General features: G+C 37.3%; 51 protein-coding genes and 1 riboswitch. Of the genes, 38 read left to right on the top strand and 13 right to left on the bottom strand.

Annotation, left to right across the window (positions count from 1 at the left end):
* Nucleotides 1-45: 45 nt before the first annotated feature.
* From ACXY7N_RS25830 to ACXY7N_RS25815, 4 genes are all read left to right on the top strand, one after another.
* Nucleotides 46-2,046, top strand: a complete 2,001-nt coding sequence (locus tag ACXY7N_RS25830; RefSeq protein ID WP_088084558.1) for a methyl-accepting chemotaxis protein — start codon at nt 46-48, stop codon at nt 2,044-2,046.
* Nucleotides 2,047-2,123: 77 nt separating this feature from the next.
* Entirely contained in the window at nt 2,124-2,426 is a 303-nt protein-coding gene (locus ACXY7N_RS25825) for an MTH1187 family thiamine-binding protein (protein WP_001018862.1), read from the top strand.
* A 48-nt stretch (nt 2,427-2,474) separates the two neighbouring features.
* Nucleotides 2,475-2,720: a YusU family protein gene (locus tag ACXY7N_RS25820; protein ID WP_016085678.1), complete on the top strand. Its 246-nt coding sequence runs from the start codon at nt 2,475-2,477 to the stop codon at nt 2,718-2,720.
* A gap of 310 nt (nt 2,721-3,030) precedes the next feature.
* Entirely contained in the window at nt 3,031-3,948 is a 918-nt protein-coding gene (locus ACXY7N_RS25815; RefSeq protein ID WP_016085679.1) for a proline dehydrogenase family protein, read from the top strand.
* A gap of 22 nt (nt 3,949-3,970) precedes the next feature.
* Here ACXY7N_RS25815 and ACXY7N_RS25810 read toward each other — a convergent pair whose 3' ends face one another.
* Entirely contained in the window at nt 3,971-4,810 is an 840-nt protein-coding gene (locus ACXY7N_RS25810) for a D-alanyl-D-alanine carboxypeptidase family protein (RefSeq protein WP_033659965.1), read from the bottom strand.
* A 97-nt stretch (nt 4,811-4,907) separates the two neighbouring features.
* Nucleotides 4,908-5,054, bottom strand: coding sequence for a YuzL family protein (locus ACXY7N_RS25805; protein ID WP_001096344.1), 147 nt, complete (start codon nt 5,052-5,054; stop codon nt 4,908-4,910).
* A gap of 237 nt (nt 5,055-5,291) precedes the next feature.
* Here ACXY7N_RS25805 and ACXY7N_RS25800 point away from each other — a divergent pair, with 237 nt between their 5' ends.
* The 7 genes from ACXY7N_RS25800 to ACXY7N_RS25770 all read left to right on the top strand — a co-directional run bounded on the left by ACXY7N_RS25800 (nt 5,292) and on the right by ACXY7N_RS25770 (nt 13,037).
* On the top strand, nt 5,292-7,673 hold the full coding sequence (locus ACXY7N_RS25800; protein WP_016085681.1) for a 3-hydroxyacyl-CoA dehydrogenase/enoyl-CoA hydratase family protein: 2,382 nt from the start codon (nt 5,292-5,294) through the stop codon (nt 7,671-7,673).
* A 21-nt stretch (nt 7,674-7,694) separates the two neighbouring features.
* Nucleotides 7,695-8,867 carry an acetyl-CoA C-acetyltransferase gene (locus ACXY7N_RS25795; RefSeq protein ID WP_001206340.1) on the top strand — a complete coding sequence of 391 codons (1,173 nt, stop codon included), beginning with the start codon at nt 7,695-7,697 and terminating at the stop codon, nt 8,865-8,867.
* Nucleotides 8,868-9,133: 266 nt separating this feature from the next.
* On the top strand, nt 9,134-10,918 hold the full coding sequence (locus ACXY7N_RS25790; RefSeq protein WP_000416287.1) for an acyl-CoA dehydrogenase family protein: 1,785 nt from the start codon (nt 9,134-9,136) through the stop codon (nt 10,916-10,918).
* A gap of 139 nt (nt 10,919-11,057) precedes the next feature.
* On the top strand, nt 11,058-11,780 hold the full coding sequence (locus ACXY7N_RS25785; protein ID WP_488592691.1) for an MBL fold metallo-hydrolase: 723 nt from the start codon (nt 11,058-11,060) through the stop codon (nt 11,778-11,780).
* Nucleotides 11,781-11,783: 3 nt separating this feature from the next.
* On the top strand, nt 11,784-12,341 hold the full coding sequence (locus ACXY7N_RS25780) for a TetR/AcrR family transcriptional regulator (RefSeq protein ID WP_098486554.1): 558 nt from the start codon (nt 11,784-11,786) through the stop codon (nt 12,339-12,341).
* A gap of 184 nt (nt 12,342-12,525) precedes the next feature.
* Nucleotides 12,526-12,753 carry a helix-turn-helix transcriptional regulator gene (locus ACXY7N_RS25775; protein ID WP_000813830.1) on the top strand — a complete coding sequence of 76 codons (228 nt, stop codon included), beginning with the start codon at nt 12,526-12,528 and terminating at the stop codon, nt 12,751-12,753.
* Nucleotides 12,750-13,037: a DUF2178 domain-containing protein gene (locus ACXY7N_RS25770; protein WP_488592690.1), complete on the top strand. Its 288-nt coding sequence runs from the start codon at nt 12,750-12,752 to the stop codon at nt 13,035-13,037. The genes ACXY7N_RS25775 and ACXY7N_RS25770 overlap by 4 nt, the downstream gene beginning before the upstream one ends.
* Before the next feature lie 49 nt (nt 13,038-13,086).
* On the opposite strand, the gene ACXY7N_RS25765 is transcribed toward ACXY7N_RS25770, so the two are convergent.
* A complete protein-coding gene (locus ACXY7N_RS25765; protein ID WP_000848031.1) occupies nt 13,087-13,215 on the bottom strand; it encodes a hypothetical protein in 129 nt (42 codons plus the stop codon).
* Nucleotides 13,216-13,456: 241 nt separating this feature from the next.
* Here ACXY7N_RS25765 and ACXY7N_RS25760 point away from each other — a divergent pair, with 241 nt between their 5' ends.
* The 5 genes from ACXY7N_RS25760 (at nt 13,457) to ACXY7N_RS25740 (ending at nt 16,991) form a co-directional block, all read left to right on the top strand.
* Complete coding sequence (locus tag ACXY7N_RS25760; RefSeq protein WP_016085686.1) at nt 13,457-14,170, top strand: CPBP family intramembrane glutamic endopeptidase; 714 nt, start codon at nt 13,457-13,459, stop codon at nt 14,168-14,170.
* A 146-nt stretch (nt 14,171-14,316) separates the two neighbouring features.
* Nucleotides 14,317-14,502 (top strand): hypothetical protein, encoded by a 186-nt coding sequence (locus tag ACXY7N_RS25755; protein ID WP_116363712.1) that lies wholly within the window; start codon nt 14,317-14,319, stop codon nt 14,500-14,502.
* A gap of 13 nt (nt 14,503-14,515) precedes the next feature.
* Entirely contained in the window at nt 14,516-14,764 is a 249-nt protein-coding gene (locus ACXY7N_RS25750) for a spore coat protein (RefSeq protein ID WP_001002991.1), read from the top strand.
* Between the two features lie 240 nt (nt 14,765-15,004).
* A complete protein-coding gene (locus tag ACXY7N_RS25745; RefSeq protein WP_016085687.1) occupies nt 15,005-15,955 on the top strand; it encodes an L-lactate dehydrogenase in 951 nt (316 codons plus the stop codon).
* A 22-nt stretch (nt 15,956-15,977) separates the two neighbouring features.
* Entirely contained in the window at nt 15,978-16,991 is a 1,014-nt protein-coding gene (locus ACXY7N_RS25740; protein ID WP_000666176.1) for a PTS sugar transporter subunit IIC, read from the top strand.
* Between the two features lie 55 nt (nt 16,992-17,046).
* Here the strand turns inward: ACXY7N_RS25740 and ACXY7N_RS25735 are convergent, their stop codons facing one another.
* A complete protein-coding gene (locus ACXY7N_RS25735; protein WP_016085688.1) occupies nt 17,047-17,694 on the bottom strand; it encodes a phosphatase PAP2 family protein in 648 nt (215 codons plus the stop codon).
* Between the two features lie 143 nt (nt 17,695-17,837).
* On the opposite strand from ACXY7N_RS25735, the gene ACXY7N_RS25730 reads away from it, so the two are divergent.
* The 3 genes from ACXY7N_RS25730 (at nt 17,838) to gcvH (ending at nt 19,658) form a co-directional block, all read left to right on the top strand.
* Nucleotides 17,838-18,365 (top strand): hypothetical protein, encoded by a 528-nt coding sequence (locus tag ACXY7N_RS25730; protein ID WP_016135955.1) that lies wholly within the window; start codon nt 17,838-17,840, stop codon nt 18,363-18,365.
* 502 nt (nt 18,366-18,867) lie between these two features.
* Nucleotides 18,868-19,233 (top strand): arsenate reductase family protein, encoded by a 366-nt coding sequence (locus ACXY7N_RS25725; protein WP_000218968.1) that lies wholly within the window; start codon nt 18,868-18,870, stop codon nt 19,231-19,233.
* A gap of 41 nt (nt 19,234-19,274) precedes the next feature.
* Entirely contained in the window at nt 19,275-19,658 is a 384-nt protein-coding gene (gene gcvH / locus ACXY7N_RS25720) for a glycine cleavage system protein GcvH (RefSeq protein WP_000026896.1), read from the top strand.
* Nucleotides 19,659-19,789: 131 nt separating this feature from the next.
* On the opposite strand, the gene ACXY7N_RS25715 is transcribed toward gcvH, so the two are convergent.
* Nucleotides 19,790-19,960 (bottom strand): hypothetical protein, encoded by a 171-nt coding sequence (locus ACXY7N_RS25715; protein WP_176553814.1) that lies wholly within the window; start codon nt 19,958-19,960, stop codon nt 19,790-19,792.
* Between the two features lie 166 nt (nt 19,961-20,126).
* On the opposite strand from ACXY7N_RS25715, the gene ACXY7N_RS25710 reads away from it, so the two are divergent.
* The 15 genes from ACXY7N_RS25710 (at nt 20,127) to yunB (ending at nt 33,632) form a co-directional block, all read left to right on the top strand.
* Complete coding sequence (locus tag ACXY7N_RS25710; protein ID WP_000640866.1) at nt 20,127-20,471, top strand: toprim domain-containing protein; 345 nt, start codon at nt 20,127-20,129, stop codon at nt 20,469-20,471.
* Nucleotides 20,472-20,474: 3 nt separating this feature from the next.
* Nucleotides 20,475-20,783, top strand: a complete 309-nt coding sequence (locus ACXY7N_RS25705; RefSeq protein WP_002008881.1) for a thioredoxin family protein — start codon at nt 20,475-20,477, stop codon at nt 20,781-20,783.
* Between the two features lie 154 nt (nt 20,784-20,937).
* Nucleotides 20,938-21,282: a hypothetical protein gene (locus tag ACXY7N_RS25700; protein ID WP_000781215.1), complete on the top strand. Its 345-nt coding sequence runs from the start codon at nt 20,938-20,940 to the stop codon at nt 21,280-21,282.
* A gap of 125 nt (nt 21,283-21,407) precedes the next feature.
* Nucleotides 21,408-21,515: riboswitch (SAM riboswitch) on the top strand.
* A 179-nt stretch (nt 21,516-21,694) separates the two neighbouring features.
* Nucleotides 21,695-22,720 carry a methionine ABC transporter ATP-binding protein gene (locus tag ACXY7N_RS25695; protein WP_016135954.1) on the top strand — a complete coding sequence of 342 codons (1,026 nt, stop codon included), beginning with the start codon at nt 21,695-21,697 and terminating at the stop codon, nt 22,718-22,720.
* Nucleotides 22,713-23,378 carry a methionine ABC transporter permease gene (locus tag ACXY7N_RS25690; RefSeq protein WP_016085692.1) on the top strand — a complete coding sequence of 222 codons (666 nt, stop codon included), beginning with the start codon at nt 22,713-22,715 and terminating at the stop codon, nt 23,376-23,378. Before ACXY7N_RS25695 ends, ACXY7N_RS25690 begins: the two co-directional genes overlap by 8 nt.
* Before the next feature lie 23 nt (nt 23,379-23,401).
* The gene (metQ, locus tag ACXY7N_RS25685) at nt 23,402-24,214 is read left to right on the top strand and encodes a methionine ABC transporter substrate-binding lipoprotein MetQ (RefSeq protein ID WP_488592689.1); all 813 of its coding nucleotides are present in this window, start codon (nt 23,402-23,404) and stop codon (nt 24,212-24,214) included.
* A gap of 72 nt (nt 24,215-24,286) precedes the next feature.
* Nucleotides 24,287-25,093, top strand: a complete 807-nt coding sequence (metQ, locus tag ACXY7N_RS25680) for a methionine ABC transporter substrate-binding lipoprotein MetQ (protein ID WP_016085694.1) — start codon at nt 24,287-24,289, stop codon at nt 25,091-25,093.
* 238 nt (nt 25,094-25,331) lie between these two features.
* Complete coding sequence (gene sufC / locus ACXY7N_RS25675; protein ID WP_000929163.1) at nt 25,332-26,117, top strand: Fe-S cluster assembly ATPase SufC; 786 nt, start codon at nt 25,332-25,334, stop codon at nt 26,115-26,117.
* A gap of 15 nt (nt 26,118-26,132) precedes the next feature.
* Nucleotides 26,133-27,425, top strand: coding sequence for a Fe-S cluster assembly protein SufD (gene sufD / locus ACXY7N_RS25670; protein ID WP_000152177.1), 1,293 nt, complete (start codon nt 26,133-26,135; stop codon nt 27,423-27,425).
* The gene (sufS, locus tag ACXY7N_RS25665; RefSeq protein WP_001020755.1) at nt 27,425-28,645 is read left to right on the top strand and encodes a cysteine desulfurase SufS; all 1,221 of its coding nucleotides are present in this window, start codon (nt 27,425-27,427) and stop codon (nt 28,643-28,645) included. The genes sufD and sufS overlap by 1 nt, the downstream gene beginning before the upstream one ends.
* Complete coding sequence (sufU, locus tag ACXY7N_RS25660; protein ID WP_000009523.1) at nt 28,635-29,066, top strand: Fe-S cluster assembly sulfur transfer protein SufU; 432 nt, start codon at nt 28,635-28,637, stop codon at nt 29,064-29,066. Before sufS ends, sufU begins: the two co-directional genes overlap by 11 nt.
* Before the next feature lie 48 nt (nt 29,067-29,114).
* Nucleotides 29,115-30,512 (top strand): Fe-S cluster assembly protein SufB, encoded by a 1,398-nt coding sequence (gene sufB / locus ACXY7N_RS25655; protein WP_488592688.1) that lies wholly within the window; start codon nt 29,115-29,117, stop codon nt 30,510-30,512.
* A gap of 550 nt (nt 30,513-31,062) precedes the next feature.
* Nucleotides 31,063-32,478 (top strand): bifunctional metallophosphatase/5'-nucleotidase, encoded by a 1,416-nt coding sequence (locus tag ACXY7N_RS25650; RefSeq protein ID WP_206777732.1) that lies wholly within the window; start codon nt 31,063-31,065, stop codon nt 32,476-32,478.
* Between the two features lie 65 nt (nt 32,479-32,543).
* On the top strand, nt 32,544-32,846 hold the full coding sequence (locus ACXY7N_RS25645; RefSeq protein WP_000248463.1) for a YunC family protein: 303 nt from the start codon (nt 32,544-32,546) through the stop codon (nt 32,844-32,846).
* 54 nt (nt 32,847-32,900) lie between these two features.
* Entirely contained in the window at nt 32,901-33,632 is a 732-nt protein-coding gene (gene yunB / locus ACXY7N_RS25640; protein ID WP_016135953.1) for a sporulation protein YunB, read from the top strand.
* 36 nt (nt 33,633-33,668) lie between these two features.
* Here the strand turns inward: yunB and ACXY7N_RS25635 are convergent, their stop codons facing one another.
* Nucleotides 33,669-34,652 (bottom strand): M23 family metallopeptidase, encoded by a 984-nt coding sequence (locus tag ACXY7N_RS25635; protein ID WP_488592687.1) that lies wholly within the window; start codon nt 34,650-34,652, stop codon nt 33,669-33,671.
* 189 nt (nt 34,653-34,841) lie between these two features.
* On the opposite strand from ACXY7N_RS25635, the gene lipA reads away from it, so the two are divergent.
* Nucleotides 34,842-35,738: a lipoyl synthase gene (gene lipA / locus ACXY7N_RS25630; protein WP_488592686.1), complete on the top strand. Its 897-nt coding sequence runs from the start codon at nt 34,842-34,844 to the stop codon at nt 35,736-35,738.
* Between the two features lie 20 nt (nt 35,739-35,758).
* Here the strand turns inward: lipA and ACXY7N_RS25625 are convergent, their stop codons facing one another.
* Together ACXY7N_RS25625 and ACXY7N_RS25620 are read right to left on the bottom strand one after the other, a co-directional pair.
* A complete protein-coding gene (locus ACXY7N_RS25625; protein ID WP_016085698.1) occupies nt 35,759-36,238 on the bottom strand; it encodes a YbaK/EbsC family protein in 480 nt (159 codons plus the stop codon).
* 74 nt (nt 36,239-36,312) lie between these two features.
* Complete coding sequence (locus ACXY7N_RS25620; RefSeq protein WP_016135950.1) at nt 36,313-36,867, bottom strand: histidine phosphatase family protein; 555 nt, start codon at nt 36,865-36,867, stop codon at nt 36,313-36,315.
* Between the two features lie 103 nt (nt 36,868-36,970).
* Here ACXY7N_RS25620 and ACXY7N_RS25615 point away from each other — a divergent pair, with 103 nt between their 5' ends.
* A complete protein-coding gene (locus ACXY7N_RS25615) occupies nt 36,971-37,450 on the top strand; it encodes a hypothetical protein (RefSeq protein WP_016135949.1) in 480 nt (159 codons plus the stop codon).
* 85 nt (nt 37,451-37,535) lie between these two features.
* On the opposite strand, the gene ACXY7N_RS25610 is transcribed toward ACXY7N_RS25615, so the two are convergent.
* Nucleotides 37,536-38,351 (bottom strand): YhfC family intramembrane metalloprotease, encoded by an 816-nt coding sequence (locus ACXY7N_RS25610; RefSeq protein ID WP_488592685.1) that lies wholly within the window; start codon nt 38,349-38,351, stop codon nt 37,536-37,538.
* A gap of 85 nt (nt 38,352-38,436) precedes the next feature.
* On the opposite strand from ACXY7N_RS25610, the gene ACXY7N_RS25605 reads away from it, so the two are divergent.
* A complete protein-coding gene (locus tag ACXY7N_RS25605) occupies nt 38,437-39,168 on the top strand; it encodes a MerR family transcriptional regulator (RefSeq protein ID WP_016136921.1) in 732 nt (243 codons plus the stop codon).
* A 38-nt stretch (nt 39,169-39,206) separates the two neighbouring features.
* Here the strand turns inward: ACXY7N_RS25605 and ACXY7N_RS25600 are convergent, their stop codons facing one another.
* On the bottom strand, nt 39,207-39,785 hold the full coding sequence (locus tag ACXY7N_RS25600; RefSeq protein ID WP_016085703.1) for a YhcN/YlaJ family sporulation lipoprotein: 579 nt from the start codon (nt 39,783-39,785) through the stop codon (nt 39,207-39,209).
* Between the two features lie 118 nt (nt 39,786-39,903).
* Here ACXY7N_RS25600 and ACXY7N_RS25595 point away from each other — a divergent pair, with 118 nt between their 5' ends.
* Nucleotides 39,904-40,206, top strand: coding sequence for a YutD family protein (locus ACXY7N_RS25595; RefSeq protein WP_000435943.1), 303 nt, complete (start codon nt 39,904-39,906; stop codon nt 40,204-40,206).
* A gap of 10 nt (nt 40,207-40,216) precedes the next feature.
* Here the strand turns inward: ACXY7N_RS25595 and ACXY7N_RS25590 are convergent, their stop codons facing one another.
* The 3 genes from ACXY7N_RS25590 to ACXY7N_RS25580 all read right to left on the bottom strand — a co-directional run bounded on the left by ACXY7N_RS25590 (nt 40,217) and on the right by ACXY7N_RS25580 (nt 41,886).
* Nucleotides 40,217-40,738, bottom strand: a complete 522-nt coding sequence (locus ACXY7N_RS25590; protein WP_488592684.1) for a GNAT family N-acetyltransferase — start codon at nt 40,736-40,738, stop codon at nt 40,217-40,219.
* Nucleotides 40,739-40,749: 11 nt separating this feature from the next.
* The gene (locus tag ACXY7N_RS25585) at nt 40,750-41,247 is read right to left on the bottom strand and encodes a cytoplasmic protein (protein WP_016085705.1); all 498 of its coding nucleotides are present in this window, start codon (nt 41,245-41,247) and stop codon (nt 40,750-40,752) included.
* Nucleotides 41,248-41,619: 372 nt separating this feature from the next.
* A complete protein-coding gene (locus ACXY7N_RS25580; RefSeq protein WP_016135944.1) occupies nt 41,620-41,886 on the bottom strand; it encodes a DUF3055 domain-containing protein in 267 nt (88 codons plus the stop codon).
* Nucleotides 41,887-41,900: the final 14 nt, after the last annotated feature.

Below are 41,900 nucleotides of genomic sequence, written 5' to 3'. Positions count from 1 at the left end.
ATATAGATTTAGTTAAGTTTATCGTATCGGGATGCTTGGGGGAAGATGTTGAGAAGTTTACGTTTAAAAATTGCGGTAGTATTTTCGGTTCTTATTTCTATGATGTTTGTAATATTAGGTACAGCTATGTATCAATTACAGAAAGAGAAGGAAGTGCGCTCCTTAGACCAGTATTCTCAAAATACGATGGATCTTGTGACAGAGCAACTTACGACATTTGTTCAAAGAACGGATGAAGATATGGGGTATTATGCGAGCAGTGAGATGATTCGTAATATGCTTCAAGATGGAGTTACTCCAGAAGAGGAAGCATTTTTGACGAAAGAGTTTTCGGAGTATAAAAAGAATCATCCTGGCATTTTAGACTTATATATTGGTACGAAAGATAAAAAAACATTAAGTGCCAATCTTGCTGAAGGTGGACAAGTGCCAGAAGGATATGACCCAACGACAAGACCTTGGTATAAAGACTCAGAAGCTGATGTGAAAAAGGTTCACTGGGGACAACCTATGTATGAAATTGCTACAGGTAAGCTAAGTGTGGGAGTGTCTAAAGCAATTACAGCTCAAGATGGATCTGTATTAGGTGTTGTAGCGATGGATGTATCACTTGGAACAATTCAGAAGTTACTTCATAATATTCAATACAATAACGGCGGAGAAATGTTTATTATAAATGATAAAAATATGGCTCTTGTTTACCCAGAGAAAATCGGGAAAGATGTTTCGAAAGAGCCACTTGTGAAGAGTTTAAATAAAGAGGTAACAAAATATGCTGTCACTACATTAAAAGGTGAAGATGTAGTTGTTTATAGTCAGTCATTTGATTTGATGAAATGGAAGATAGGAATTTTTTATCCGAAAGAAACGATTGATGGGCTATTAAATAGTACGAGAAATACAGTCATTATAATGGCATGTATTAGCTTATTCGTTGGAATCGCAGCTTCATATTTGTTCTCAAGAAGATTAGCAAGACCACTGCAACTATTAACGAATCACGTTCAAAAAGTAGCAGAAGGTGATTTAACGTTACGAATGAAAGTGACAAGTAAGGACGAAGTTGGAGAACTGACGAACCATTTTAATCATATGGTTGAGCAAATGAATGAGATGGTAAGTAAAATTAAAAATAGTGTATCAACAGTGCAACAATCAACGAGCAATCTACATTATTTAACGAATGAAACTGTAGCAGCTAGTAGAGAAGTATCAGGTGCAATGGATGATGTGAGCGGAGGAGCTTCTACGCTTGCTAATAGTGTAGATGAAGTTTCAGAGCAGCTCAAGAATATGGCGCAGTCAGTGGAACAAATGAATAACTCTGTTGGTGAAATAAAAGGAGTGGCTGGCAAAGCTGAAGAGGCATCTAAGCAAGGATTAAATACGATGCGGAATTTAGTTCGTACAAGGGGCCAATCATCTTCGATTGTTGTTCATACAGAGGAAGCATCCGGAAAGTTAGAGCAAAGAGTTGGATCGATTCAAAATGTTGTAGAGCTTATAAAGGGTATTTCGGATCAAACGAATTTACTTGCTTTAAATGCATCGATTGAAGCGGCGCGTGCAGGTGAACAAGGTAAAGGGTTTGCTGTTGTTGCTGAAGAAGTTCGAAAGTTAGCAGAACAATCGAAAGAGGCGACAGGAGAAATCACAACAATGATTGGTGATGTACAAGTAGAGGTAAAACGAGTTGTAGAAGTTGTAAGTAAATTAAAAGATATTGCGGATGTGCAAAATAACGTTACGACAGAGGCAGAGGCGGAATTCCGTACAATTATGTCTGTTGTAAATACGATTAGTACTTCAGTGGAACAAATTGTCGAAGAGGTACATAATATTGGTCACGAGCAAGGAGAAATTACAACGGTAATGCATACAATTGCTAGTACGAGTCAAGAAAGCGCAGCTGTTTCTGAAGAAGTAAATGCTGCAACTGAATCTCAAGTGGATCATCTAGAAAAGGTAGCTCATACGATGGAAAGTTTGACGGAGCATATGAGAGACTTAGAAAGATTAGTTGAGCAGTTTAAAATAGAGGAATAACAAATTAGTAAAATGACGAGTATTTCGGTAAAATAGAGAATGGATATATAAGAAGCAAGTATAGGAGGAAGACTACTATGGCAATTGTTGACGTATCGATTATTCCAGTAGGAACGGGTAATCCAAGTGTTAGTGAATATGTAGCAGAAGTACAAAAGGTGCTAGAGAAAAATGCAGATCGCGTGAAGTATCAATTAACACCAATGAATACAGTTATTGAAGGAGATCTTCCTGTCATTCTAGAAGTAATTCAACAAATGCATGAAGTTCCATATACGAAAGGTGCACAGCGCGTTGCAACAACAATTCGTATCGATGATCGTCGTGATAAAGTAAGCACAATGGAGAAAAAATTAAACTCTGTTCGATCAAAATTATAAGAAAAAGCAGCGATTTCCGCTGCTTTTTTCATATAGGAGGTAAATAAGATGAATGAAAAGTTTAACGAACAATTTGACGGGTTGTTAGAGAAATACACGGAACTATTACTGGGAGAGAGCAATGAAGAGAGAAAAGAACAGGTGCAGAAGTGGGCACTTTATTCTTATATTGCCAAGACGATGCCAGCTTTAGTGAAGCATTGGAATGAGACGTATCCAGATGCGAAAGAAGAGATGGTGAAGCTAATTACGGACATTAAAAAAATGAATGAAGAGAAGAGAAATGAGCAGTGAGAAAACTTGAGGTGAATGTTACATCAAGTTTTCTTTATTAATATCCTCATATAATTTACATGGAATATAAAGGGTTTTATAAGCATGTCGAATATTTTCGACATGCTTATTTTGTGCCTAGTAAACTCGTTTTTTCTAAATGTCGAAAAATATTTCCTGCATATTTATAAGCGAGAATATAGGGTTTTAAATGTTTTTATAGTATTTTATAAATTATCTAAATAATTATTTGTATCCAATAATTTTAAACAATGATATAATTTTGAAGAGGGGTAAAAAACAGATAAATCAAGTCATAGGGGTGAATTACATGGAACAATTAATGCGAAATTCGTTTCTTTTCTTATCTAAAAATAAAGCGCTAACAAAACTGGCTAAAAAGTACGGTTTACGCTTTGGTGCAGGTCGCTTCGTCGCAGGGGAGACGATTGAATTAGCGACAGCAGCTATTCAGGCATTAAACAAGCAAGGTCTTTGTGTAACAATCGATTATTTAGGGGAATTCGTTGATAATGAAGCGGAAGCAAATGAAATGGCTACCCAATCGATTGAAGCAATCCGTGCAATTGGAAGAGAAGGTCTTGATTCGCAGCTTTCTTTAAAAATGACTTCTATGGGATTAGACATCTCTGATGAAATCGTAATGAACAATATGCGCCGCATTTTAGAAGCTGCAAAAGAAAATGGTGTGTTTGTTACAATTGATATGGAAGACTATACACGCTGCGGAAAGACAATTGATATCTTTAAACAGTTAAAATCTGAATACGATAATATTGGTACTGTTATTCAAGCTTACCTATATCGTACAGAAAAAGATATTGAGGACTTAAATGCTTACAATCCTAATTTACGTCTTGTAAAAGGTGCTTATAAGGAACCCGAAGAAGTGGCGTTCCCGGACAAGAAAGATGTAGATGACAATTATAAAAAAATTATTAAAATGCACTTATTAAATGGAAATTATACTGCAATTGCTTCACATGACGAAGCGATTATTGAATATACGAAAAAACTTGCCGAAGAACACAACATTCCAAGAGACCAATTTGAATTCCAAATGTTATATGGTATTCGTAATGAGCGTCAACTTGAGCTAGTAAAAGAAGGTTACAAAATGCGTGTTTATGTACCTTATGGAAACGACTGGTATGGCTACTTCATGCGTCGTCTAGCAGAGCGTCCAGCAAACGTTGCGTTCGTATTAAAAGGTATGGTTAAAAAATAACCAAGGAGAAAATACTCCTTGGTTATTTTAATTGCTGAAAGGCGTAATGTGCCATTTTCTTCGTATCAGGATATAGTTGCGCGCGAGTAGAAGATAATACAACATTAATGACGCGTTTACCGTCTTTTTCATCCACTGTTACGACCGTATATTTTCCGAGTGCTGATAGACCACTTTTACTTCCAATTGCATATGGATCGTCATATAGTTCTTCTCGTCCATAGTTTGCGATTTTTGGAGAGCGTTCTGAAGTATGTAGAGTTGTACGTGTTGAATTCATATATTCTAGAACAACTGGGTACTTTAATGCTTCTTTCGTAATCATAGCAATGTCATAAGGTGATACTTTATTTCCGAGTGCATCAGCACCACTTGCGTTTTTGAAAGTCGCATGCTTTGTACCAAGTTCCTTCGCTCTAGCATTCATCATTTTTACAAATTCATTTTTTGATCCTGCGATATGTTCTGCGATGGATTCAGCTATTGGATCTGCACTAATGATAAGCATCAGTTTTAATGCCTCATCTCGTTTTAACTTTTCCCCAGCACGAAGTTTAATTTTTTTACTTTGACTCTCTGTTTTAATTGCGTTCTCTGTAATAGTAATTTCTTCATCTTCTTTTACGTTCTCTAGTAAGAGAAGGGTTGTCATCATTTTGGCTATACTAGCCGGATAAGACCGCTCGTCTTCACGTTTCCCATACAAAATTTCACCTGTGTCTGCATCGATTGTAATTCCGTATTGCCCAGTAATGCTAGGTTGATCGGCTCTTACAGCTTGTTGTCTTTGTGCGTAAGAGAAAAAAATCATCCCTGTAAATAGTGTGGCAATCATTACAATCATAACTATTGTTCGTTTCATCATCGTTCCCTCTTTTGTTTTCCATATGTACAAATAAATTGGGCAGAAAAAGCAGCCATTACCCATTATGCCACGTTTTCTGCCCAAAAATATACCGTTATTTTTCGCCCATATTATGCTTCTTATATTGTTGGTTATTACCTTGACGGCCCTTTTCCACACCGTGATTATGCGGACCTGCATTTCCAGTTACGCTTGCTGCGCTAATTCCAGCTTTTGAAGGGTTCTTCTTAAGTTTTGCCATATATATTCCTCCAGTTTCGTCAGATTATAAAAAGGAAAAGTGTATTTAAGTGAAGAAAATACATATATATAGCATGGGCAAATAAAAGAAAAATATTTATTTCTGAAAATTTTATCAATAAATATATTGCGAAAATTCAAACTGTATCATATATTTATTAGTAGAGGCTCACTCATTGATTGCGACTTATGTCGAAAAATTGAATGAGCATTCATTCAAGAATAGGGGGAGAATTGGATGTTCCAAATTAAAAAGGCTGCTGTTCTAGGTTCAGGCGTAATGGGTTCAGGGATTGCGGCACACTTAGCTAATATTGGTATTCCGACATTATTGCTTGATATTGTACCACCTGCGCTAACAAAAGAAGAGGAAGCGAAGGGACTTACATTAGAACATAAAAGTGTGAGAAATCGTTTTAGTAATACGGCTGTGCAAAAGCTATTAAAGCAAAAACCAGCTCCTCTGACAGTGAAAGGAAATCTAGCACTGATTGAAGCAGGTAACTTAGAAGATGATCTTGAGCGTCTAGCTGATGTAGATTGGATTATTGAAGTAGTAGTTGAAAACTTAGATATTAAAAAGAAACTATTTGAAAAAGTAGATGCTGTTCGTAAACCGGGTTCTATTGTAAGCTCGAATACGTCAGGCATTTCAGTAGAAAAAATGGCAGAAGGTCGTTCAGACGACTTCCAGAAGCACTTCTTAGGCACACACTTTTTTAACCCACCACGATATTTAAAACTTCTAGAGGTAATACCGACGAAAGAAACAGATCCACAAGTATTAAGCTTCATGAAACTATTTGGCGAAGACGTTCTTGGAAAAGGCGTTGTTATCGCAAAAGACACACCAAACTTTATTGGAAACCGCATCGGTACGTACGGTTTACTTGTAACTCTTCAAGAGATGATAAAACGCGGCTATAGCATTGGGGAAGTTGATTCTGTAACAGGCCCACTTATTGGCCGTCCGAAGAGCGCAACGTTCCGTACATTAGATGTTGTTGGTTTAGATACATTCGTACACGTTGCAAATAACGTATATGAAAACGTACAAGAAGAAGAGCGTGATGTATTTAAAGTACCAGCTTTCATGCATGACATGCTTGATAAAAAATGGCTTGGAAGTAAAACAGGTCAAGGCTTCTTCTTAAAACAAGGAAAAGAAATTTTAGAATTGAATCCTGAAACGATGGAATACGAAGCTCGCAAAAAATTAAAAGCTGCATCTATCGAGTTAAGTAAACAAGAAAAAGGTTTATCGAATAAATTGAAAGCGCTTGTATACGCGAAAGACCGCGCAGGAGAGTTGTTATGGAACATCATCACACCGACTCTTTTATACTCTGCAAAACTTCATAAAGAAATTGCTGACGATATCGTTGCAATTGACCAAGCGATGAAGTGGGGCTTCGGCTGGGAGCAAGGACCATTTGAAGTTTGGGATGCAATTGGCGTTGAAAAGTCCGTTCAAAAGATGGAAGAAAACGGCGTAGTTGTTCCGACTTGGGTGAAAGAAATGTTAGAGAAAGGTTTCACTACTTTCTACAAACATGATAACGGAGATAGCTACTATTACGATAATGGCGAATATAAGCGAATCGAACGTAATAAAAAGGCAATTTCCCTTAAACAATTAAAAGCGAAAAATGGCGTATTAAAGAAAAATAGCGGAGCGAGCTTAATCGATTTAGGTGACGGCATCCTTTGCTTAGAATTCCATTCGAAGAGCAATGCAATCGGTATGGATATTACGCAAATGATTAACTACGCTGTTGATGAAGTAGAGAAGAATTATAAAGGTCTTGTTATCGGTAACCAATCGAAGAACTTCTGCGTTGGTGCGAACCTAGCGATGATCTTAATGGAAGCACAAGATGACAACTACTTTGAAATTGAGTTAGTTGTTAAAAACTTCCAAGATGCGATGACGAAAATTAAGTACTCTTCTAAGCCAGTTGTAGCAGCACCATACGGTATGACGCTTGGCGGAGGTACAGAAGTTTGCTTACCAGCAGCTAGCATTCAAGCTTCTAGCGAAACGTATATGGGCTTAGTAGAAGTTGGGGTTGGCTTAATCCCTGGTGGAGGCGGTAATAAAGAGCTATACATTAAACACTTAAATAAAATGCCAAACGGTGTAGAGTTTGATCTGCAAAAAGTTGCGAATAAAGTATTCGAATCTGTAGCGATGGCGAAAGTTTCTACATCAGCACAAGAAGCTGTATCGAACAACTTCTTAGGCGATAAAGACGGTATTAGTGTGAATGGTGATCATTTACTATATGATGCGAAACAAAAAGCACTTGCTTTATATGAAGCTGGCTATAAAGCACCGATCCGTAAAAAGATACCAGTTGTTGGTGAAACAGGATATGCAACTCTTGTACTTGGTGCAGAAGCAATGCATTTATCAGGTTACATTTCTGAACATGATCTTCACATTGCGAAGAAACTTGCATATGTCATTGCGGGCGGAAAAGTGCCGTACGGAACAGAAGTTGATGAGCAGTATTTATTAGATGTAGAACGTGAAGCATTTATTAGCTTAGTAAGTGAGATGAAATCACAAGCAAGAATGCAGCACATGCTTGTAAAAGGAAAGCCATTACGTAACTAATAACGAGGGGAGATATCGTTCATGAGAGAAGCTGTCATTGTTGCGGGAGCAAGAACACCAATTGGAAAAGCAAAGAGGGGTTCATTAAAAACAGTTCGTCCTGACGATCTAGGGGCATTAGTAGTAAAGGAAACGTTAAAGCGTGCGAATTATGAAGGACCAATCGACGATTTAATTTTCGGTTGTGCGATGCCAGAAGCAGAGCAAGGCTTGAACATGGCTCGTAATATCGGCGGACTAGCAGGACTTTCTTACGATGTTCCAGCTATTACGATTAACCGTTACTGTTCTTCAGGTTTACAAAGTATCGCTTACGGAGCAGAGCGCATTATGCTTGGTCACTCGGAAGCTGTATTATCAGGCGGAGCGGAATCAATGAGTTTAGTTCCGATGATGGGACACGTTGTTCGTCCGAATAGTCGCCTTGTAGAAGCAGCTCCAGAATATTATATGGGTATGGGACATACAGCAGAGCAAGTTGCTGTGAAATATGGAATTTCTCGTGAAGAGCAAGATGCATTTGCAGTAAGAAGTCATCAACGTGCTGCGAAAGCATTAGCTGCAGGGAACTTTGCTGATGAAACAGTATCTGTAGATGTAACGTTACGTACTGTTGGATCAAATAACAAACTGCAAGAAGAAACCATCATTTTCGCACAAGACGAAGGTGTAAGAGCAGAAACGTCGCTAGACATTTTAGGTAAATTACGTCCAGCATTTAACGTTCGCGGTTCTGTAACAGCTGGTAACTCTTCACAAATGAGTGACGGTGCAGCATCTGTACTATTAATGGATCGTGAAAAAGCAGTGAGTGATGGTATGAAGCCACTTGCGAAATTCCGTTCATTTGCAGTAGCTGGCGTACCACCAGAAGTAATGGGAATCGGTCCAATCGCTGCAATTCCAAAGGCGTTAAAATTAGCTGGTTTAGAGCTATCTGATATTGGCCTATTCGAACTAAATGAAGCATTCGCTTCTCAATCAATCCAAGTTATTCGTGAACTTGGTTTAGATGAAGAAAAAGTAAACGTAAACGGCGGTGCAATCGCACTTGGACATCCACTTGGCTGTACAGGAGCAAAACTAACACTATCTCTTATTCACGAAATGAAACGCCGCAACCAACAATTCGGTATCGTAACAATGTGTATCGGCGGCGGAATGGGAGCAGCGGGAGTGTTTGAATTACTATAAAAAAAGTGGAAGCGGCTCGCTCAGAATGTGAGGGGGATGGAGCTTCAGACGTAGAGGCGCTCTTTGCCTCTCAGGAAGAAGCGAAGCCACCGAACATTCTAGCCGCTGGAACTGGATTATAAAAAAAGTGGAAGCGGCTCGCTCAGAACGAGACGACGCTAAAGAAAAGAATGGAAGCAACAAAGGTTTATAAAAAATAAAATTGAGAGCCAGCTTCTTTCAAAATGAGAGAAGCGGCTTATGAAAATATGAAGGAGGAAATTTTCATGGAAAAAACAGTAGGAAATGCGGTTAAAGGCGGTAGCTTTTTAGTTGATGAGATTACGATTGATCAAGTGTTTACGCCAGAGGATTTTTCATCTGAGCATAAAATGATTGCAAAAACGACAGAGGACTTTATTGTGAATGAAGTTCTTCCAGAGCTTGAATATTTAGAGCAACACGAGTTTGATCGTTCTGTTCGTCTTTTAAAAGAAGCTGGGGAACTTGGTTTATTAGGCGCTGACGTACCAGAAGAGTACGGTGGAATTGGTCTTGATAAAGTAAGCTCAGCGTTAATCGCAGAGAAATTCTCGCGCGCTGGTGGCTTTGCAATTACTCACGGTGCTCACGTAGGTATCGGGTCATTACCAATCGTATTATTTGGTAACGAAGAGCAAAAGAAAAAGTATTTACCACTACTTGCAACTGGTGAAAAATTAGCTGCATACGCATTAACTGAGCCAGGTTCAGGATCTGACGCATTAGGCGCAAAAACAACTGCACGTTTAAATGCAGAAGGTACACATTACGTATTAAACGGTGAAAAACAATGGATTACAAACTCTGCATTTGCTGATGTATTTATCGTATACGCAAAAATTGATGGAGAGCACTTCTCAGCATTTATCGTAGAGAAAGAGTATGCTGGCGTATCTACAAGCCCAGAAGAAAAGAAAATGGGTATTAAATGTTCATCAACTCGTACTTTAATTTTAGAAGATGCATTAGTACCGAAAGAAAACTTACTTGGTGAAATCGGTAAAGGTCATATTATCGCGTTCAACATTTTAAATATCGGCCGTTATAAATTAGGTGTTGGTACAGTTGGATCTGCGAAACGTGCAGTAGAAATTTCAGCACAATATGCAAACCAACGTCAACAGTTCAAACAACCAATCGCTCGATTCCCATTAATTCAAGAGAAACTTGCGAATATGGCAGCGAAAACATATGCAGCTGAAAGCTCTGTATATCGTACAGTAGGTCTATTCGAAAGCCGCATGAGCACATTATCTGAAGAAGAAGTAAAAGACGGTAAAGCAGTAGCAGCTTCTATCGCTGAATATGCAATCGAGTGTTCTTTAAATAAAGTATTCGGTTCTGAAGTACTAGATTATACAGTAGATGAAGGTGTTCAAATTCATGGTGGTTACGGATTTATGGCAGAGTACGAGATTGAAAGAATGTACCGCGATTCTCGTATTAACCGTATTTTCGAAGGAACGAACGAAATTAACCGCCTAATCGTACCAGGTACGTTCTTACGTAAAGCGATGAAAGGTGAATTACCACTTCTTCAAAAAGCACAAAAATTACAAGAAGAGTTAATGATGATGATGCCAGAAGAAGTAGGCGATGAGCCATTAGCACTTCAAAAATATTTAGTAACTAACGCGAAAAAAATCGGCTTAATGGTAGCTGGATTAGCAGCTCAAAAATACGGTAAAGCACTAGATAAAGAGCAAGAAATTCTTGTGAATATCGCTGACATCGTAAGCAACCTATACGCAATGGAGTCTGCTGTTCTTCGTACAGAAAAAGCAATTAAAACAACTGGCCTTGAAAAGAATAAACAAAAAGTGTTATACACTGAAGTATTTTGCCAAGAAGCATTCAACGAAATCGAAGCAGATGCGAAAGAAACACTTATCGCAGTTGAAAACGGCGACATGCTGCGCATGATGTTATCATCATTACGTAAATTAACTCGCCACACACCACTTAACGTAATTCCGAAGAAACGTGAGATCGCTGCGAAAATTTTAGAAGATGAGCGTTACACAGTTTAATACCTTTAAATAACAGTAGTCGTATAAACGACTACTGTTATTTTTTTTGTGAAAAAATGTAATTTTCAGTGACAAAAACTAATACCATTAGTATAATAAAACTAATGGTATTAGTTTTCGTGAAAAGGGAGAGGGAAATATGAGAGTGATACATGAAAAAACGGTATATCAATTGTCATTTTTGCCAAGAGTGTTTCCTGTGAATTGTTACTTTGTAGAGGAAGAAGATGGTTTAACTTTAATTGATGCGGCTTTGCCATATAGCGCAAAAGGAATTTTACAGGCGGCTGAGAAAATAGGGAAACCAATTACGAATATTGTATTAACACATGCGCATGATGATCACATCGGTGCACTAGACGCATTAAAGGAAGTACTTCCTAATGTTCCAGTCTATATTTCTAAGCGGGACGCAAAGCTGTTAGAAGGCGATACGACGTTACAAAAGGATGAACCAAATACGCCAATAAAAGGCGGTGTACCTAAAAAGGTGAAAACGGCACCTGATGTTTTATTAGAAGATGGCGACCGAGTTGGATCGCTTCTTGCGATTATGACACCGGGTCATACGCCAGGATCCATGTCGTTTCTTGATATACGAAATAAAGCTCTTATTGTTGGGGATGCATTTCAAACAAGAGGAGGTATGGCTGTTTCGGGACAAATGAAATTTTGGTTTCCGTTTCCGGCGATGGCAACGTGGAGTAAAGACATATCATTACAAAGTGCAGAGAAGTTAAGAGAATATGAGCCTTCCTTGCTTGCGGCAGGGCACGGAAAAATGATAAAGGATCCAGGGGTTGTCATAGAGCTTGCTATTAAGGAAGCGAAGCGGAATATAGAAAGTAAGAAAGAGGGTTAATTTATGTCACCGAGAATCGGACTTACATTACAGAAAATTATAGAAACAGCTGCAGAAATAGCAGATGCAAATGGAATACAAGAAGTAACGTTAGCTTCATTAGCGCAAACGTTAGGGATACGTTCGCCCTCGCTATATAATCATGTGAAAGGGTTACAAGATGTACGGAAACATCTTGGTATTTACGGAATACAACAGCTGCATAACAAGCTGGAAGAAGCGACCGAGAATAAACGTATGGATGAAGCAATTCATGCATTAGGAGAAGCGTATGTAGCATTCGTACGCAAACATCCTGGACTGTATGAAGCAACCTTTTTACGAGATGAAGAAGTAAGAAAAGCAGGTGACGGAATTGTAAAGCTTTGTCTTCAGGTTTTACAACAGTACGGCTTAGAAGGAGAAAATGCACTTCATGCGACACGCGGATTTAGAAGCATTTGTCACGGATTTGCGTCGATTGAACAGCAGGGTGGATTTGGTTTGCCGCTAGATTTAGATACAAGTCTACATGTATTATTGGAAACGTTTATTAAAGGATTACATGTAATGAGAGATTGAATAAGAAGCGAGACAACTAAAAACCTTAGAAGCGATTCTAAGGTTTTTTTAGTGCATATGATTCCAAAAGAATGGTAGGTGGGAGGATTAAAGTTTCACTTTATTTATGTTAAAAATAGTTTACATGATGTTAAAAATAAATTACAATCAAAATATAGAAAATAATGTAAAACAAGGAGAGGTTATGAAACAAAGTGGGAATTTACAAAATAATCTCGTTGTACTCAGAGCAGAAAAGCGCTGGTCACAAACAGATTTAGCGAATAAAGCTGGGGTAAGTAGACAAACAATCGCCTCAATTGAAGCGAATCGTTATAATCCATCTTTAATTTTAGCTTTTGAAATTGCACATATTTTAGGTAAGGAGTTTCATGAAGTTTTTCAATATAAGATAGAGGGGGAAACGGAATGAGTATTGTAATAGGGATAATAATCTCAGTAGCAGGGCTAATAGGTGTTTTATATTCAAAACGTTTTCAGAAGAATGAAGGGGAAGATGAAAGAGGCGAGCATATTACAGGGAATGCAGCTAAAATTTCATTGTTTGTATTTTTATTTCTATATTTAGTTATCTTTTTAATTGGGAATCTATATTCATTGACAGGTGAACAGTATAAATTAGCAAATGCATTTTTATTAGCAGGGGTACTTTGTTCTTATGCTTTAACTATCGTAGTTTTAAAAAGAAGATATTAACTGGAAAAGAGTCTCTAATGGTTTAGAGGCTCTTTCTTGTTAAATGATATTATTTAGCTGGTTTGAAAAATGTGTATATGGCTAAGGAAAGGCAAACGAAAATAAATGCGATAGGATCTTGATATGGACTAGGCTCAGAACCTTTCTGGATTTCTGTAAGGAAGTCATGTGTTTTCATGTTCATTGCTCCTTTAACTAATAAGTTTTATATGATGCGAGGGTTATGGTGGATAGGAAGTGTTTTTTGAAATTTCATATAATAATTATTGCATAGCAATCCTATTCCTAAAACTATAAAATATAAAGTTTTCATAATATGTAAAATTGCATATTATTCTTTTTGGAAATTTTGTTATATTATCTTTATATTTCAATTAAAGGGTTTTATTAAGATAAATGAGAATAACTGGAGGGATACTGTGAGTAAAACAGTTTTAGAAGCGTATAGTGTGGAAAGAAAAATAGAGAATATAACATATAAAAATCTATTTGTAACGATAGCAATGATTATAGGGAGTTCACTCCTAGGAGGATTATTCCTTGGTTTAGCCTTTGAGATTTATGGAGAAGAAGTATTAAGTACTAATTTAGAAGGATATTATTTACTCTTATTTGATGCAGCTGTTGTTGCTATCGTTTTATTAGCTTATAAACCAGTTCTTCATTTTATTAAATCTATTTGGGATGTATCCGTTTTGAAGAATGGGAAGACATATTTATATCTATTAATTGGTTTTATAGTCATTGCGTTATCACAATATTTAACGTTACATGTGTTTAGTTTTGAAAGTGCAGCAGAACAGAAGGAACAATTAGGGAGCTTCGGGATTCAAAATAGCATACAAAGTATTATATATGTGTTAAGTGTTGCTATAATTACACCGGTTAAAGAAGAAATTCTATTTCGAGGTATTTTATATCGATTTTTAGAAAAGAAATATAATTTTTTAGTTGGTATCATTATTTCTTCCTTCATTTTTGGAATTCTTCATGGAGGTCTTCTAATTACGGCAACGATTATGGGAATGGTATTTGCAATGTTATACAAAAAGACGCAATCTATTATACCTAGTATTATTTTACACATTGTATGGAACTTACTTGTGAGTATAAGTATGATTGTGTCTCTATAAAAATAAATACATAACCAGTATAAAAGATGAATGGCTTAGCTATTCATCTTTTATTTTGTATGCACGTGAAAAAGCTAATTCATGTATACAATCAAAAAAGAGCTAAATACTAACAGTGAACGAATAAAGAAAGGTAGGAGTATTCTATGCAAAATTTAACAGAGCTTGAAGTAGAAAACTTACGCCATTTAATTGGTGGACATGCAACAATTATTAATAAATTAGACCAGTATGCACAGGCTTGTACAGATCCACAACTGAAACAAATGCTACAAAAGGATGCGCAAGATGCACGAAATACGAAACAGAAATTAATGACTTTCCTAGGATAGGAGGAAGCGACAGATGAATGAAAAAGATATGGTAAATGATTATTTAGCAGGATTGAATGCAAGTTTAACAAGTTATGCAAATTATATTTCTCAGTCTGATAATGAACAGTTACATCAAACGTTAATCCAAATTCGTAATCAAGATGAGATGCGTCAACGTAATATGTATGAGTACGCAAAGCAAAAGAGTTATTATAAGCCAGCTGCACCTGCTAACCCAATGATTGTACAGCAATTAAAAGGTCAATTAAGTGCGGAATAAGGGGATAAAAAAACGAGCGAATGAAGTCGCTCGTTTTTTTGTTTTGGGCATGTCAATAAATATATAATAAATATTTTTCAAGTTGTAACAAATATGACGAAAATGTAATATAACAATTCACAAAAAGGACAAAAGTTTGTTCAATATTTCACAAAGTATCCATGGTTTCTATCGTGGGAATCTCTATAATTAAGAGTGTAAAGAACAAAAGAAATATATGATCAATTAGGAGAGATTGCTATGAAAAGAAATACAAGAAAAATTGCAATTATCGGTACTGGATTAGTTGGATCAAGTTGTGCATATTCCATTGTGAATCAAGGCATTTGCGAAGAACTATTATTAATTGATATAAATCATGAACGTGCAGTTGGGGAAGCAATGGATTTATCACACTGCATTAACTTTACAAATACAAGAACAAAAGTATATGCAGGAAGCTATGAAGACTGCAAAGATATGGATATCGTTATTATTACAGCAGGACCAGCACCAAAACCTGGACAAAGTCGCTTAGATACTTTAGGAGCGAGCGCTAAGATTATGGAAAGTATTGTTGGCGGCGTAATGGAAAGTGGATTTGATGGTATTTTCTTACTTGCATCGAACCCAGTTGATATTATTACATATCAAGTGTGGAAATTATCTGGATTACCTAGAAATCGTGTGATCGGTACTGGTACATCACTAGATTCTTCTCGCTTACGAACAATTTTATCTGAAATGTTACATGTAGATCCTCGTAGTATTCATGGGTATTCTCTAGGAGAACATGGTGATTCTCAAATGGTTGCTTGGTCTCACGTAACTGTTGGTGGAAAGCCGATTCTACAAATTTTAGAGGAGAAAAAAGACCAATTTGGTGAAATAGATTTAGATGAAATTGTTGAGAAGACTGCAAAAGCTGGATGGGAAATTTATAAACGAAAAGGTACTACTTATTACGGAATCGGAAATTCTCTAGCGTATATTGCGAGCTCAATCTTTAATGATGATCACCGTGTAATTGCTGTATCAGCCATTTTAGATGGTGAGTACGGTGAATATGATATTTGTACAGGAGTACCAGCTATTATTACTAGAGATGGTATGAAAGAAATTGTAGAACTAAATTTAACAGAGGATGAAGAATCTCGATTCGCAAAATCAAACGATATGTTACGTGATTATATGAAAACAATTGGTTACTAACTTATAGGAGAAGGTGAAACAAATGAAGGAATATATAATGTCTCGTGTATTTAAAGCATCAGCTGGAATCGCACAAGGTATTTTCGTATCCCTTGGAATTGGTTTACTAATCGAAAATATAGGAAGAATTGTTGATATTCCATTGCTTATTACAATCGGAGTTGTTGCAAAATCACTTATGGCACCAGCCATTGGTGCCGGAATTGCTTTTATGCTCGGTGCAAACGGTCTTGTAATCTTCTCGGCTATGGTAGCTGGGGCAATTGGTGCCGGATCCATTTCAATTACTGAAGCAGGCCTAATCATTAAAACAGGTGAGCCAATCGGTGCATTATTAACAGCGACTTTAGCTGTATATATTGGTAAACGTTTAAGTGGAAAAACTGCGTTAGATATGATGCTCGTTCCATTTGCGGCCATATTAGGTTCTGGTTTAGTCGGTATTTGGTTGTCTCATAATATTACTCCTGTGTTAAACACAGTTGGAGCGTTTATTAAAGATAGTTCAGCTGGTAGCCCGTTTATCGCTTCTATCGTCATTGCAGTCGTTTGGGGACTATTACTCATCTCTCCAGCTTCATCAGCTGCGTTAGCGATCGCACTTAGCTTAGACGGTGTTGCAGGCGGTGCTGCTCTTGCTGGATGTGTAGCTCAGTTTATCGGATTCTCTGTCATCTCAGCGAAAGAAAATAATTTAGGTGGTATATTAGCTCAAGCTCTTTGTACTCCGAAAGTACAGTTGCCAAATATCACTAAAAATCCAATGATTCTCGTCCCAACAGTCGTCGCCAGTGCTATAGTTGGTCCTGTATCAGCATTAATTTTCCAACTGGAAGCAGGAAAAGAAATTGCAGGTCTTGGATTAAGTTCTCTTATCGCACCAATTAATTTAATTTCCAGCGAAGGATGGGAAGTTGTCCCAGCGATGGTAATCACTTATATCATCATTCCAGTAGCTGTTTCTTATATACTTTACATTGCTCTTAAAAAAGCAGGTCGTATTCACTCTGGTGATATGACTGTACCGCAATCTTAAATTGAAAATCTCCTTTTATATAGAGAAAAGCAGACTGGAAGCCACAGTCTGCTTTTTACATTTTTTGATTTTGTTTTACTGGAACACGTACGGTTTCTTTTGCTAATAAAAGCTGAACGCCGAAGTAAAGTATGCTTGCAAGCGTCATTCCAGAAATGGCGTCTACAAATGCGTGTTGCTTCGTAAATAGCGTTGATAAAATAATAAGCGTACCGAAGAACGTAAGGATATAATATTCAAAAGCATGTTGTTCTCTACGTTTAAAGGCAGCTAGCATAATGACAAAGGTAGTAAGAACGTGAATGCTAGGGAAACAGTTTACCGGTTGATCGATACTATAAATATAGCGAACTAGTTCGGAAAATACGTCTGATCCAACGACTGTTGGACGTGGTACAGTTGTCTGCCAAAAATAATAAATAGAAAAACAAGCAAGTTTTCCAAGAATGATACTACTTAAAGTGACATAATATTGTTTTCGATTCGCAAAGCAGTAATAAATAAGTGCGCCGTATAAGTAAGGAAACCAAAGTAAATAAGGAATAATAAATGCTTTCACAAATGGAATCCAATCATCTACTACAGTTGTGACATCTACTGCGTGTACAGTCGATTTATTTAATACATCGTAAAGGGGACTTACGAGTACGAGTAGAAGTATATAACTTAACGGAAGAAAAGATGAAAGTTTAAATTTCTTCATGATAATCTCCTATGTTTAGTAATGTAAGTAAATTCAATTGATTATAATATAGAAACGTAATTTGAGCTATCGATTTTACTTACATTTTCTTGAATTCACCTTACGTTTTTGTCACTTGACTGAAAAGAAGGGGAGGGTGCTAAATGAAGCGTTTATCGTATTTCTTATTTTTTATATTGATATGCCTAGTAGGTGCTGGGTGTGCAAAGAATAAAGAAGGAGAGAAATTAGAATATAACGGAAGAGCACTCGTAATTGGAGTTATTGGAGAAAAGCCGAAAGATACGTTTAGGAATATAAAGTTTGAGGAAATGAAGTTAGAGGAACTGGAAAAGAAATCTAAGGAAGTGGATGGTTTTCTAATAATGAAAGATCACTTTCAAGAAGCCTCAACAGATCAGTATAAAAATGTATTTTCATCGCTAAAGAAACCAGTGTTTTTTATCGGTTTACAAGATAAATCATATTCAATTTTTACTACAAAAGGGATAGAGTATAACAGTGCAAGAAAAGATGTAAATGCTATGTATACGCAAGGGTTTGCAAATATTGGAAGTGGTGAAGGGCAACAATGGGCAGTTGGTTTGTCCAATGGTGGAAATACTGAAGAAAGTATTCATAATATGTATACCGTAGTATTTCAAACAATTGCAGATTATTTGAATAGATGATGAAGGAGCCTGTAAACGAGGCTTCTTATTTTTTAAATAAACGTTTGTTTAAGATGTATGTTCGGTAGGAAGAAATCGATGTAGCACAAGGGTTAACAAAGAAAAAATGAGAATTAATCAAACGTTTGTTTAAGATGTATGTTCGGTAGGAAGAAAACAATGCAGCTCAAGGGCTAACAAAGAAAAATGGGAATTAATCAAACGTTTGTTTAAGATGTATGTTCGGTAGGAAGAAACTGATACAGCTCAAGGGCTAACAAAGAAATATAAGGAGTTAATCAAACGTTAGTTTAAGATATATGTTCGGCGAAGGATGAGAGAAGAATCTAAAAAAAATTATATATTTATTTTTTTCTTAACAAATGGCGGAAAAATAAGAAAAATTTGCAGGATTATTAAAAATTATCACGAAATAAGTAAAAGTTTAGCGAATAATCGTTTGAAATAATAAAACGTTTTCTATATGATAAAGGTAAAGGTTAGTAAAAAAGTAGGTGAATTTATGACAGTAACATTTTATTCATATCCAAAGTGTGGCACATGTCAAAAAGCAAAGAAATGGTTTGAGGCAAACGATGTAGCATATGAGATGATTCATATTGTTGAAAATCCACCATCAAAAGAAGATTTACGTAATTTACATGAAAAAAGTGAATTACCATTGAAAAAATTCTTTAATACAAGTGGAATGCGTTACCGTGAACTTGGTCTGAAAGATAAGTTAAAAGATGCGAGCGAAGACGAAATGTATGAGCTTTTAGCATCTGATGGCATGTTGATTAAGCGTCCAATTGTAACAGATGGAACGAATGTAACACTTGGTTTTAACGAAGAGCAGTTTGAAAGTGTGTGGAAAAAGTACCAATAAGGTATTTTTACATAATTAATACATTCACTGGAGGTACAGTCATGAGCATTCCAAATAATTTACGTTACTCTGAAGAACACGAATGGGTAAAAACTGAAGGTAATGAAGTTGTTATCGGTATTACTCACTTTGCACAAGGTGAGCTAGGCGATATCGTATTCGTTGAACTTCCTGAAGTAGGTGCAACAATCGAAGCTGACGAGCCATTCGGAAGCGTAGAATCTGTTAAAACAGTTTCTGAGTTATACGCTCCTGTAAGCGGTAAAGTTGTAGCAGTAAACGAAGAATTAAGTGACCAACCAGAACTTGTTAACGAATCTCCATACGAGGGTGCATGGATGGTTAAAGTTGAACTTTCTGATGCAAGCCAAGTTGAGAAGTTATTAACTGCAGAAAAATATGCAGAAATGACAAACCAAGACTAATTATAGTCGACTAAAGGACAGCCTTTGTGCTGTCCTTTTTTATTTTGGGTTAAATAATGAATGTAGAATCATATACTAATTATTGTGTAGGAGAACGTTTTTTGAAAAAACTTTTTCGTTTGCGCTTTTCATTATGATCTAGCTCCAGCGGCTAGATTGTTCGGTGGCTTCACTTCTTCCTGCAAGGCAAAAAGCGCCTTTACGTCAGAAGCTCCATCCCCCTCACAATCTGAACGAGCCGCTTGTGCTTTTCTTTGTCTAGCTCCACCTCCTAGCCCTTCATGTCTAAGAATCTTCCGCAAGAGAAGACAAAAAGCGTCTTCTGTACGAAAGAACCTTAGCCAACAGGGCTGAACAGTCGGCTCCGCTTTTCTTTTGCAAAAATAAACAGGAAACAACATGAAAATAACGAATATACTATATACTAAGTTAAAGGTTGTATAGTATATGGTGATCGGGTGATGACATATGATTTATGTGGAAAAAGTCATTATTGTAGAAGGTAAATCAGATAGAAGAAAGATTGAATCTATTATTCGTGAACCGGTGGAAATTGTTTGTACAAATGGTACAATTGGTTTGTCGAAAATGGATGAGCTCATTGATCAGTTTTTTGATAAGGAAGTATATGTGCTAGTGGATGCTGATGATGCTGGAGAAAAGTTAAGGAAACAATTTCGAAAAGAATTTCCGCAAGCAGAGCATATTTATATTGATCGCTCGTACCGGGAAGTGGCAACCGCGCCATCTTCACACTTAGCAAATGTATTATGGGGAGCTGACATTGACGTTTATACAGAATATTTACGGTAAGGAATGATAGAAGTGATTGATTGGACAGGAGCCGAAGCTACAGCCCTAATAGAGAACGAAGAAAAAACAGTGTTATATGTATATACTCCAATGTGTGGAACATGCCAATTAGCAAAAAAGATGTTAACAGTCGTTGAGATGACAATTGAAGACTTGAAAATTGGAATGTTAGATTTAAATTATGCTCCGCATTTAGCGAAAGAGTATGGAATCGAAAGTGTACCGTGTTTACTTGTTTTTGAAAATGGGACACTCATGAAGAAGATATATGCATTTCATTCGGTTGAATATTTATATACGGAATTAAAGTAGGCGGCAAAGTTTTTGCCGCCTCGACATATTTCTTGGGAAATATGTCGAGATGCAGGGTGGTTACAGTATTTGTCGAGCGAAAGTAACAGGATTGCTCTTTAGTGAGAGGGAATGGTATGTGTAATAGAAAGTGATATGAAGGATGTGATTTAGGGTGAAATTATATTCTTTGCTGCAATCATTTGTAAATTACGCTAATGGTCAATATCATTTAGAGCCGCTTTTAAGACAAGGAGAAAAAACTGTTAATTTTCGCTTTGGAGATGAAAGTTGTTCGTTACAAATTTCAAGAGATTATATAGAGCTGCTACATGAGGAACGAGGAACAGAGCAAATCGTTTGTTTAGATGAGGAAGATGTAAAACAATTGGTGAACGGCAATGTAAGGTTGCAAATGTTAATGAACGATGGACGTGTACAATATTCGGGAACGTATCGAACGATGCTATTAGTTGAATCGATGTTTCATATATGTAAACCGATGTCAGTAGGTGCTTAAAATTCTGAAGTTTCATTTTTTGCGAAAATTTCTGTTGACATGGTGTATGGATATTGATACAATTCAATTCATAAAATATAGACAATTTCATAAATTACAAATCAGACGAAAATGTAATCTGATTTCTCTTATCAAGAGAGGTGGAGGGACTGTGCCCTGTGAAGCCCGGCAACCGTCAACTTATGTTGAAATGGTGCCAATTCCTGCAAAGCAAATGCTTTGAGAGATGAGAGAGAGGGATAATGTTGTTATATACGCATATAAACCTTTCTGCTTCTCTAAAGCGGAAAGGTTTTTTTGTTGTTTGAATGTGGAGGACATTCAAATAATAAAAGTAATGATAACGGTGGACTACACGCATTAAACATAAAAAATTGCGGAGTCGATCCAAATAAAAAAGGGGTGATACACCATGATTCTATTAGAGAATGTAAAGAAAATATATAAAGCAAAAAGCGGTGATGTCACTGCTGTAGATAACGCCAATTTAAAAATAGAGAAAGGCGAAATATTTGGTGTTATCGGATATAGTGGTGCTGGGAAAAGTTCGTTAATCAGATTATTCAATCAGCTAGAGAAACCAACTTCAGGACAAATTACAATTGCAAATCGTGTCATTTCAGCCATTACAGGAAGCGAACTTCGTAAGGCAAGGCAAGAGATCGGAATGATTTTTCAGCACTTCAACTTACTTTGGTCACGAACTGTACGTGAAAATATCGAGTTCCCACTTGAAATTGCAGGAGTCGATAAGGCGGTGAGAAGAAAACGTGTTGACGAGTTAATTCACCTTGTTGGATTAGAAGGAAGAGGAGACGCGTATCCATCCCAGCTAAGCGGAGGACAAAAGCAACGCGTTGGGATTGCAAGAGCGTTAGCTAATAACCCACAAGTACTTTTATGTGATGAAGCAACGTCAGCTCTTGATCCAGAAACGACAGATCAAATTTTAGATTTATTATTAGATATTAATAAGCGTCTCGGTTTAACAATTGTACTCATTACACACGAGATGCACGTGATTCGAAAGATTTGTAATCGTGTTGCGGTAATGGAGAAAGGAAAGATTGTAGAAACAGGTCCAGTACTTGATGTATTCCGTAATCCACAGAAAGATATTACAAAACGATTTGTACAGCAGTTAACGGATTCTGAAGATACAAATGAAACGATTGAAAGTTTAATTGAAAAGTATCCAGATGGTAAAGTAATTCGTTTGCAGTTTATCGGTGAGGCTGTAGAAAGACCAGTACTTCAAAGATTGATGCAACGCAGTGATATAGAAGTTAGCATTTTGCAAGGGAATATCGCACAAACGAATAATGGTTCTTACGGTAGTTTAGTTGTTCATTTAAATGGTGAGGAAACAGCGATTCAGCAAGCAATAGAGGGAATACATCAAGATCAAGTAGAGCTGGAGGTGATTGCACATGGATAAGTTACTCACAAATGTTGATTGGAATCAAATGTTAGAAGCAACTGGTGAAACGTTATATATGACGGCAATCGCCGCTCTTGCAACATTTGTTTTAGGACTAATTTTAGGATTGTTACTCTTTATGACAGCGAAAGATAATATATGGGAAAACAAAGCGGTTAACACGGCAATTGGAGCGTTCGTAAACATTTTCCGCTCGATACCGTTCATTATTTTAATCATTTTATTAATCCCATTCACAAAGATTCTGCTTGGAACAATTCTTGGAGCGAGTGCAGCACTTCCAGCTTTAATTATTGGAGCGGCACCATTTTACGCGAGAATGGTTGAAATCGCACTTCGTGAAATTGATAAAGGTGTAATTGAAGCTTCGAAAGCGATGGGAGCAAAAACAAGCACAATTATTTTGAAAGTGTTAATTCCAGAATCGTTACCAGCGTTAGTATCTGGTATTACGGTTACGACAATTGCGTTAGTAGGCTATACAGCAATGGCGGGAGTTGTTGGTGCTGGTGGTCTTGGAACACTTGCTTATTTAGAAGGATTTCAACGAGGAAATAACGATGTAACAATCGTTGCGACAATTTGTGTATTACTAGTTGTATTTTTCATTCAGTGGATTGGTGATCGTGTAACGACTCGAATAGATAAACGATAATAAAAAACGGGAGGATGTTTCAAATGAAAAAATTATTACTTACAGCACTTATTTCAACTTCAATTTTTGGGTTAGCTGCTTGTGGCGGGAAAGATAAAGATGAAAAGAAACTAGTTGTGGGGGCTTCTAACGTGCCGCATGCGGTTGTTTTAGAAAAGGCTAAACCTTTATTAGAGAAAAAAGGAATTGAGTTAGAAATTAAAAAATTCCAAGACTACGTATTACCAAATAAATCGTTAGCGGATAAGGATTTAGATGCAAACTACTTCCAGCACATTCCGTATTTGGAAAAAGAAATTAAGGATAAAAAATATGATTTTGAAATAGCAGGGAAAATTCATTTAGAGCCAATTGGTGTATATTCTCAAAAATATAAGAGCTTAAAAGAACTTCCAGACGGGGCGACAATTATTATGAGTAATTCCGTTACTGACCATGGACGTGGTTTAGCAATTTTACAAAAAGAAGGCATTTTAAAAATTAAAGACGGAGTAGATCCAGTTAGTGCAACTCCAAAAGATATTGCAGATAATCCGAAAAACTTAAAGTTCAAAACGGATATTGAGCCTGGTTTGTTACCACAAGTGTATAACAATAAAGAAGGAGACGCTGTTTTAATTAACTCGAACTATGCAATTGATGCGAAATTAAACCCAGAAAAAGATGCGATTGCAATTGAAGGTGATGATTCTCCATACGCAAACGTATTAGTAGTTCGTAAAGGTGATAAAGATAAAAAAGCGATTAAAGAACTTGTAGAAGTATTGCATTCTAAAGAAATCGAAGACTTTATTACTAAAGAATATAAAGGAGCGGTTGTTCCTGTAAAAGAATAATTGCTGAAAAGGGCTGGTGTATGCCGGCCCTTTTTTCTAACTACATAACTATTGGGGAGAAGGGGACATCATATGAAAAAGATTCTACTGTCAGTTGTTACAGCGCTATCTGTATTTACATTAGCTGCTTGCGGGGGGAAAGATGAGAATAAGCTTGTTGTTGGAGCTTCTAACGTGCCGCACGCTGTTATTTTAGAAAAAGCACAGCCAATATTAGAGAAAAAGGGTATTAAATTAGAAATTAAAAAATTCCAAGACTATGTGTTACCGAATAAAGCGTTAGCGGATAAAGAAATTGATGCGAACTATTTTCAGCACATTCCGTATTTAAATAAAGAAATTCAAGAAAAAGGATATAAAATTGTAAACGCAGGAAAAATCCATTTAGAGCCAATGGGTATCTATTCTAAGAAATATAAAAGCTTAAAAGACTTGCCAGATGGCGGGACAGTGATTATGAGTAATAACGTAGCGGAGCGTGGCCGTATGTTAGCACTGTTACAAAAAGGCGGCGTGATTAAATTAAAAGACGGTGTAGATGTTGTTAAAGCAACAGTAAAGGATGTTGTAGAAAATCCGAAAAACTTAAAATTTAAAACAGATGTAGAGCCTGGATTGTCACCAAAGCTGTATGAAAATAATGAAGGTGATGCTCTATTTATTAATTCAAACTACGCAATTGACGCGAAATTAAATCCAACAAAAGATGCAATTGCGATTGAAGGATCAGATTCTCCGTATGCAAATATTATTGCAGTTCGTAAAGGTGACGAGAAGAAAAAAGAAATTAAAGAGCTAGTAGAAGTACTGCATTCAAAAGAAATTCAAGATTTTATTACTAAAGAATATAAAGGTGCTGTACTTCCGGTAAGTGAATAAGTATAAGGAAAGGACTGGAAAATTCCCAGTCCTTTTTTCTTTATATAAATAAGAAGAAAGGTGTATCATATAAGGATGCAAGGGAAATACTTATATACATTTGTGAAAAAATTGTTACATTTTTTCATCGTTTGCGATATCATTTTATTTGATATAAGATTAGAATGAGAATAAAATGAGAATATGAACGTTTTAGTAATTTTTAAAATGTATATATAGGATTAATGGAGGTATTGAGATGGCTGGTTCTACATTAACGGTTAAAGACTTACACGTATCAATTGATGGCAAAGAAATTTTAAAAGGTGTAAACCTTGAAGTAAAGGGTGGAGAAATCCACGCAATTATGGGACCTAACGGAACAGGTAAATCAACTTTATCTTCTGCGATTATGGGTCACCCAAAGTATGAAGTAACAGAAGGTAGCATCATCATCGACGGTGAAGATGTATTAGAAATGGAAGTAGATGAGCGCGCACAAGCTGGTCTATTCCTAGCAATGCAATATCCAAGTGAAATTAGCGGAGTAACAAACGCTGACTTCTTACGTTCTGCAATTAACGCACGTCGTGAAGAAGGCGATGAAATTTCTCTTATGAAATTTATCCGTACATTAGATAAAAACATGGAATTCCTAGAAATGGATCCAGAAATGGCACAACGTTACTTAAACGAAGGTTTCTCTGGCGGTGAGAAAAAACGTAACGAAATTCTTCAATTAATGATGATTGAGCCAAAAATCGCAATCTTAGACGAAATCGACTCTGGTCTTGATATCGATGCATTAAAAGTTGTATCTAAAGGTATTAACCAAATGCGCGGCGAAGAGTTCGGTTGCCTAATGATTACGCATTACCAACGCTTATTAAACTACATCACTCCAGACTTCGTTCACGTTATGATGAACGGTCGTATCGTTAAATCTGGTGGCCCTGAGCTTGCACAACGTCTAGAAGCTGAAGGTTACGACTGGATTAAAAAAGAATTAGGTATTGAAGACGAAACAACAGAGCAAGAAGCGTAAGAGAGGAGCATAAACATGACAATCGGTACATTACCTTTCGATCAAGAAACAATCCGTCAACGCGCAAGCGAAGTAAACGAAGCTGCTTGGTTGACTGAGTTCCGCTTACAAGCTCTTGCACAAGCAACTGAACTTCCAATGCCAACGCCTGATAAAACGAAAATTGAAAAATGGGACTTTATCGGAAAAGGCGACGCTGCTAAGCAAGAGCCTGTAAGTTCTTTAACAGAGCTTCCAGAAGCAGTGAAAAACTTAATCGATGAAAATAACAGCGTATTAGTACAACGCACTGGTACAACTGCATTCGTTTCTTTAGCAGACGAAGCAAAAGAAAAAGGTGTTATTTTTACAGACATCGTAACAGCTGCAACAGAGCATGCTGAACTATTACAAAAGTATTTAATGAAAGACGGCGTGAAGGTAGACGAGCATCGTTTAACTGCACTTCATGCTGCATTAATCAACGGCGGTGCATTTGTATATGTTCCGAAAAACGTTGTTCTTGAAACTCCACTTCAAGCTGTATTCTTAGTAGACGGCGAAGAAGCTAACGTATATAACCACGTATTATTCGTAGCTGATGCGAACAGTACTGCAACTTATGTAGAAAACTACGTTGCAAATGAAAATGCTAAAGGTATTGCAAATATCGTAGCAGAAGTAATCGTGGAACAAGGCGCACAAGTGAAATTCGGTGCGGTTGATCTATTAGCAAAAGACGTAACAACTTATGTTAACCGCCGCGGTGTTGTTGGACGCGACGGCCGCATTGATTGGGCTCTAGGTCTTATGAATGACGGAAACACAATTTCAGAGAACGTTACGAACTTAATGGGCGACGGATCATATGCTGATACGAAAACAGTAACAATTGGCCGTGGTAACCAAACACAAAACTTTACAACTAAAGTTGTTCACTTCGGTAAACACTCTGAAGGTTGGATCTTAAAGCACGGTGTACAAAAAGATAGTGCAACATCTATCTTTAACGGAATTGGTAAGATTGAACACGGTGCATCTAAATCAAATGCACAACAATCTTCTCGCGTTCTTATGTTAGACGAGAAAGCTCGCGGTGACGCAAACCCAATTCTTCTAATTGATGAAGATGATGTAATGGCAGGTCACGCAGCTTCAGTAGGCCGCGTAGATCCGTACCAATTATACTACTTGATGAGCCGTGGTATTCCAAAACGCGAAGCAGAACGTTTAGTCATCCATGGATTCTTAGCACCTGTAGTAAATGAGCTTCCAATTGAAGGAGTAAAAGCACAGCTTGTTGAGGTAATTGAAAGGAAAGTTCGCTAATGAATATTCATGAAATACGCAAACAGTTTCCAATTCTTGATCAAAAAGTGAACGGCAAACAACTTGTTTATTTCGATAGTGCAGCAACTTCTCAAAAACCAATTCAAGTCATTGAAACGTTAGAACGTTACTATAAAGAATATAATTCTAACGTGCATCGCGGTGTTCATACGCTCGGTACGAAAGCTACCGACGCGTATGAAGGTGCACGCGAGAAAGTTCGCAAGTTTATTAACGCGAAATCAATGGAAGAGATTATTTTCACGCGCGGAACGACAACTGCATTAAATACAGTAGCGGCTAGCTATGGTCTTGATAATGTAAAAGAAGGCGATGAAATCGTTATTTCTTACATGGAGCACCATAGTAACATCATTCCGTGGCAACAAGTTGCGAAGAAAACTGGCGCAACTTTAAAATACCTTCCGCTTCAACCAGACGGTACAATTTCTTTAGAAGATGTTCGTCAAACAGTTACACCGAATACAAAAATCGTTTCTATTATGCACGTGTCAAACGTACTTGGAACGATTAACCCTGTAAAAGAAATCGGAGCAATCGCACATGAAAACGGTGCAATCATGATCGTTGATGGAGCACAAAGTGCACCTCATATGAAAGTGGATGTACAAGATTTAAACTGTGATTTCTACGCATTATCTGCTCATAAGATGTGCGGACCAACAGGTGTCGGCGTATTATATGGTAAGAAAGAATTGCTAAACAATATGGAGCCAATTGAGTTTGGTGGTGAAATGATTGATTTCGTAGATTTACAAGAATCTACTTGGAAAGAGCTTCCGTGGAAGTTTGAAGCAGGTACACCGATTATCGGTAATGCAATCGGACTTGGTGCGGCAATTGATTTCCTAGAAGAAATCGGTCTTGATAATATTGAAAAGCATGAACATGAATTAGCGCAATATGCTTTAGAAAGACTATCAGAAGTAGATGGCGTTACAATTTATGGTCCAAAGCATCGCGCTGGTCTTGTTACATTTAATATTGAAGACGTACATCCTCACGATGTAGCAACAGTATTAGATGTAGAAGGTATTGCGGTTCGCGCAGGACACCACTGTGCACAACCGCTTATGAAGTGGCTAAAAGCTTCTTCAACAGCACGTGCGAGCTTCTATTTATATAATACAAAAGAAGAAATTGATACATTTGTTGAATCGCTAATCAAGACAAAGGAGTATTTCACAAATGTCATTTAATAATTTAGATACGTTATACCGTCAAGTTATTATGGATCATTATAAGAATCCTCGTAACCATGGCGTGTTAGAAGATAGTGTTACCGTTAACTTGAACAATCCAACTTGCGGCGATCGTATTCAACTTACGATGAAAGTAGAAGAGGGGATTGTGCAAGAGGCGAAGTTTGAAGGCGAAGGATGTTCCATCTCAATGTCTTCAGCTTCAATGATGACACAAGCAGTAAAAGGGAAGAAAATTGAAGAGGCACTTCAGCTTTCTAAAATTTTCTCTGACATGATGCTAGGAAAAGAGTATGATGACAGCATCGATTTAGGAGATATTGAAGCATTACAAGGCGTATGCAAGTTCCCTGCACGTATTAAATGTGCAACATTAGCGTGGAAAGCGTTAGAAAAGGGCTTAAACGAAGATAAGTAATGTTAAAGGTTCCTAAAAACGAGGTTATCTAAGGAGGGACACACCAACATGGCGAAGCAACTGCCAGATATCGGCGATTATAAATATGGTTTCAAAGACAAAGACGTTTCGATTTTCCGTGCTGGACGCGGTTTAACAAAAGAGATCGTTGAAGAGATTTCACGTATGAAAGAAGAACCACAGTGGATGTTAGACTTCCGTTTAAAATCACTGGATAAGTTCTATGAAATGCCAATGCCACAATGGGGCGGCGACTTAAACGACTTAGATTTCGATGAAATTACGTACTACGTAAAACCATCTGAGAAATCTGAGAAGTCTTGGGATGAAGTACCTGATGAAATTAAAGCGACATTTGATAAATTAGGTATTCCAGAAGCTGAGCAAAAATATTTAGCTGGTGTATCTGCACAGTACGAATCTGAAGTTGTATACCACAACATGAAAGAAGACCTAGAAGCTCTAGGAATCGTATTTAAAGATACAGATAGCGCATTAAAAGAGAACGAAGACATTTTCCGTGAGCACTTCGGAAAAGTAATCCCACCAACAGACAACAAATTCTCTGCATTAAACTCTGCAGTTTGGTCTGGTGGATCATTCATCTACGTTCCAAAAGGTATTAAAGTGGATACACCACTTCAAGCGTATTTCCGTATTAACTCTGAAAATATGGGACAATTCGAGCGTACGCTTATCATCGTAGACGAAGGCGCACACGTACACTACGTAGAAGGTTGTACAGCACCTGTTTACACAACTAACTCACTTCATAGTGCGGTAGTAGAAATCATCATTAAGAAAGATGCTTATTGCCGTTACACTACAATCCAAAACTGGGCGAACAACGTATACAACCTAGTTACAAAACGTGCGGTTTGTGAAGAAAACGCAACGATGGAATGGATTGACGGTAACATCGGATCTAAATTAACGATGAAATACCCAGCAGTTGTTTTAAAAGGCGAAGGCGCTCGTGGTTTAACATTATCTATCGCGATTGCTGGTAAAGGCCAACACCAAGATGCTGGTGCGAAAATGATTCACTTAGCACCAAACACGTCTTCAACAATCGTTTCTAAATCGATTGCGAAGCATGGTGGTAAAGTAACTTACCGTGGTATCGTACACTTCGGACCAAAAGCGAAAAACTCTCGCTCTAACATCGAGTGCGACACGTTAATCATGGATAACCAATCTACATCTGATACAATTCCTTATAACGAAATCAAAAACGATTACGTTTCACTTGAGCATGAAGCGAAAGTATCGAAAGTATCAGAAGAACAATTATTCTACCTAATGAGCCGCGGTATTTCTGAGCAAGAAGCTACAGAAATGATCGTAATGGGCTTCATCGAGCCATTCACTCGCGAACTTCCAATGGAATACGCAGTTGAAATGAACCGCCTAATCAAGTTTGAGATGGAAGGTTCTATTGGTTAAATAGAAATGAGGAAGCGCCCTGCTATGCAGGGCGCTTTTTTTATGTTGTGTGGGTTCGGATTGGATCGGGAGGGAGGGCGGATACCCAGGTGGGTGTTCAGCTAAATATATCAACGATTTTTCAAATATATCGATCATAACCCTGAATATATCAACGATTATTTCAATATATCAACGCTTCGACAAGGGATATCGATTTACCAACAAATTACGACAAAAGAAACACCTCATATACCCCTCAACATGCGAAAATAGGAGAGGAGCACCTATATGACTAGAAGCAAGGCAAAGATACTGACAAATCCACAGAAGAATCCAGAGAAGAATCCACAGAAGAAGCTCCCAACAAATTCCCTGAAAAATCTCCCTCAAACTAATCAACAGATTAGAAAAAGTAATATAAGATTTCTCACATTAAAAGGGCAATCTTTTGCTTTTTCTCATAATGCGAGTACAATGTAAAATAGCAAGAAAAGACGAAAAGTATTTACAGGATTATTGCGTACGTGTAGCGTAAATGGCAGTAAGGAACTGAGAGGAGGTTTTTTCTCTGAATATAAATAAAGAAACAATCATCCACCTTTATCATACAAACGATATACATAGTCATTTTGAAAATTGGCCGCAAATTTCTCGGTTTGTACAAGGAGAGAAAAAGCGTAGACAGGAAGCGGGAGAGACCGTTTTGACGGTTGATATCGGCGATCATGTGGATCGTTTTCATAGTATTTCGGAAGCAACAAATGGGCTTGGCAATACGAAGCTTTTAAATGAGGCGTTATATGATTATGTAACGATCGGAAATAATGAAGGAATTACGTTAGCGAAGGAGCATTTGAATCGTCTATATGATGATGCTGGGTTTGAGGTGCTCGTCGCGAATTTATTTGAAAAAGAAGGTGTACGTCCAGATTGGGCAAAGCCTTATAAATTACATACAACGACAGATGGGATTACGATTGCCTTTATCGGGTTAACGGTTGCGTATCCAGAGTTTTATCATATGCTTGATTGGCATATTGAAGATCCGCTTATCCATTTAGAGTCTATTTTAGAAGAAGTGCGAGATGAGGCTCATATTACGGTTGTCCTTTCTCACCTTGGAAAAAGCATGGATGAGTATATGGCGGAGCATTATGATATAGATGTTATTTTAGGGGCACATACGCATCATTTATTTGAGCGAGGTGTTCTTATGAATAATACGTTACTTTGTTGTTGTGAAAAGTGGGGACGTTACGTTGGGCACGTTCAGCTTACTGTGGATAAAGAGACGAAGAAGCTGTTGAAAAAGGACGGTAGAGCGATTAAGACAGAACGTTTAGGTGCTTATAGCAAAACGTTATCCACAATCGAAGTGCTGCAGGAAGAAAGTAAACATATTATGGAAGAGCCTGTCGTTCATTTAAAGGAATCATTACCGATTGATTGGTTTCATGAGACGTCATTTTCGCACATGTTAGCAAATGCACTGAAAACGTGGTGCAGTGCTGAGATTGGAATGGTGAACGCTGGTGTACTTCTTGAAGGATTAGAAGAGGGTGTTGTGACGCGCGGAGATATTCACAGAATTTGTCCACATCCAATTAATCCATGTCTATTAAAAGTACCTGGGAAAACGTTAAGAGAAGTTATTTTGAAAGCACGTCGTCCGAATATGGAGAACCTTGAGGTAAAAGGATTCGGATTTCGCGGAAAAGTGATGGGGAAAATGATTTACGCTGGTGTAGAAGTCATTCCAGATACGATTCCTGGGAACAAAATTTTACTGGAAGATGTATTGATTAATGGGGAATCGCTGGAATTAGATCGCATATATACGGTAGGAACGATTGATATGTTTACATTTGGATACTTATACCCAGAGCTATCCACACTTTCTGACAAACAATATTATATGCCAGAACTACTTAGAGATGTGTTAACAGACATGTTGATAACTCATACATCTTCCGTCAAACTATAGGCTAGTTAACTTGTAACACTCATTTTTCTCTTGTCATACAGATAAGAAAGAGAGGAGTGTGAACTATGGTTAATGTGGAGCCAATTATAATCGATAATTATACGTTTATTGCGGTTAGTGTTAAACTTCCAAAGACAAATTTGCTAGCTGTAATGAGCGATAAAGGATATATTATGTGCGGTGCATTAGATGTAGGTCTTTTAAATGAGAAGTTAGGTGATCGAGGAATTATTGCTGGCCGTGCGGTTGGTGTAAGAACGATTGAACAACTTCTTGAAGCACCGCTAGAATCAGTAACGATCGAAGCTGAAGCTTTAGGTATTACGGCCGGCACAATCGGAAAAGAAGCACTATTAAAAATGAGATAAGCATATATCGTCCCTCCTTCTTGCATAGAAATAATATAAGAAGGAGGGTTTTTTATGAGTATATTTCGTTCGAAAAATTCGCGGTTTCGAAGGGGGCCCATTTCCTTTCGGTACATACTGCTTATGTCGTTTATTCTTTTTATCATATTACTAGTACAAGGATTATGGATTGTGAATAGCAGCATTCAGCCGACATTAATTAAATATGGGGAAGTAGAGACGCAAAAAATGGCGACAGCAGTTATGACGAAGGCGGTAAAAGACAGAATTGATGAAGGGTTCGATGTCGATTCATTAATGAAAGTACAAAATGATAAAAACGGGAAAGTATCCACAATTAATTTAAATACGAAGCAAGTAAATGAAATCGTAACGTCAACGACCACATACATAGAAAAATATTTACAGCAAGTAGAACAAGGTAATTTGAAGGGGCTAGGTATTTCTGAAAAAAATGGGGCAACGATGGCAGTTCCTTTTGGTCGTGTGACGGATAATGCGCTTCTTGGAAATATAGGACCCGATATTCCAATTGATTTCACGACGATTGGTCATGTGAATACGGATATTAAACAAAAAATTGAACCGCACGGGATCAATACGACAGCGATTCAAATCATTATGGAGATGGAAGTCACGTTGCAAGTCATTATTCCATTTCATACGAAAGAAATAACAGTAAAACAAGATGTTCCGATTGCGACGCGCATTGTTCAAGGGGAAGTGCCTACTTATTATGGGAGTGGGAGTGTTGTTGTACCTGATAAAAAGAAAACGGATAGTTAGATGTATATAAAAAATAACCGTAGCGATATGCTACGGTTATCGTTTTGTATTCGCGCGTTCTTTTCGCTCCCAAAGACTTAAATGCATGTATGGATCGAAAGCCCATTCTGTATAACCATTGTCTTTATACATACCGAAATGTAGGTGGGGCGGGAATTTTCCAGCTGTGCCAGGAGGGCCGTAACCGGTGCTACCAACAAATCCGATTACTTTTCCAGGCTCGACAATTTGTCCAAGCTGTATTTCTTTTGAGAATCCGCCTAAATGAGCGTAATAATGATAATTATTATGAAGGTCGCGAATACCGATGCGCCATCCGCCAAGACGGTTCCAGCCTTTTGTTTCAATAATGCCATAGCAAGTGGATCTTACTGGTACGCCATAGCCTGCAAAAATATCGGTTCCTTCATGAATTCGTCTTCCCCCAAAACTTCTTCCAGCGCCGAAAGTACTACGGTAGCTATGGTCACTGTGAATAGGAAGAGGAAAAGCATTTCCTTCTAAATTAATACGTCCATAATGTTTATAAATACGGGCGTATTCGGTAATTAAATCAACTGTTTTCGCACGTCTATAATATTCCCAAAGCATAATGTGAATGCGGTCTTCGGACGTTCCTTGTTTCTTTAAAATCGTTGCTGCTGTATGCAGAAGGTCACGGTCGTTATTTGCATTTGCAAATCCATCTTTGTCACCATCTAAACCCATCCCGCCAAATAGAGAAATTGTATGGGGGAGAGTGTCGTTACCATTAACGGGTCCAGCCCATATTTCTGGTTTGAAATAAAGGGAAATGATGGCATCTGGTTTTTTTGGAATATCTTTTCTTACGCTCCGTATATTTCTTTCATATTGATCCATTGCAGCTAAGTAATACCACGGAATGCCTGAAGATTGCTCGGTTTCTTTATATAGTGCCATGCGCTTTTCGTATATGCTTTGCTGATTATCTTCACCGTAAGCGATGTTTTGGTGAAGAAGAAAGCAAATCGAAAGCAAAAGAGAAATTTTTCGAAGCATGAAATAGACTCCTTTCACAACATCACTCTTTTTAGTGTGGGATATACGGAGTATTTCATTATAGGGAACGATTGGAAAAAATCTTAGAATCTTCATTTGAGCAAATCGCTTTCATACGTTAGAATAGATATGTTACATTGAAAGAAGCGAACACGGTAAACTATTTCATATTGTGCGGAGTTGATAACCATGACAAAACAAACAGAATATAAGCGCAAGCCCGAATGGTTGAAAATTAAGTTAAACACGAATGAAAACTATACAGGCTTAAAGAAAATGATGCGTTCTAAGAATCTTCATACAGTTTGTGAAGAGGCGAAATGTCCGAATATTCATGAATGCTGGGCTGTAAGAAAAACAGCAACATTTATGATTTTAGGTGCGGTTTGTACACGTGCTTGTCGTTTTTGTGCGGTTAAAACAGGCTTACCAACTGAGCTTGATTTACAAGAGCCAGAACGCGTAGCAGATTCTGTAGTACAAATGGGCTTAAAGCACGTTGTTATAACAGCGGTTGCACGTGATGATTTAAAAGACGGCGGAGCAGCTGTTTTTGCTGAAACAGTACGCGCTGTTCGTCGTAAAAATCCATTTACGTCAATAGAAGTATTACCATCTGATATGGGTGGAGTAGAAGAAAACTTAAAAATGTTAATGGATGCAAAACCAGATATTTTAAACCATAACATTGAAACAGTACGTCGATTATCTAACCGAGTTCGCGCTAGAGCAAAATATGACCGTTCATTAGAGTTTTTACGTCGAGCGAAAGAAATGCAGCCTGATATTCCAACTAAATCGAGCATTATGGTGGGCTTAGGTGAAACGAGAGAAGATTTAATTGAAGCAATGGATGACTTACGTGCAAACAATGTGGATATTTTAACTCTTGGACAATACCTACAACCATCTAAGAAGCATTTACCAGTTCTTAAATATTACCCACCAGCAGAATTTGCAGATCTTAAAGAAATTGCACTTAGCAAAGGCTTTAGCCACTGTGAAGCTGGTCCACTTGTGCGTTCTTCTTACCATGCGGACGAGCAAGTTCGTTCTGCGAAAGAAAAAACAGCAGAAGCAAAATAATGAAAAAAGAGAGCTAATTATTAGCTCTCTTTTTGTTTGAACTCTAAAACAGTATTTGTGCACGTGAATAAAATCTTTTTTAATTCCTCTGTGGATAATTCAATTGTAAATTCAGGTACACCAGGTGTAATTAAAATTTTATCGTACGTATAAATAGCACTATCCACAATAATTGTTACACTTTGTGAATAACCGAAAGGAGCTACACATCCTGGTGCGCAACCAGTTTTGTCTCGCAGTTCATCAGGAGAACAGAGAGATAAGCTTTCTCCAGTTATTTCTTTCATCTCTCCCCGGTTTAGCCTTGTGCCCTCTAACGTGAAAAATACGTAATAATCTCCAGACTTTGATTTTAAAAATAAGCTTTTACTTGGAGTGCCTTGTAAGCCAAGCCTTTCACGTACGATACGATCTGTTTCATAATCGAGTACTGGTTCGTGTTCAAACTTTTCGTAAGAAGCATTTGTTTTATGTAGTAAAGCAAGTACATCTTCGTACATATGGAGTGATACCCCTTTCTATTGTTAGTACAGTTTCTTCTCGTGGCGTCAACTGAATATGTTGGAAAGAGATATTACTTGGACGGTGCTTCCCATAATCGTTTTAGGACACATTTTTCATCGATTGTAATTTCGTAAATATCAGGATTCGTTAGAGCTCGCCATTCATTAAAGCCAATCGTCTGATCAAAGTGCCTTAAAATGAGCGTAAGTAAGTTTCCATGTGTAACAAGTAGTGTTGTAGTATGGTTTAATTTTAAAACGTCTTGGATAAGCGATATAGCACGGTCCGTTGCTTGTTTTGTTGACTCTCCGCCTGAAAAGGCAATATCTATATTTGTAAAAGTAGACTCTAGTTTCTGCATCCAATCATCCATTGGAACGTCGCTTAATATGCGTTCAGCTAATCTTTCATCTTCTTGAATAGACAAGTTAGCTTGGAGCGCATAGGGCCGTATAGAATCGATAGCTCGCACAAATGGGCTTGAAATAATATGATCAATTTGTGGTTGGTCTTCTAAGAGGAATGTAGCAAGGGTGTTTGCTTGATTTTTTCCTGCAATTGTTAACTCGGCATCACGTTCTTGTCCAGCGGCTGAACAATGTCGTATTACAATTATTTTCTTCATAATTCATCCCCATCTTTCAAGTTGACGCTATATACTTCGACAAAAGTGGAAATAATTCCTTTTTATTGGAAACGGCATATTGATTTGAATAGGTGGAAAAGTAATGTGGATAATAGAAAATCGAGGTGCAATGATGAAAAAAATGATATGTATCGTATTCATGATTTGTTTTCTTACGCAATTGTCCACAACATATGCACAATCCAATCAAAAGTTAGATTATCCAAGTAATCGAAATAAGCCATTTGTTAGTGAGGATGTGTTTTACGAACAATTAGATAAGAAAATTTATAAAGAATATGAAAATGCAGCATACAGTGTTCGAAAAAAAGTCTTATTTAAAGAAGTGCCCGATGAAGAATCTTCTTTTAGGCAAAAAACAGCCGTGGGTTGTCGGAGTGAAGTGGTGCTTCAAGATTCTTTTGTTCACCCTGATCGCCAAGTTTATTTTTTCGCTTCCTTTTCTCAAAATGAAGTAGAAGAGTTTCATAAGTACATTGTTATAGATGCAGAAACAAAGAGGGAGTTACAAGCGGGAAAAAGCTATCGTCATTATGATAATCCATATAGAGTAAAACCGTAATCAGTGAGGTTTGTCCACTGATTATTAGTCTTACTGTCCGTAATAACAGGTAAAAAATAAACCACCAATTTTGGTGGTTTATTTTTTACTCCGGCACACTCATTAATTTCGCTTTCATTTTACGAATAAGAATGACAGCACCGATTGTGAAGAGAAGGGTAATTCCTTCTGCAACAAAGATGTTGATTGTTTTTGTTTGATAAAGTGCCGCAAAAAAGTCTACAAATGCGTGGAATAATACAGCGTACACAAGGAAGATATATTTCTTCTGTTTTACTGCGTATAAGACAAGCATTGTAAAGGCGATTTGCAGCACGAGTGCCATAATTCTTTCGAAGCTACCAAGGAAGTATAAGTAGGCAGGTTGCTGAATTAACATGTCCTGTAGGCGGCTTAGCTCTGGCATTTTTTCAACCATTTGAGCGAAGCTACCGCTGTTAATTGAATTCGCAAATATAAGTGCTTGGAATGCAGAGAATCCGCCAACTAAAATGGATTCTATCCCGCCGTGACCAATTCCATAAGCAAAACCATCTTTATATTCTTGATATTTTTTTAGTAGGAAAAAGAAGGAAACGAAGCGTCCTAATTCTTCAAAAATACCAGCAGTTAGTCCACCATACAGTGCGAAGACAAATGGATTTTCTAAAATTGGAGCGATTGCTGGATTACCGCGCATAAATAGGTGGAATGGTGTTTCGAGAATTTGGGTAAATCCGATAAAGATAAGAACACCAACACCGACCACTTTCCAATTAATATTATATTTTTTACGGAAATAAACGAGTACAATAATTGGGACCAGAATCGAGACAATGAGTTGAAAGATGATGCTGGCAATTACAGTATTTGAAACCATATTTTCACCGCTTTCTAATATATGTACATATCTATTATGCATGAAATATTTTATAAAGAAAATGAATTTACTTATTGACTCTAACGTTGCGTCATACTTTATCGTATGTACTAAGGGGGAGATACACATGACAATGAAGGTAAAAGAAGTAGCTAATTTAGTTGGGATTAGTGTGCGCACACTGCATCATTATGATGAAATCGGGTTGTTAACCCCAGACGAGACGACAGAGTCTGGATATCGTCTGTATTCCAATGAAAATTTAGAGACATTGCAGCAAATTTTATTTTTTAAAGAGCTAGGCTTCCCTTTGAAGAAAATTAAAGAAATTATCATGAGCCCGTCATTTGATCGAGAAGAAGCACTACAGCTTCATAAGAAAATGCTTCTTGAAAAGCGTGTAAGGTTAGATAAAGTGATTGCGACGATTGATAAAACAATTCAGCATACAAAAGGAGAGATTGAAATGACAAATAAAGAGAAATTTGAAGGATTCGATTTCAGCCATAACCCATATGAAGAAGAGGCACGTGAAAAATGGGGAGATGTAGCTGTAGATAAAGCGAACGAATATGCAAAAGGTATGTCAAAAGATAATCAAGAAGAGTTTAATACGATTTACAGAAATTTAGCGGCGCTTAGACACGGCGCACCTGATTCTAAAGAGGCGCAGGAAGCAATTGGAGTATGGTACGATTACTTGCAAAACTTCGGTGAATATTCATTAGATGCTTTTAAGGGCCTCGGCCAAATGTACGTCGCTGATGAGCGCTTTACAAAAAATATCGATAAGTTTGGCGAAGGGTTAGCGCAGTTTATGTGTGATGCGATGGAGTTTTATGCAGATTGTAAGAAATAGTAAAAAAATAAAGAAGGTGGAGGTTTTCTCCACCTTCTTTATTTTTTTATCATATCATTCAAAGTCTGATCCCCTGTATTGTTCAAATGAGGGTTTTTACTCATTTCACGCTTTAACATATCTAGGCTTTGCGTATATTCTGTATCATTTAATGCACCAGATTGAAGGCCTTGAATTTGAGAAATCAACTTTTGGTCTGTTGATACATATGCTTTATAATAGCGAGGGACGATGGACAAAGCAGTTTTATATACTTGATCTGCTACAAGTTTCGGATCCGTTGTGTTTGCACGGTATACAACAAATACTTCATCATCGGTAACGAGCGTAGCAGCGTTTGTAACGTCAGGAAGTTTGACTGCCATGCTTGTAATCATTTCAGCGACTTTCTCACGGTTAATGGCTCCTACTTGTTTGTTAGATACTTCATGTTTTTGTTTAGATGAATAACCTACTCTCGTTAATCGTGTATTTGTATTTTCCGTATGATACATGTCGTTTTTATTGGAAACAAGAACACGGCTTCCTTCTTCACGTTCCATTTCGGCTTTATTATTTGTTTGACAGCCTGCAAATAAGGAAAGAGTGAGAAGAGAGAGTATAATTTGTTTTTTCACGATGTATCACCTCCTTCTCCATAGCATGCACTAATTTTCAATTTTTTGTATTTGAAATTGTTGGTTGGTATGCTTTGTGATACGATAAAAAGAAGAATGCTTAGAGAGGAAGTTAATGATGGAGCAAAAGCAAGAGATTCATGCTACGGTGAGCATTAATAATGTTCAGTACGAAGTAATTAAAAACTTTCGTGACGGTTTTAGTGAAGAAGCATTTAAAGAGCGCTATGCAGAAATTTTAAATAAATATGATTACATCGTTGGAGACTGGGGTTATGAGCAACTTAGATTGCGCGGATTCTTTGATGATAGTAACCAGCGTGCGACATATGATACGAAAATTAGTACGTTAACGGAGTATTTATACGAGTACTGTAACTTCGGTTGTGCACACTTCGTATTACGAAAAGTGAAGAAATAAAAAAATCCTCTTACGATTGTAAGAGGATTTTTTCATAGCAGTAATACCAATTATGAGGAGGCTGTTTACTGGAAAAATAAACAGCACCTCGGCAAATATAATTGTTCTTTTCGTATAGGTTTAATGAAATCGGATTTCCTGTAAAGCAATCTAGGCGTATTCCTTTGTAGCCAATCCGTCTTGCTTCATTTTCCCAAAAGGATAAAAGTAATTTGCTATATCCTTTTCCTTGTGTAAGTGGATGGATGACGAAAGAATGGACGATAAGAAAGCGACCGTCTGTTTCTGACCAGTCAATAAGTGCGTATTCAGGAGATTGCCATTCATTTAATACAACAGCGCCAACGAGTGAATCATGCTCAAATAGGCAGTAAAGTTCATCTTGCACTAAGTGATAGGAAATATGCTCTCGCGTAGGGTAAGAATCGTCCCATTGATAAATCTGATTTTGTAAGAGTACTTTTTTACATTCCGTATACATTGCATCTAATTCGTCTAATAAATCAATCGTTCCTTTTCTCACATTTAACATGAGATTCCCCCTCATAAACAAATCGAAATAGAATCGCCTTCAGAAAGTATGGTATTTGGCTTCATTTGTTGTCCGTTTAATTGAATATCCCCATTTTTAATTTTATCCACAATGAGTGTACGGCTCCATTCGGAAATATATGTGGATAAGGCTTTATCCATTCGGTGGGAACCGAAGACAATGTCTAATACAACAGTGATTTCCGCTATGCCACTTTCTTTATGCTTTGTAATGGAAATGGTAGTAGTTGTTTCTATTTGATCTTGCTGCTTTATATCGACTGTCTCTACATGATCGGTAAAAGCTTTATAAATACGAAGTTTTTGGTTCCAAGTATGATCTTTCGGGCATTTATAAATGGCAAAGCGGTATATATTTTTTCCATTGGCGTTATGCCTACGAATATTCGTATCAGTAAATAGGGTAGTGCGTCTGCAATTTTTACAATACTTTTCGATTGTGTTTTGCTCGTTTTCATATAAACTCCAAGAAAGTTGTACTTTCTGCATGTTCCTTCACCTCTTATAGTAGTGGTAAAGGAACGTAATACAGCTATTTGGATGTCTTGTAGTATGAAGACATGAGAAAAAGACAAAAATAAAAGGAGGTTCCCCAAAGAGGAACCTCCGTAAACATCATACTACAGATGCATTACGTTCCTTTGTAATGGGAATGGGCAGACTACTCCCTTGAAAAAGCGTGGTGCTTTTTTGAGAGTAATGCTATCCAATTGCTGGTCCATTACAAAGTAAATGTTGGCATACGTAGATAACGTCCTTTCTATCCAAATAGATTTATTCTTAATTATAACACAGAAGATTGAAAATTCAAAACTTTTGTGATGAAAAAACACCAGCTAAAAAGCTGGTGCCTACGATAAATTATATAAGTTCAAATAAAAATGAGCGTAATTCTTCTGCAATTTCTTCAGTCATAGAAAATGCGTGCTCTAAGTAGCCTGGTTCGTTTAAATCGTCAGGACCGATGATTGCAAATTTATTACTTTGCATATCAAGTACAATTGTTTTACCGTAATGACGATCGGAGTATAGTAGCGCTAAATCATGACGCTCATTTTCTCCCATAAAGCTAACGAAACGAGTTCTTGTAGCGACTGTATCGTCGTACAGAAAGAAACGTTCTTCCATACACATGGCTCCTT

The sequence above is a fragment of the Bacillus sp. 5w2 genome, from assembly GCF_054353775.1.
This window is presented reverse-complemented; position numbering and strand designations above follow the sequence as displayed.

Bases quoted from the DNA above. Each gene is read 5' to 3' on its own strand.
- ACXY7N_RS25830 (WP_088084558.1), top strand. From the start codon at position 46: ATGTTGAGAAGTTTACGTTTAAAAATTGCGGTAGTATTTTCGGTTCTT.
- ACXY7N_RS25825 (WP_001018862.1), top strand. From the start codon at position 2,124: ATGGCAATTGTTGACGTATCGATTATTCCAGTAGGAACGGGTAATCCA.
- ACXY7N_RS25820 (WP_016085678.1), top strand. From the start codon at position 2,475: ATGAATGAAAAGTTTAACGAACAATTTGACGGGTTGTTAGAGAAATAC.
- ACXY7N_RS25815 (WP_016085679.1), top strand. From the start codon at position 3,031: ATGGAACAATTAATGCGAAATTCGTTTCTTTTCTTATCTAAAAATAAA.
- ACXY7N_RS25810 (WP_033659965.1), bottom strand. From the start codon at position 4,810: ATGAAACGAACAATAGTTATGATTGTAATGATTGCCACACTATTTACA.
- ACXY7N_RS25805 (WP_001096344.1), bottom strand. From the start codon at position 5,054: ATGGCAAAACTTAAGAAGAACCCTTCAAAAGCTGGAATTAGCGCAGCA.
- ACXY7N_RS25800 (WP_016085681.1), top strand. From the start codon at position 5,292: ATGTTCCAAATTAAAAAGGCTGCTGTTCTAGGTTCAGGCGTAATGGGT.
- ACXY7N_RS25795 (WP_001206340.1), top strand. From the start codon at position 7,695: ATGAGAGAAGCTGTCATTGTTGCGGGAGCAAGAACACCAATTGGAAAA.
- ACXY7N_RS25790 (WP_000416287.1), top strand. From the start codon at position 9,134: ATGGAAAAAACAGTAGGAAATGCGGTTAAAGGCGGTAGCTTTTTAGTT.
- ACXY7N_RS25785 (WP_488592691.1), top strand. From the start codon at position 11,058: ATGAGAGTGATACATGAAAAAACGGTATATCAATTGTCATTTTTGCCA.
- ACXY7N_RS25780 (WP_098486554.1), top strand. From the start codon at position 11,784: ATGTCACCGAGAATCGGACTTACATTACAGAAAATTATAGAAACAGCT.
- ACXY7N_RS25775 (WP_000813830.1), top strand. From the start codon at position 12,526: ATGAAACAAAGTGGGAATTTACAAAATAATCTCGTTGTACTCAGAGCA.
- ACXY7N_RS25770 (WP_488592690.1), top strand. From the start codon at position 12,750: ATGAGTATTGTAATAGGGATAATAATCTCAGTAGCAGGGCTAATAGGT.
- ACXY7N_RS25765 (WP_000848031.1), bottom strand. From the start codon at position 13,215: ATGAAAACACATGACTTCCTTACAGAAATCCAGAAAGGTTCTGAGCCT.
- ACXY7N_RS25755 (WP_116363712.1), top strand. From the start codon at position 14,317: ATGCAAAATTTAACAGAGCTTGAAGTAGAAAACTTACGCCATTTAATT.
- ACXY7N_RS25750 (WP_001002991.1), top strand. From the start codon at position 14,516: ATGAATGAAAAAGATATGGTAAATGATTATTTAGCAGGATTGAATGCA.
- ACXY7N_RS25745 (WP_016085687.1), top strand. From the start codon at position 15,005: ATGAAAAGAAATACAAGAAAAATTGCAATTATCGGTACTGGATTAGTT.
- ACXY7N_RS25740 (WP_000666176.1), top strand. From the start codon at position 15,978: ATGAAGGAATATATAATGTCTCGTGTATTTAAAGCATCAGCTGGAATC.
- ACXY7N_RS25735 (WP_016085688.1), bottom strand. From the start codon at position 17,694: ATGAAGAAATTTAAACTTTCATCTTTTCTTCCGTTAAGTTATATACTT.
- ACXY7N_RS25730 (WP_016135955.1), top strand. From the start codon at position 17,838: ATGAAGCGTTTATCGTATTTCTTATTTTTTATATTGATATGCCTAGTA.
- ACXY7N_RS25725 (WP_000218968.1), top strand. From the start codon at position 18,868: ATGACAGTAACATTTTATTCATATCCAAAGTGTGGCACATGTCAAAAA.
- gcvH (WP_000026896.1), top strand. From the start codon at position 19,275: ATGAGCATTCCAAATAATTTACGTTACTCTGAAGAACACGAATGGGTA.
- ACXY7N_RS25710 (WP_000640866.1), top strand. From the start codon at position 20,127: ATGATTTATGTGGAAAAAGTCATTATTGTAGAAGGTAAATCAGATAGA.
- ACXY7N_RS25705 (WP_002008881.1), top strand. From the start codon at position 20,475: ATGATAGAAGTGATTGATTGGACAGGAGCCGAAGCTACAGCCCTAATA.
- ACXY7N_RS25695 (WP_016135954.1), top strand. From the start codon at position 21,695: ATGATTCTATTAGAGAATGTAAAGAAAATATATAAAGCAAAAAGCGGT.
- ACXY7N_RS25690 (WP_016085692.1), top strand. From the start codon at position 22,713: ATGGATAAGTTACTCACAAATGTTGATTGGAATCAAATGTTAGAAGCA.
- metQ (WP_488592689.1), top strand. From the start codon at position 23,402: ATGAAAAAATTATTACTTACAGCACTTATTTCAACTTCAATTTTTGGG.
- metQ (WP_016085694.1), top strand. From the start codon at position 24,287: ATGAAAAAGATTCTACTGTCAGTTGTTACAGCGCTATCTGTATTTACA.
- sufC (WP_000929163.1), top strand. From the start codon at position 25,332: ATGGCTGGTTCTACATTAACGGTTAAAGACTTACACGTATCAATTGAT.
- sufD (WP_000152177.1), top strand. From the start codon at position 26,133: ATGACAATCGGTACATTACCTTTCGATCAAGAAACAATCCGTCAACGC.
- sufS (WP_001020755.1), top strand. From the start codon at position 27,425: ATGAATATTCATGAAATACGCAAACAGTTTCCAATTCTTGATCAAAAA.
- sufU (WP_000009523.1), top strand. From the start codon at position 28,635: ATGTCATTTAATAATTTAGATACGTTATACCGTCAAGTTATTATGGAT.
- sufB (WP_488592688.1), top strand. From the start codon at position 29,115: ATGGCGAAGCAACTGCCAGATATCGGCGATTATAAATATGGTTTCAAA.
- ACXY7N_RS25645 (WP_000248463.1), top strand. From the start codon at position 32,544: ATGGTTAATGTGGAGCCAATTATAATCGATAATTATACGTTTATTGCG.
- yunB (WP_016135953.1), top strand. From the start codon at position 32,901: ATGAGTATATTTCGTTCGAAAAATTCGCGGTTTCGAAGGGGGCCCATT.
- ACXY7N_RS25635 (WP_488592687.1), bottom strand. From the start codon at position 34,652: ATGCTTCGAAAAATTTCTCTTTTGCTTTCGATTTGCTTTCTTCTTCAC.
- lipA (WP_488592686.1), top strand. From the start codon at position 34,842: ATGACAAAACAAACAGAATATAAGCGCAAGCCCGAATGGTTGAAAATT.
- ACXY7N_RS25625 (WP_016085698.1), bottom strand. From the start codon at position 36,238: ATGTACGAAGATGTACTTGCTTTACTACATAAAACAAATGCTTCTTAC.
- ACXY7N_RS25620 (WP_016135950.1), bottom strand. From the start codon at position 36,867: ATGAAGAAAATAATTGTAATACGACATTGTTCAGCCGCTGGACAAGAA.
- ACXY7N_RS25615 (WP_016135949.1), top strand. From the start codon at position 36,971: ATGTGGATAATAGAAAATCGAGGTGCAATGATGAAAAAAATGATATGT.
- ACXY7N_RS25610 (WP_488592685.1), bottom strand. From the start codon at position 38,351: ATGCATAATAGATATGTACATATATTAGAAAGCGGTGAAAATATGGTT.
- ACXY7N_RS25605 (WP_016136921.1), top strand. From the start codon at position 38,437: ATGACAATGAAGGTAAAAGAAGTAGCTAATTTAGTTGGGATTAGTGTG.
- ACXY7N_RS25595 (WP_000435943.1), top strand. From the start codon at position 39,904: ATGGAGCAAAAGCAAGAGATTCATGCTACGGTGAGCATTAATAATGTT.
- ACXY7N_RS25590 (WP_488592684.1), bottom strand. From the start codon at position 40,738: ATGTTAAATGTGAGAAAAGGAACGATTGATTTATTAGACGAATTAGAT.
- ACXY7N_RS25585 (WP_016085705.1), bottom strand. From the start codon at position 41,247: ATGCAGAAAGTACAACTTTCTTGGAGTTTATATGAAAACGAGCAAAAC.
- ACXY7N_RS25580 (WP_016135944.1), bottom strand. From the start codon at position 41,886: ATGGAAGAACGTTTCTTTCTGTACGACGATACAGTCGCTACAAGAACT.